This window comes from Mycobacterium sp. 852002-51971_SCH5477799-a, assembly GCF_001667145.1.
Taxonomy (GTDB): domain Bacteria; phylum Actinomycetota; class Actinomycetes; order Mycobacteriales; family Mycobacteriaceae; genus Mycobacterium.
This window is the reverse complement of the sequence record NZ_LZIF01000079.1, coordinates 1-48,965: the sequence shown is the minus strand read 5'-3', so window position 1 is coordinate 48,965 and position 48,965 is coordinate 1. Positions and strand designations below refer to the sequence as shown.

47 protein-coding genes, 1 tRNA gene, 1 other RNA gene and 4 pseudogenes are annotated in these 48,965 nt (G+C 67.5%); 27 read left to right on the top strand and 26 right to left on the bottom strand.

Translation table 11 applies throughout. The features are described from left to right. From kasB to aceE, 6 genes and pseudogenes are all read right to left on the bottom strand, one after another. Nucleotides 1-530: pseudogene (gene kasB, locus A5753_RS09520) on the bottom strand (3-oxoacyl-ACP synthase KasB); the annotation flags it as partial. A gap of 26 nt (nucleotides 531-556) precedes the next feature. Next, the gene (gene kasA / locus A5753_RS09515) at nucleotides 557-1,807 is read right to left on the bottom strand and encodes a 3-oxoacyl-ACP synthase KasA (RefSeq protein WP_067126251.1); all 1,251 of its coding nucleotides are present in this window, start codon (nucleotides 1,805-1,807) and stop codon (nucleotides 557-559) included. After that, complete coding sequence (gene acpM, locus A5753_RS09510) at nucleotides 1,804-2,151, bottom strand: meromycolate extension acyl carrier protein AcpM (RefSeq protein WP_067126248.1); 348 nt, start codon at nucleotides 2,149-2,151, stop codon at nucleotides 1,804-1,806. Before acpM ends, kasA begins: the two co-directional genes overlap by 4 nt. A gap of 87 nt (nucleotides 2,152-2,238) precedes the next feature. Beyond that, entirely contained in the window at nucleotides 2,239-3,147 is a 909-nt protein-coding gene (locus tag A5753_RS09505; protein ID WP_067126245.1) for an ACP S-malonyltransferase, read from the bottom strand. Nucleotides 3,148-3,290: 143 nt separating this feature from the next. Next, nucleotides 3,291-4,613 carry a CdaR family transcriptional regulator gene (locus A5753_RS09500; protein ID WP_067126242.1) on the bottom strand — a complete coding sequence of 441 codons (1,323 nt, stop codon included), beginning with the start codon at nucleotides 4,611-4,613 and terminating at the stop codon, nucleotides 3,291-3,293. A 178-nt stretch (nucleotides 4,614-4,791) separates the two neighbouring features. Continuing rightward, nucleotides 4,792-7,581, bottom strand: coding sequence for a pyruvate dehydrogenase (acetyl-transferring), homodimeric type (gene aceE / locus A5753_RS09495; RefSeq protein WP_067126239.1), 2,790 nt, complete (start codon nucleotides 7,579-7,581; stop codon nucleotides 4,792-4,794). Nucleotides 7,582-7,764: 183 nt separating this feature from the next. Here aceE and A5753_RS09490 point away from each other — a divergent pair, with 183 nt between their 5' ends. From A5753_RS09490 to A5753_RS09460, 7 genes and pseudogenes are all read left to right on the top strand, one after another. Then, nucleotides 7,765-8,352 (top strand): hypothetical protein, encoded by a 588-nt coding sequence (locus A5753_RS09490; RefSeq protein WP_067126235.1) that lies wholly within the window; start codon nucleotides 7,765-7,767, stop codon nucleotides 8,350-8,352. Between the two features lie 83 nt (nucleotides 8,353-8,435). Further along, nucleotides 8,436-8,858 (top strand): DUF3052 domain-containing protein, encoded by a 423-nt coding sequence (locus A5753_RS09485; RefSeq protein WP_007770623.1) that lies wholly within the window; start codon nucleotides 8,436-8,438, stop codon nucleotides 8,856-8,858. Then, entirely contained in the window at nucleotides 8,858-9,319 is a 462-nt protein-coding gene (locus A5753_RS09480; RefSeq protein ID WP_067126233.1) for a peroxiredoxin, read from the top strand. The genes A5753_RS09485 and A5753_RS09480 overlap by 1 nt, the downstream gene beginning before the upstream one ends. Before the next feature lie 57 nt (nucleotides 9,320-9,376). After that, nucleotides 9,377-9,451: transfer RNA gene (locus A5753_RS09475), tRNA-Val, on the top strand. A gap of 153 nt (nucleotides 9,452-9,604) precedes the next feature. Further along, nucleotides 9,605-10,126, top strand: a pseudogene (locus tag A5753_RS09470) (peroxiredoxin); the annotation flags it as partial. Nucleotides 10,127-10,236: 110 nt separating this feature from the next. Then, entirely contained in the window at nucleotides 10,237-10,569 is a 333-nt protein-coding gene (locus A5753_RS09465; RefSeq protein ID WP_067126227.1) for a DUF742 domain-containing protein, read from the top strand. An 87-nt stretch (nucleotides 10,570-10,656) separates the two neighbouring features. Further along, nucleotides 10,657-11,775, top strand: a complete 1,119-nt coding sequence (locus A5753_RS09460; protein WP_067126224.1) for an epoxide hydrolase family protein — start codon at nucleotides 10,657-10,659, stop codon at nucleotides 11,773-11,775. A 5-nt stretch (nucleotides 11,776-11,780) separates the two neighbouring features. Here A5753_RS09460 and A5753_RS09455 read toward each other — a convergent pair whose 3' ends face one another. Together A5753_RS09455 and A5753_RS09450 are read right to left on the bottom strand one after the other, a co-directional pair. Next, on the bottom strand, nucleotides 11,781-12,176 hold the full coding sequence (locus A5753_RS09455) for a VOC family protein (RefSeq protein WP_067126221.1): 396 nt from the start codon (nucleotides 12,174-12,176) through the stop codon (nucleotides 11,781-11,783). A gap of 64 nt (nucleotides 12,177-12,240) precedes the next feature. Continuing rightward, a pseudogene (locus tag A5753_RS09450) lies at nucleotides 12,241-12,474 on the bottom strand (oxygenase MpaB family protein); the annotation flags it as partial. A 6-nt stretch (nucleotides 12,475-12,480) separates the two neighbouring features. On the opposite strand from A5753_RS09450, the gene A5753_RS09445 reads away from it, so the two are divergent. Together A5753_RS09445 and A5753_RS09440 are read left to right on the top strand one after the other, a co-directional pair. Continuing rightward, complete coding sequence (locus A5753_RS09445; RefSeq protein ID WP_156656037.1) at nucleotides 12,481-12,744, top strand: hypothetical protein; 264 nt, start codon at nucleotides 12,481-12,483, stop codon at nucleotides 12,742-12,744. A gap of 72 nt (nucleotides 12,745-12,816) precedes the next feature. After that, the gene (locus A5753_RS09440) at nucleotides 12,817-13,713 is read left to right on the top strand and encodes a cobalamin biosynthesis protein (protein WP_231990051.1); all 897 of its coding nucleotides are present in this window, start codon (nucleotides 12,817-12,819) and stop codon (nucleotides 13,711-13,713) included. Here A5753_RS09440 and A5753_RS09435 read toward each other — a convergent pair. Genes A5753_RS09435 through A5753_RS09425 form a run of 3 tightly spaced genes read right to left on the bottom strand, consistent with a single transcriptional unit; the run spans nucleotide 13,695 to nucleotide 15,743 of the window. After that, the gene (locus A5753_RS09435) at nucleotides 13,695-14,537 is read right to left on the bottom strand and encodes an SURF1 family protein (RefSeq protein ID WP_067126205.1); all 843 of its coding nucleotides are present in this window, start codon (nucleotides 14,535-14,537) and stop codon (nucleotides 13,695-13,697) included. The genes A5753_RS09440 and A5753_RS09435 overlap by 19 nt on opposite strands. Continuing rightward, the gene (locus A5753_RS09430; protein WP_067126202.1) at nucleotides 14,537-15,034 is read right to left on the bottom strand and encodes a low molecular weight protein-tyrosine-phosphatase; all 498 of its coding nucleotides are present in this window, start codon (nucleotides 15,032-15,034) and stop codon (nucleotides 14,537-14,539) included. Before A5753_RS09430 ends, A5753_RS09435 begins: the two co-directional genes overlap by 1 nt. After that, nucleotides 15,027-15,743: an HAD-IA family hydrolase gene (locus A5753_RS09425; protein ID WP_231990049.1), complete on the bottom strand. Its 717-nt coding sequence runs from the start codon at nucleotides 15,741-15,743 to the stop codon at nucleotides 15,027-15,029. The genes A5753_RS09430 and A5753_RS09425 overlap by 8 nt, the downstream gene beginning before the upstream one ends. A gap of 91 nt (nucleotides 15,744-15,834) precedes the next feature. Between A5753_RS09425 and cobC the strand changes: the two genes are divergently transcribed. The 4 genes from cobC to A5753_RS09405 are packed head-to-tail and all read left to right on the top strand — an operon-like array spanning nucleotide 15,835 to nucleotide 19,893. After that, a complete protein-coding gene (gene cobC, locus A5753_RS09420) occupies nucleotides 15,835-16,887 on the top strand; it encodes an Rv2231c family pyridoxal phosphate-dependent protein CobC (RefSeq protein WP_067126200.1) in 1,053 nt (350 codons plus the stop codon). Beyond that, nucleotides 16,884-18,032, top strand: coding sequence for a Nif3-like dinuclear metal center hexameric protein (locus A5753_RS09415; RefSeq protein WP_067126197.1), 1,149 nt, complete (start codon nucleotides 16,884-16,886; stop codon nucleotides 18,030-18,032). Before cobC ends, A5753_RS09415 begins: the two co-directional genes overlap by 4 nt. Beyond that, entirely contained in the window at nucleotides 18,029-18,766 is a 738-nt protein-coding gene (locus A5753_RS09410) for a zinc ribbon domain-containing protein (protein ID WP_067126192.1), read from the top strand. The genes A5753_RS09415 and A5753_RS09410 overlap by 4 nt, the downstream gene beginning before the upstream one ends. Then, nucleotides 18,763-19,893 (top strand): bifunctional RNase H/acid phosphatase, encoded by a 1,131-nt coding sequence (locus A5753_RS09405; protein ID WP_067126187.1) that lies wholly within the window; start codon nucleotides 18,763-18,765, stop codon nucleotides 19,891-19,893. The genes A5753_RS09410 and A5753_RS09405 overlap by 4 nt, the downstream gene beginning before the upstream one ends. A 3-nt stretch (nucleotides 19,894-19,896) precedes the next feature. Here A5753_RS09405 and A5753_RS09400 read toward each other — a convergent pair whose 3' ends face one another. The 4 genes from A5753_RS09400 to A5753_RS09385 form a co-directional block, all read right to left on the bottom strand. Continuing rightward, the gene (locus A5753_RS09400; RefSeq protein WP_067126186.1) at nucleotides 19,897-21,849 is read right to left on the bottom strand and encodes an aconitate hydratase; all 1,953 of its coding nucleotides are present in this window, start codon (nucleotides 21,847-21,849) and stop codon (nucleotides 19,897-19,899) included. Nucleotides 21,850-21,921: 72 nt separating this feature from the next. Then, nucleotides 21,922-22,116, bottom strand: a complete 195-nt coding sequence (locus A5753_RS09395) for a ferredoxin (protein ID WP_067126183.1) — start codon at nucleotides 22,114-22,116, stop codon at nucleotides 21,922-21,924. Nucleotides 22,117-22,162: 46 nt separating this feature from the next. Then, nucleotides 22,163-23,341, bottom strand: coding sequence for a cytochrome P450 (locus A5753_RS09390; RefSeq protein WP_067126180.1), 1,179 nt, complete (start codon nucleotides 23,339-23,341; stop codon nucleotides 22,163-22,165). Nucleotides 23,342-23,390: 49 nt separating this feature from the next. Further along, a complete protein-coding gene (locus A5753_RS09385; protein ID WP_067126177.1) occupies nucleotides 23,391-23,966 on the bottom strand; it encodes a helix-turn-helix domain-containing protein in 576 nt (191 codons plus the stop codon). A gap of 46 nt (nucleotides 23,967-24,012) precedes the next feature. On the opposite strand from A5753_RS09385, the gene A5753_RS09380 reads away from it, so the two are divergent. Then, complete coding sequence (locus tag A5753_RS09380; RefSeq protein ID WP_067126171.1) at nucleotides 24,013-24,645, top strand: bifunctional 2-polyprenyl-6-hydroxyphenol methylase/3-demethylubiquinol 3-O-methyltransferase UbiG; 633 nt, start codon at nucleotides 24,013-24,015, stop codon at nucleotides 24,643-24,645. A gap of 5 nt (nucleotides 24,646-24,650) precedes the next feature. Here A5753_RS09380 and A5753_RS09375 read toward each other — a convergent pair whose 3' ends face one another. Continuing rightward, nucleotides 24,651-25,361 (bottom strand): 2OG-Fe(II) oxygenase, encoded by a 711-nt coding sequence (locus tag A5753_RS09375; protein WP_067126165.1) that lies wholly within the window; start codon nucleotides 25,359-25,361, stop codon nucleotides 24,651-24,653. A 78-nt stretch (nucleotides 25,362-25,439) separates the two neighbouring features. Between A5753_RS09375 and rnpB the strand changes: the two genes are divergently transcribed. Continuing rightward, nucleotides 25,440-25,841: RNase P RNA component class A (gene rnpB / locus A5753_RS09370), an RNA gene on the top strand. 4 nt (nucleotides 25,842-25,845) lie between these two features. On the opposite strand, the gene A5753_RS09365 is transcribed toward rnpB, so the two are convergent. Both A5753_RS09365 and A5753_RS09360 read right to left on the bottom strand, forming a co-directional pair. After that, a complete protein-coding gene (locus A5753_RS09365) occupies nucleotides 25,846-27,390 on the bottom strand; it encodes a CYTH and CHAD domain-containing protein (protein WP_067126265.1) in 1,545 nt (514 codons plus the stop codon). 136 nt (nucleotides 27,391-27,526) lie between these two features. Next, nucleotides 27,527-27,766: a hypothetical protein gene (locus A5753_RS09360; protein ID WP_067126163.1), complete on the bottom strand. Its 240-nt coding sequence runs from the start codon at nucleotides 27,764-27,766 to the stop codon at nucleotides 27,527-27,529. 175 nt (nucleotides 27,767-27,941) lie between these two features. Here A5753_RS09360 and A5753_RS09355 point away from each other — a divergent pair, with 175 nt between their 5' ends. Continuing rightward, entirely contained in the window at nucleotides 27,942-28,322 is a 381-nt protein-coding gene (locus tag A5753_RS09355) for a heme-binding protein (protein ID WP_369829305.1), read from the top strand. 10 nt (nucleotides 28,323-28,332) lie between these two features. Here A5753_RS09355 and A5753_RS09350 read toward each other — a convergent pair whose 3' ends face one another. Together A5753_RS09350 and panB are read right to left on the bottom strand one after the other, a co-directional pair. Next, nucleotides 28,333-29,523 (bottom strand): 1,4-beta-xylanase, encoded by a 1,191-nt coding sequence (locus A5753_RS09350; protein ID WP_067126261.1) that lies wholly within the window; start codon nucleotides 29,521-29,523, stop codon nucleotides 28,333-28,335. A 187-nt stretch (nucleotides 29,524-29,710) separates the two neighbouring features. After that, nucleotides 29,711-30,559: a 3-methyl-2-oxobutanoate hydroxymethyltransferase gene (panB, locus tag A5753_RS09345; protein ID WP_067126259.1), complete on the bottom strand. Its 849-nt coding sequence runs from the start codon at nucleotides 30,557-30,559 to the stop codon at nucleotides 29,711-29,713. 207 nt (nucleotides 30,560-30,766) lie between these two features. Between panB and A5753_RS09340 the strand changes: the two genes are divergently transcribed. The 10 genes and pseudogenes from A5753_RS09340 to A5753_RS09300 all read left to right on the top strand — a co-directional run bounded on the left by A5753_RS09340 (nucleotide 30,767) and on the right by A5753_RS09300 (nucleotide 42,177). Next, entirely contained in the window at nucleotides 30,767-32,323 is a 1,557-nt protein-coding gene (locus tag A5753_RS09340) for an alpha/beta hydrolase (protein WP_067126159.1), read from the top strand. Nucleotides 32,324-32,460: 137 nt separating this feature from the next. Then, nucleotides 32,461-34,026 (top strand): alpha/beta hydrolase, encoded by a 1,566-nt coding sequence (locus tag A5753_RS09335; RefSeq protein ID WP_067126155.1) that lies wholly within the window; start codon nucleotides 32,461-32,463, stop codon nucleotides 34,024-34,026. 75 nt (nucleotides 34,027-34,101) lie between these two features. Beyond that, nucleotides 34,102-34,404 (top strand): hypothetical protein, encoded by a 303-nt coding sequence (locus A5753_RS09330; protein WP_067126153.1) that lies wholly within the window; start codon nucleotides 34,102-34,104, stop codon nucleotides 34,402-34,404. 117 nt (nucleotides 34,405-34,521) lie between these two features. Then, the gene (gene glnA / locus A5753_RS09325) at nucleotides 34,522-35,862 is read left to right on the top strand and encodes a type I glutamate--ammonia ligase (protein ID WP_067126150.1); all 1,341 of its coding nucleotides are present in this window, start codon (nucleotides 34,522-34,524) and stop codon (nucleotides 35,860-35,862) included. A gap of 50 nt (nucleotides 35,863-35,912) precedes the next feature. Continuing rightward, nucleotides 35,913-38,897: a bifunctional [glutamine synthetase] adenylyltransferase/[glutamine synthetase]-adenylyl-L-tyrosine phosphorylase gene (locus tag A5753_RS09320; RefSeq protein WP_067126148.1), complete on the top strand. Its 2,985-nt coding sequence runs from the start codon at nucleotides 35,913-35,915 to the stop codon at nucleotides 38,895-38,897. Continuing rightward, nucleotides 38,894-39,538 (top strand): PaaI family thioesterase, encoded by a 645-nt coding sequence (locus A5753_RS09315; protein ID WP_067126146.1) that lies wholly within the window; start codon nucleotides 38,894-38,896, stop codon nucleotides 39,536-39,538. Before A5753_RS09320 ends, A5753_RS09315 begins: the two co-directional genes overlap by 4 nt. After that, complete coding sequence (locus tag A5753_RS09310) at nucleotides 39,535-40,395, top strand: TIGR03619 family F420-dependent LLM class oxidoreductase (protein WP_067126144.1); 861 nt, start codon at nucleotides 39,535-39,537, stop codon at nucleotides 40,393-40,395. Before A5753_RS09315 ends, A5753_RS09310 begins: the two co-directional genes overlap by 4 nt. A gap of 173 nt (nucleotides 40,396-40,568) precedes the next feature. Then, nucleotides 40,569-40,823 carry an ANTAR domain-containing protein gene (locus tag A5753_RS09305; RefSeq protein WP_197694646.1) on the top strand — a complete coding sequence of 85 codons (255 nt, stop codon included), beginning with the start codon at nucleotides 40,569-40,571 and terminating at the stop codon, nucleotides 40,821-40,823. 66 nt (nucleotides 40,824-40,889) lie between these two features. Next, complete coding sequence (locus A5753_RS24315; protein ID WP_156656036.1) at nucleotides 40,890-41,063, top strand: hypothetical protein; 174 nt, start codon at nucleotides 40,890-40,892, stop codon at nucleotides 41,061-41,063. Between the two features lie 420 nt (nucleotides 41,064-41,483). Next, a pseudogene (locus A5753_RS09300) lies at nucleotides 41,484-42,177 on the top strand (CmcI family methyltransferase). A gap of 152 nt (nucleotides 42,178-42,329) precedes the next feature. On the opposite strand, the gene glnA (A5753_RS09295) reads toward A5753_RS09300, so the two are convergent. Then, nucleotides 42,330-43,766 (bottom strand): type I glutamate--ammonia ligase, encoded by a 1,437-nt coding sequence (gene glnA, locus A5753_RS09295; protein WP_067126139.1) that lies wholly within the window; start codon nucleotides 43,764-43,766, stop codon nucleotides 42,330-42,332. Nucleotides 43,767-44,012: 246 nt separating this feature from the next. Between glnA (A5753_RS09295) and A5753_RS09290 the strand changes: the two genes are divergently transcribed. Then, nucleotides 44,013-44,432 (top strand): RDD family protein, encoded by a 420-nt coding sequence (locus A5753_RS09290; RefSeq protein WP_067126257.1) that lies wholly within the window; start codon nucleotides 44,013-44,015, stop codon nucleotides 44,430-44,432. A 15-nt stretch (nucleotides 44,433-44,447) separates the two neighbouring features. Here A5753_RS09290 and A5753_RS09285 read toward each other — a convergent pair whose 3' ends face one another. The 5 genes from A5753_RS09285 to sucB form a co-directional block, all read right to left on the bottom strand. Continuing rightward, complete coding sequence (locus tag A5753_RS09285; protein WP_067126137.1) at nucleotides 44,448-45,200, bottom strand: DUF4191 domain-containing protein; 753 nt, start codon at nucleotides 45,198-45,200, stop codon at nucleotides 44,448-44,450. 37 nt (nucleotides 45,201-45,237) lie between these two features. After that, complete coding sequence (gene lipA, locus A5753_RS09280; RefSeq protein ID WP_067126134.1) at nucleotides 45,238-46,179, bottom strand: lipoyl synthase; 942 nt, start codon at nucleotides 46,177-46,179, stop codon at nucleotides 45,238-45,240. Then, entirely contained in the window at nucleotides 46,176-46,874 is a 699-nt protein-coding gene (lipB, locus tag A5753_RS09275; RefSeq protein ID WP_067126129.1) for a lipoyl(octanoyl) transferase LipB, read from the bottom strand. Before lipB ends, lipA begins: the two co-directional genes overlap by 4 nt. Nucleotides 46,875-46,921: 47 nt before the next feature. Continuing rightward, nucleotides 46,922-47,845, bottom strand: coding sequence for a TIGR01777 family oxidoreductase (locus tag A5753_RS09270; protein WP_067126127.1), 924 nt, complete (start codon nucleotides 47,843-47,845; stop codon nucleotides 46,922-46,924). A 15-nt stretch (nucleotides 47,846-47,860) separates the two neighbouring features. Continuing rightward, the coding region (sucB, locus tag A5753_RS09265; protein ID WP_067126254.1) for a 2-oxoglutarate dehydrogenase, E2 component, dihydrolipoamide succinyltransferase at nucleotides 47,861-48,965 on the bottom strand (1,105 nt) is incomplete at its 5' end.

Here is a 48,965-nt window from a genome sequence, read left to right as displayed (position 1 = left end):
ACGCCCTCAGACCCCGACGCGCACGCCGACACCGGCGTGATCACCCCGGCCTTGGCGTGCCGCTCCAGCCCCACCGCCGCCGAGGCGCCGTTGGGCATGTATTTCTGCACCCCGAGCGGCGAGACGGCCTTCATACCACGTTGGCGCATGTCGTCGTAGCTGTAAACCAACTCCTCCGAGGACCCCAGGCCGGTGCCGATGGACACCATCAGCCGGTTGCTGTCGACCTCGGGGGAGCCGGCGTTCTCCCAGACCCGGCGGCCCAGAATGGTGGACATCCGCTGCAGGTAGCCCGTCCGGCGCAACTCGATACGGGTCATTTGGCTGTCGAATTCCTCCAGCAAATGCCCGCCGATGCGCACCGGCAGGTCGAACTCCTCGACGAACGGATCCTCGAGTTTGCGGATACCACTTTGGCTGTCCAACAACAGCTTCCAGGTGTTCTCGGCATCAGTTGCCAACGCGGTCGTCATGGCGACGCCAGTGACGACCACGTTCGGGAGCGTTTTCCCGGTAACCAGCTCTGTCATGGGTATTGCGAACGTTCCTTCCGTGCTCAGTAACGCCCGAAGGCGAGTGCCACGTTGTGGCCACCGAACCCGAACGAGTTGTTGATCGCATAACGGAATTCGCCGTAGCGAGGTTCGCCCGCGACAACGTCCAAATCGATCTCGGGATCGGGTGTTTCGTAATTGAGTGTTGGCGGTATCACGCCGTCCCGAAGGCTCAATACCGTGAGAACAGATTCCAAAGCTCCGACCGCCCCAATGGAGTGCCCCAGAGCCGACTTCGGTGCGTACACCGACGCCTCCTGGCACCCCGCGACGCGAATGGCGTTGGCCTCGGCGGTGTCGCCGATCGGAGTTGCCGTCCCGTGGGCGTTGACGTGGTCGACGTCCTTAGGGGACAACCCCGCCAGCTCCAGCGATCGGGTCATAGCGCGACCGGCGCGCACGCCGTCCGCCGCCGGCGCCACCATGTGGAACGCGTCCGAGGTGATGCCGGCACCCATCAACCGGGCCAGCGGCTTGGCGCCCCGGGCCTTCGCGTGCTCTTCGGTCTCGATGATCATTAGCGCACCGGCTTCACCAAACACGAAGCCGTCGCGGTCCTTGTCGAACGGCCGCGATGCGCGCTCCGGCTCATCGTTGCGCGTCGACATGGCCCGCATCATCGAGAACGCCGCGATCGGCAGCGCTTCGATGGGACCCTCGACACCACCGCAGACGGCGAAGTCGGCGTCACCCATGACGATCTGACGCCACGCGTGGGCGATCGCCTCCGAGCCCGACGAGCAGGCCGAGACCGGGGTGATGACCCCGGCGCGGGCGCCGAGCTGCAGGCCCACCACCGCCGCGGCGCCGTTGGGCATGATCATCTGAACGGCGAGCGGCGACACCTTGCGGGGGCCCCCCTCGTTCATCAGGTCGTAGGTCTCCACGATCCTCTCGGCGCCACCCAGCCCGGTGCCGACCACGACCGAGAAACGGTCGGGGTCGACCTCCGGGCTGCCGGCGGTCTCCCACAACTGACCGCTCAGATATTTGGCCAGCCGCTGGACATACGACATACGTCGCAGGTCGAGCCTGCCCATGTGCTCGTCGATGGGCTCCTTGAGGTGGCCACCGATCTTGACGGGCAGATCCCACTTCGTGACAAACTCGTCTTCGAGGATGTGGATGCCGCTTTCGCCGGCCAGCAAACCCTTCCACGTGCCCTCGATGTCCGGCGCGATCGATGTCGTTGCCGCGACAGCGGTTACCACAACGTTGGGGTAACCGCCATTAGCAGTGGAAGGCTTGCTCACTTGCTGTCCGCTTCCAGCCTTGCCTTGACGCTGGCCACGGCCTCGGGGTTCTCCGACTCGAGCTTGGCGCGCAGCGCGGCGGCGGCTTCGGGGTCTTCTTCCTCGAGCTTCTGGATGTAGGAGACGACGTCACCGACGGTACGCAGACCGGCGAGGTCCTCGTCGGGGATCTTGACGCCGTACTTGTCCTCGGTCTGAACGGCGATCTCGACCATCGACAGCGAGTCGATGTCCAGGTCGTCGACGAAGGACTTCTCCGGGGTGACCTCGGAGGGCTCGATACCGGTTACCTCTTCGATGATCTCGGCGATACCGGCGATGATTTCTTCCTGGCTGACAGCCACAGCGTGCTTCCCTTCGTAATGTGTTGTGTGTTAGTCGAATTGACGTGCTATGCGGTTGTACTGGTTCTGCAACTGGCCGAGCTGGCTTTAGAGCTCGGCCAAAGCGTCCAGGTCTGCGGGAGACTTGACGGCACGAGCCGTGATCCCCCGAAGTTCTCGTTTGGCGATGCCGGTAAGGGTTCCCGCGGGCGGGAACTCCACGGCCGCAGTGACTTCCAAATCGCGCAGCGTCGCGGTGCACAGGTCCCAGCGCACCGGCTGGGTCAGCTGGGCGACCAACGCCTCCATCGCCGCGGTCGCCGACGTGACCGGCTTGCCGTCGCGGTTCGACAACAGTGTGGCGGTGGGCTCGGACGTCTGAACGGCGGCCGCCGCGGCGGCGTAGCCGTCGAGCGCCGACGCCATGTATTTGGTGTGGAACGCTCCGGCCACACCCAGCGCGCGCACCCGGGCCTTTTCCGGCGGGTCTTCGGCCAGCTTCTCCAGCGCGGACAGCGAGCCGGCGGCGACGATCTGCCCGGCCGCGTTGCGGTTGGCGGGGAACAGGTCAAGCTGCTCGAGCCGGGCAAGAACCTCGCCCTCGTCCCCTCCGAGCACCGCCGACATGCCGGTGGGCTCGACGGCGCAAGCCTTGGCCATCTCGGCGCCACGGGTGGCGGCCAGCGCGACGGCGTCGTCGGCGGCGATCACGCCGGCGATCGCGTACGCGGCGATCTCGCCGACGGAGTGGCCGGCGACGACCAGGTCCGCACCCGACAGCAGGCCGCGCTTGGTCAGCTCCTGGTGGGCCAGCAGCGTGGCGGCGACAACCAGCGGCTGGGTGACCGCGGTATCGGTGATCTCTTCGGTCGATGCGGTGGTGCCCAGACGCACGAGGTCGAGGCCGCTAGCCTTGGACCACAGCGCCAACTGGTCAGCAGCGCCGGCGAGCTCCAGCCACGGCGAGAGCATCCCCTCGGTCTGCGAACCCTGTCCGGGCGCAAGCAATGCAATCACGTGTTTAAGAGAACACTGTGGAATCGGTTTTGGCGGGTGTATCAGATTATGAACCTCGTCTTAGGTTTTTGTGGACTCCCTACAAAACAGCTCCGTAAGCTACAGGTTTGATATCGTGCCGCGATCTGTTGCCTGGGTCACTGTCACCCGGATTGCCGCGCAGCAACCCCTCTGACCGGCAGCGGAACCGCCGGCATCGCACTGCTGTCGGCCCTTGACGGATTGGTCGGATAGTTGAGCTGGCCGACCGTCGCCGCCACTCGCAGCACGTATGCGTCGCGCGGCTGCATGGGATCGCGGCCGGTGAAGTCGGCGATCCGCTTGAGTCGGTAGCGCACGGTGTTTGGATGAACGAACAACTTTCTGGCGCAGGCCTCAATTGCGCCGCCACAATCTAAGTAAGCGTCCAGGGTCTCGATCAGCGTGGGACCCGCGTCGGCCAGCGGGCCCATCACGTCGGTGTGCAGCGCCACGATCGCCGACGCATCACCCATCAGCGCCCGTTCGGGCAGCAGTTCGCGGGCCGGAACCGGCCGCGGCGCTCCCCGCCAGCCGCCCACGGCGTTCATCCCGGATATCGCCTCGCTGGCGCTGTGGTAGGCCGCCGTCAGCATGGGCGCGGTGGGTCCGACGACCACGGGCCCGTCGGCGAACGCCTCCAGCAGGTCGCCGAGGAATTTGTCGGTTGGCGACAATTGGCCGGACACGATGGCGACCAGCCAGGTGCCATGCACGTCGGTGAGGGCCGCGCGCCCGTGCCGCGCGGCGATGTCGCGGACGTGCTGACTCGCGCGCTCGCTGTCGGCGGGGCCGGTCGATCCGTCGCGGCCGGGGGCCGGGGTGCCGACCACGACCGTCGCCGGGGCCGTCGTGTCCCAGTTCAGTGCCGCGGCGCGGGACAGCAGCTCGGGGCCGGTGTCGCCGCGGACCACCGCGTCGACGACGCTGGCTTCCATCCGGCTGTCCCAGGTGCCGCGTGCCTCGGCCGCATTCGCGTAGGCAGTGGCGGCGGTGAACGCCAAGTCGCGGCTGTACTTGAGGATGCCCACGGTCAGCGCGGTCAGCTGCTCTTCGGAGCGGGCCAGCAGCGGGACCACTTCCTCGAAGAAGTCCATGGTCACGCGCGCCATGTCGACGCTGTGGCGCAGCGCGATGCGGCGGGCGAGGTCCTGGGGCACCAGCTCGAAAGCCTGCGCGGTGTGGCTGACGTTGCTGTGCGGGTCCTGCATCCACTCGGCGAAGTTGTTGATGGCCGTCTGCACCACCAGCGCCATGCTGGCCCGCTGCGACGCTTCCAAGTCGACGAAGAACGGCAACCGATCGCCCATCACCGAGACCGCTTCGGTGGCCAGCCGGCCGGAGTACTGCTTCAACCGGCGCAGGACGGAGTCCGGCACCGTGTCCAGCAGCTCCAGGGGCGATCGCGGCTGCTTGGCGAACGGACCGGCGAAGGGGTTGTCATTCACCCCTAAAACCTACGCGTTATTTCTAGAAGTTTCCGCCAAAGGAGCCGCGCGGCGGTTCTTAAGAACGGCTCCCGGCTTGTCAGTGGTTCGAGTGTGCGGCCAGCCGCACCCTCGGCGACCACTGTGCGGCTCGGCGCACGCTGGGCGCAGGGCCAGGCCGAGCGCAGAAGCCTGCGCGTCAGGCCACCCCGGGGTCCGACGTCTGTTCCGGAGCGGCCTGCACGTCGTCGATCTTGTACTGGCGGGCTGCGGCGATCGGCACCGACGGGTCGATCTCACCGTCGCGTGCCAACGCCTCCAGCACCGCAACCACCTGCGATTCGGCGTCGGTGTTGAAGTACCGCCGCGCCGCCGGCCGGGTATCGGAGAAGCCGAACCCGTCGGTGCCCAGGGTGACGTAAGTGCCCGGCACCCAGGGCCGGATCTGCTCGGGGACCGCGCGCATCCAGTCCGACACCGCGACCACCGGCCCGCTCGCGTTCGAGAGGGCTTCGGTGACGTACGGGACGCCGGCCGGCCGGTCCGGATGGCGCAGTCTGGCCCTGTCGACGGCCACGCCGTCGCGGTTCAACTCGCCCCAGCTGGTCACCGACCACACATCGGCGGCGACATCCCACTCCGCGGCCAGCATCTCCGCGGCGTTCAGGGCCGACGGCATCGCCACCCCGGACGCCAGGATCTGCGCGTTGCTCGTGCGCTGTTCGGTCGCGACGCGGTAGCGGTAGAGACCCCGCAGCACGCCCTCGGGGTCGAAATTCTCCGGCTCCGGCGGCTGCACGTACGGCTCGTTGTAGACGGTGATGTAGAAGAACACGTCCTCGGGGTCTTCCCCGAACATCCGCGCCAGGCCGCTCTCCACGATGTGGGCGATCTCGTAGGCGAAAGCCGGGTCGTAGGCGACTACCGCCGGGTTGGTGCTGGCCAGTAGCAGCGAGTGGCCGTCGGCATGCTGCAGGCCCTCGCCGGTCAACGTGGTGCGCCCGGCGGTGGCTCCGAGCAGGAAGCCGCGGGTCATCTGGTCGGCGGCGGCCCACAGGCCGTCCCCGGTCCGCTGGAAGCCGAACATCGAATAGAAGATGTAGATCGGGATCATCGGCTCGTTGTGCGTCGCATACGACGTGCCCGCCGCGATGAACGACCCCACCGAGCCGGCTTCGTTGATGCCCTCGTGCAGGATGTGGCCGCCTTCGCTTTCCTTATAGGCCAGCATCAGCTCGGCATCCACTGCGGTGTACAGCTGGCCGTTGCGGTTGTAGATCTTCAGCGACGGGAACCACGAGTCCATCCCGAAGGTGCGCGCCTCGTCGGGGATGATCGGCACGATGCGCGGCCCAACTTCTTTGTCCCGCAACACTTCTTTGAAGGTCCGCACCGTCGCCATGGTGGTGGCGACCTCCTGGTTTCCCGACCCCTTCTTCAGCGCGGCGTAGGTGTCGCGGCCGGGCAGCCGCAGCGCCTTCGTCTTGGTCCGCCGCTCGGGCAGGAAGCCGCCGAGGGTGCGCCGGCGATCGACCATGTAGCGGATCTCCTCGGCATCGGAGCCGGGGTGGTAGTAGGGCGGCAGGTAGGGATCCTCTTCCAGCTGAGCATCGCTGATCGGAATACGGATCGCGTCGCGGAAGTCTTTAAGGTCTTGCAGCGCAAGCTTTTTCATCTGATGTGTGGCGTTGCGGCCCTGGAAATGCGCACCCAGCGAGTAGCCCTTGATTGTCTTGGCCAGGATCACCGTCGGCTGGCCCCTGTGGTCGACGGCGGCGCGGTAGGCGGCGTAGACCTTGCGATAGTCGTGGCCACCGCGCTTGAGATTCCAAATCTCCGAGTCGCTCATGTGCTCCACGAGAGCCTTGGTGCGCGGATCGCGGCCAAAGAAGTGGTCGCGCACGTACGCGCCGTCGTTGGCCTTATACGTCTGGTAGTCGCCGTCCGGGGTGGTGTTCATCAGGTTGACCAGCGCGCCGTCGCGGTCGGCGTGCAGCAGGGCATCCCATTCGCGGCCCCACACGACCTTGATGACGTTCCAGCCGGCGCCGCGGAAGTATGACTCCAGCTCCTGGATGATCTTGCCGTTGCCGCGCACCGGGCCGTCGAGGCGCTGCAGGTTGCAGTTGACGACGAACGTCAGGTTGTCCAGCCCCTCCAGCGCCGCGACGTGGGCCAGGCCGCGGCTCTCCGGCTCGTCCATCTCGCCGTCGCCCAGGAAGCACCACACGTGCTGGTCGGAGGTGTCCTTGATGCCACGGTCGTGCAGGTAGTGGTTGAACCGCGCCTGGTAGATGGCGTTGAGCGGACCCAGGCCCATCGAGACGGTGGGGAATTCCCAGAAGTCGGGCATCAGCCGCGGGTGCGGGTAGGAGGGCAATCCGCCGGCGGCGTGGCTGTGCTCCTGCCGGAAGCCGTCCATCCGGTCGGCGGTCAACCGGCCTTCCAGGAAGGCACGGGCGTAGATGCCCGGGGACGCGTGGCCCTGAATGAATACCTGGTCCCCGCCGCCGGGGTGCGACTTGCCGCGGAAGAAGTGGTTGAACCCGACCTCGTACAGCGCCGCCGACGAGGCGTAGGTCGAAATATGGCCGCCCACACCGACTCCCGGGCGCTGGGCGCGGTGCACCATGATGGCCGCGTTCCACCGGATCCACGCGCGGTAGCGCCGTTCCACATCCTCGTCACCGGGGAACCACGGCTCTAGTTCGGTCGGAATGGTGTTGACGTAATCGGTCGACGTCAGCGACGGGAGGGCGACGCGCTGCTCGCCGGCGCGTTCCAGCAATCGCAGCATCAGATAGCGCGCCCGAGACGGGCCGGAGCGCTCCAGCAGTTCATCGAAGGACTCCAGCCACTCCGACGTCTCTTCTGGATCGATGTCGGGTAGGTAAGAGGCCACCCCCTCGCGGATCACCCGGACGCGATCGGGTTCCGTTGCGCCGTGGGGATTTGCGGCCAGATCGTGGCGCACGAACTCAGTTGTCAACGCACTACTCCTGTTGTTGTCGGAATGTGTGCCGTAACGGGTGGGTCGCACCCTGCCACCATCGTGCCGCACAGGTGTCGCGCGCCGATAGTCGACGTCGGCTAGCTGACGGAGCGTCACCTGGCGAACACCAACTCGGCGGGTCTGGGGCAAGCACAGAGGTCACCCGGTAACGTCAGCCATGTGCTCATCCGGTGGGGTGCCGTCCCTCAGGCGCAGGTGAAGGCTTTGCCCCGGCGCGGGGCCTTGGCGCTGGGTTGTGTCGCCGTGGCGCTGATGGGCATCGTCGGGTGCACCTCCGTCACCAACGGCACGGCTACGCCCGACACCAAGGTGGCGCCGGCCTACCGTCAGTCGGTGTCCGCGTCGGTGTCCGCATCGTCGGTGACTTCGAGCGTCCGGGAGTCACAGCGGCAACAATCGCTGACGACCAAGGCGGTGCGCACCGCCTGCGCCACGCTGATCACCACCAGCAAGAACGCGATCGACAAGACCAACGAGTTCGTGAAGGCGTTCAACGCAGGCCGCGGCACCGGGCCGACCGAAGGACCGGCCATCGACGCCCTCAACGACAGCGCCACCACGGTGGGCAACAGCTTCAGCGATGCGATGTCGCAACAGATCAAGGACGCCTTCAACGCCTACATTGACGCCGCACGCGCGGTGGCCAACGCCATCGGCACGCACGCGGGCACCGGCGAATTCAACAAGCGGGTCGATCAACTCAACGATACGAAGAAGAACGCGGTGAAACTGTGCCTGGCAACGTAGTGATGCGGAAGTATGGACCGGGTTCTGGCTGTGCGACGATAATCCTCAATCGCATGGCGCGCGGACGTTAAGGAGGCTCCACGGTGGTCGCGGCGGATCACGCCCCGAGCTACGCCCGCAAATTGGGCATCCAACGGGACCAAGTTGTCCAGGAGTGGGGCTGGGACGAAGACACCGATGACGAGATCCGCGCCGCGGTCGAGGAAGCCTGCGGCAGCGACTTGCTCGACGAAGACACCGACGAGGTAGTCGACGTCGTCCTGCTGTGGTGGCGAGACGGTGACGGCGACCTGGTGGACACCCTGATGGACGCGATTGGCCCGCTGGCCGAAGACGGCGTGATCTGGGTGCTGACGCCCAAAACCGGCAAGCCCGGACATGTGTTACCGGCCGAAATCGCGGAAGCCGCCCCCACCGCCGGTTTGATGCCGACCTCGTCGGTCAATTTGGGGGACTGGAGCGCCAGCCGGCTGGTGCAGCCCAAATCCCGCGCCGGGAAGCGTTGATGCTGTCCATCGGCACCGCCGCCCCGGATTTCACCTTGCGCGACCAGAATCAACAGCGCGTCACGCTGAGCTCCTATCGGGACGCCAAGAACGTCCTGCTGGTGTTCTTCCCGCTGGCATTTACCGGGATCTGCCAGGGTGAGCTGGATCAGTTGCGTGACCACCTGCCTGATTTCGAAAACGACGACAGCGCCACGCTGGCGATCTCGGTGGGGCCGCCGCCCACCCATCGGGTCTGGTCGCTGGACAGCGGCTTCACCTTTCCGGTGTTGTCGGACTTCTGGCCGCATGGCGCGGTCAGCCAGAGCTATGGCGTGTTCAACGAGGACGCCGGCTACTCCAACCGCGGGACGTTCGTAGTCGACCGGTCCGGGATCATCCGCTTCGCCGAGATGAAACAGCCCGGCGAGTCCCGCGACCAACGGCTCTGGACCGATGCCCTGGCGGCGCTGCGGGCCTGAGACGGGCTCGACATTTTGGGAACTTGGCCTTCGGACGGGTAGCCTGCCCGGGGCAACGGGCGCGTAGCTCAGTGGTAGAGCTCTGGTTTTACACACCAGCGGTCGGCGGTTCGATACCGTCCGCGCCCACCAGTGTTTACGCAGGCCAGCGTCGCATGGCCGGCCTGTTGGGTTTGGCGGCGAAATCCGACTGGACGGTGTCGAGCGGCGTTCGTGAGCCGTCGGGTCTTGACCGAATTATCCGAGTGTGCTTCGCGCCGGGCCCCCCGGCGTTACTCTTTGCCGATGATCGCGGGCGACAAGGCGCCTGACTTCACTCTGTTGGATCACACCGGTCGGCCCCGGGCGCTGTCCGCGCTCCTCGCCGAAGGGCCGGTCGTGCTGTTCTTCTTCCCACTCGCGTCCTCACCGATCTGCACTGCCCAGGCTTGTCATTTTCGGGACCTGAGCAACGAATTCGTGACGGTGGGCGCCCAGCGCGTGGGCATCAGCACCGACACCGTCGACAAGCAGGCCCACTTCGCCCAGCAGCGTTCGTTCGACTATCCGCTGCTCTCCGACGCGGACGGCGTGGTGTCCGAGCTGTTCGGCGTGCGCCGAGGCAGGTTCGCCAAGCTGCGTAAATCCGTCGCCGCGCGGGATGAGGCCCGGCGTGGCCGGCACACCCGGCGCCGCGGCCTGCTGGCCCGGCTGCTCCCGGTCAGACGGACCACCTTCGTCATCGACACCGATCGGACCGTACTCAAGGTGGTCTCCAGCGAGCTGCGTGCATCGGTGCACGCCGATCAGACCTTGTGGTTCTTGCAGCACCACATGGGGCCGCATAGTTCGCCACATGCCGGGGGGAACACTCCGACACGCATCAGCAGGCGGAGGCCGAGGGCACAGAGTCAGAGGCCGCGAACGAGCCGAGTCTCGTGCGGCCGTACGCGCTGACGGGAGGCCGTACCGACGCTGGTGTCGAATTGGCACTCGAGGCTCCGGTCGAAGCGCTCGACTCCGCAACGAAGCCGCCGCGCTGGCCGAGAAACGATGTGCGGGGCCAGATTCTGACGTATTGCGTGCAGAGCCCGTCGGTCGCAGAGATCGCCGCTCGTCTGTCCCTGCCGCTCGGTGCGACGCGGTTTCTGGTCGGGGAACTGGTGACACAGGGTTACCTGCGGGTGCACGCACCCCTCGGTGCCTCGATGACGATCGACGAACGACGTGAGCTGATAGGCAGGACCCTCAGTGGCCTGCGAGCACTCTGACGGGTCGGGCGCCGCCTCGGCGTAAGCCTAGGGCCGACGCGCCAGGGTGCGTGCCGCCGGTCACGCGACGAGGGGCACTATGAACGCGTGAAACCGTTCCGCATCGACGTTCCTGACGACGTTCTCGACGATCTGCGCTCGCGGCTGGCCCGCACGCGTTGGCCGGAGGCCGAATGCGTGGACGACTGGAGCCAGGGCGTGCCGGTGGCCTACACCCGCGAGCTGGCCGACTACTGGGCCAACGACTACGACTGGCGAGCGCGGGAGGCCGCGCTCAACCGCTTCGATCAGTTCACCACCGAAATCGACGGTCTGGACATCCATTTCATCCATCAGCGGTCCCCGCACGCAGACGCGTTTCCACTGGTGATCACGCACGGCTGGCCGGGTTCGGTCGTGGAGTTCCACAAGGTGATCGAGCCGTTGACCAACCCCGCCTCGGGGCGCGCCGAGGACGCCTTCCACGTCGTATGCCCGTCGCTCCCGGGGTATGGGTTCTCCGGAAAACCCACCAAGACCGGCTGGGGCGTGGAAAAGATTGCCGAGGCATGGGAAACGCTGATGCTGCGCCTGGGTTACGACCGCTACGGCGCCCAGGGCGGCGACTGGGGCGCCGCCGTCACCACACAGATCGGCCGCAACGTCGGCCACTGCGTGGCCATCCACCTGAACATGCCGGTCGGCCGGCCCACCAAGGACTCGCTGACCAACCCGACCGACGAGGAGCAACGAGCGCTCGCCGGGTTGGCCAACCACCGCAAGTGGGGCACCGGCTATTCCAAGCAACAGTCCACCCGGCCACAAACACTGGGCTACGGGCTGGCCGATTCGCCGACGGGCCAGCTGGCCTGGATCGTCGAAAAGTTCTGGGACTGGGCCGATTGCGACGGGCGTCCCGAAAACGCGGTCAGTCGTGACGAGCTGCTCGACAACGTGATGGTGTACTGGGTGACCAACACCGCCGCGTCCTCGGCCCGCCTGTACTGGGAGAGCTTTGCGGCGTGGGGTGGTGGGGGTCGCGTCGAATTGCCCACGGGCGTAGCGGCTTTCCCCGGCGAGCTGCTCAAGGCGCCACGTAGCTGGTGCGAGCCGGTCTACAACATCACCCACTGGACGGACATGGCGCGCGGCGGGCATTTCGCCGCGTTCGAACAACCGGAGCTGTTCGTCGAGGACCTCCGCGCGTTCTTCGCGACGGTGCGCTGAGCCGATCAGCCCGGCGGGGCGAAGAACTCCAGGGCGATGCCGTCGGGGTCGCGAAAGCTCAGTCCCGACCCGTAGGGCGCATCCACGATGCCGCCGTGTTCGATGCCCAGTTCGCCCAGCCGGGTGACCCAGTTCTGCAGCTCGGCGCGGCTGGCGCAACCGAAGCCGACATGGTCGAGCCCGACGCGATGTTCGCTGAACTTCTCGTCGGGCGCCTTGCGGTCATGCTGATGGATGCCGAATATCGTGCCCGCGTCGAGCATCCACACCTGATGGTGAAATCCGGCGTCGGTGTGCTCGTCGAGGATCGGGTCGGCGCCGAGCAGGTTGCGATACCACGGGCCGCTGATCTCGACGTCGCGCACCGTGACCGCGACGTGGTTGAGCGCTGGAAAGGTCATGCCTGGCCACGCTAGTCCGGTTTGCGCGGTGTGCCGACCATCGGGCCGCTGGCCAAGTCGCCATCTAGACGATCCGCCGGCCCTGGCGCGCGCGAGATCGCATGTCCCACAGATAGATTCGGTATCCGAAGATCCAGGCCGCGTGTGGGATCAGCCCGTCGGCCAGCCGCAGGGCGGTCAGCAGCCAGCCGAAGCGGCGCTGCTGGGCGGGCGACCAGTCCAGCTGCATCAACGCCCGGAATTCGGGAGCCAGGAACCCCGTCGTCGCGAACAGGTTGAACGGGCCCGCCAGCACCTTCGCATGATGACGTTGGCGGCGGGCAACAACGTCGCCGCCGGGTTCAGCAGGTCAGCGATCCCGGTGGCGGGCCGCTTCACCGCCGACCTTGCCTGCTGGGCCTCATGCCTTCGAGTAGACCATCGCCGGATCGGCACGATCAATGGCTACGGGCTGCGGTGGACGCTGGCCGTCCTGATCGTGCTGGTCATCGTCGTCCTGATCGTGCTGGTCATCGTCGTCGTGATCGTGGCGGTCGCCTCGTCGAGGGGGGCGCGACGCCCGGTGTGAGACGCTGCCGAGGTGGTTGCGAGGCAGACCCGGATCGTGGGCGTGGCGATCGGCTACCTGGCCGACCGCGCGATGGGCGACCCGCGACGGGGCCATCCCGTCGCGCTCTTCGGCCGAACCGCCGCCGCGCTGGAGAACGTGACCTACCGCGACAGCCGGATCGCCGGCGCGGTCCACGCCGGCGCGCTGATCGGGGCGGTGGGCCTGCTCGGCCTGGCGGTGCAACAGGCCGCCGCGCGCCGTGGCCGGGTGGGGTCGATCGCGGCGACCGCGGCGGCCACCTGGGTGGCGCTGGGCGGAACCTCGTTGGCCCGCACCGGCCTGGACATGTCGCAGCGGCTGGAACGCGGTGACGTCGAGGCCGCCCGCGCGCTGCTGCCGTCATTGTGCGGGCGTGACCCGGCGGCGCTGGACCGCGCGGGCCTGACGCGCGCTTCGCTGGAATCGATCGCCGAGAACACCTCCGACGCCCAGGTGGCACCGCTGCTGTGCGCGGCGGCCGGCGGCGTACCCGCGGTCCTGGTGTATCGCGGCATCAACACCCTGGACTCGATGGTCGGTTATCGCTCGCCGCGCTATCTCCGTTTCGGCTGGGCCGCAGCGAGATTGGATGACGTCGCCAACTTCCTGGCCGCGCGGGTGACGGCGTCGCTGGTGGTGCTGCTGGCGCCGGTGGTCGGCGGATCATCGGCGGGTGCGGCACGTGCCTGGCGCCGCGACGCCGCCCGTCACCCCAGCCCCAACGCCGGCGTCGTCGAGGCGGCCTTCGCCGGGGCGCTGGGCGTGCGCCTGGGCGGTCCCACGCAATACCGCCACGGGCTGCAGATCCGGCCCACGCTCGGCGATGGCCGGGCGCCGACGGTGACCGACCTGCGGCGCGCGGTGACGTTGTCGTTGCTGGTGCAAGCGGGTGCCGCGGTGTCGGCCGGACTGTTGACGTACCTGTCGGGTTACCGCCGGCGACCGTAGCGGTCGGCGAGTTTGGCCTCGACGGACTGCGGCGCCTCGGGCGCTTCGGGCGTGGGTGCCGCGGCGGGCGACTGCCGGTGTTGCTTCTCCTGTCGGCGGGCGCGGATCTCCGAGTAGGCGAAATAGCCCAACCCGATGGGGGCGAGGATGCCGAACGCTATCCATTGGATGCCGTAGGACAGGAACGGGCCGGCGTCCAGCTGCGGCACGCCGACCACACCGAGCCCGCCGGGCTGACCGTCGATCAATTGCAGGTAAGACCCGGCCAGGGGGGTCTTGGTCAGCACCGCGACCTGTTTGGTGTCGATCGAATACACCTGCTGCACACCGTCTCCCACGAAGGGATCCTTGTTGGCCGCTGCGGTTTCGGAGTTGCGCAGCCGCGCCGTGATGGTCACCGTTTGCGCCGGTGGGCGGGGGATCGGCGGGACGTGAGACCCCTCCAGGGGGCGCACGTAGCCGCGGTCGACCAGGACGGTCGGCCCGCCGTCGACCACAAAGGGCGCCAGCACCTCGAATGCCGGCTTCGAGTCGATCACCCGCAACCGGGCCAGCACCTGCACGTCCGGCAGATAGTGTCCGGTTGCGGTGACCTGGCGCCACTGCGCGCCGGGCGCCGCTGAATTCTGCTGCGGCAGTAGCGTTTTCAGCGGAACCGGCGCGGTATTCAGCGAAGATTCGATCTGGCGGTTCTCCTGCGACGTCCTGCTGTGCTTGCCCAGCTGCCACGGCGCGAGCACCGTGAAGCACAGGTATGCGAAGGCGACGACCACCAGTGCCAGCACGATCCAGCCCGGGCGCAGCAGAAAGGGCAGCCGGCGCATCAAGTGGATCCGTTCTGCGCGAGCCGTTCGTCGACCCAGTCGTGTAGACCCGGCAGCGCCGCGTCGATGACGGCGTAAACGCGTTCAAAGTCTTCGGTGTCGCCGTAGTAGGGGTCGTCGACGTCGGGGGTGTGGGCGCCGGTGCGCGGATCGAAGGACCGCAGCATCCGGACGCGCTCCTCGTCGGCGCCCAGCTGCCGCAGCATCCGGGCGTGGTTGCGGTCCAGGGCCACCACCAGATCGGCCCCCAAATGTTCGGCGCCGACCTGTGCGGCGCGGTGCTCGCACGCGTAGCCGTGGGCGCGCAGCACGCCGGCGGCCCGCTCGTCGGCGCACTCGCCGACATGCCAATTGCCGGTGCCGGCGCTGCTCACCCGCACCGCGTCGGCCAGGCCCCGGCGGCGCAGCTGGTCGGCGAACATCTTCTCGGCCATCACCGACCGGCAGATGTTGCCGGTGCACACGAACGTGACGTGCAGCGCCTCGCGACTAGACACCCAGCGTCCTCCGCAGCTCGTCGATGGTCGAGGCGTGCGTCACGCCGGGCGCGGCCGTGTCGCGCCCGGCTGCGCGATCCGGGAAGTCGGCCTTGCCGTAGCCCCAGCCGACCACCACGGTGTCGATGCCGTGGGCGGCCGCACCGTGCACGTCGTGGCTGCGGTCACCGACCATCAGCACCCGCTCGGGCAGGGGCTCCAACTGCGACAGGGCATGGGCCAGCACCTCGACCTTGGTCTTGCGCGAACCGTCGGGGCTCGCGCCGGCGATGACCTCGAAGTGCTGGTCAAGCCCGAAATGAGCGAGGATGCGCCGCGCCGTGGGCTCCAGCTTGGAGGTGGCGACCGCCAGCCGGACGCCGGCGGCGCGCAGATCCACCAGCAGTGTCTCGATCCCGTCGAAGAGCGCGTTCATCGCCCAGCCCCGGGCGCCGTACTCGGCGCGGAAGGCGGCGATGGCCTCCTCGGCATTGTCGCCGAGTTCCATGGCGCGGAAGGTGTCGTCCATCGGCGGGCCGACGATCTGAGCGACGAGATCGCCGGGCGGCACCGGGGCGCCGATGTGGTTGAGCGCATGCAAAAAGCTGGCGACGATCCCTTCCGCGGAGTCGGTCAGCGTGCCGTCGAGATCGAAGATCACCAGCTGCACCGCACCGGGGGAGGTGGCGTCGCCGGGGGCCTGGCAATCGGCCGGCCTTGTGCCTGTCACCGCACCATTGTCCTCGATGGGTGTGGCCGGGTGTGACGGTGTTGCCCGATGCATCCCCGGGCGGTCGGCCCGGCGCACTAGTGTTTCACGGATGGCGAGTCTGAACCTGAGCCCGCCTGCGGCGCGCTACCACGGTGATCAGGCCGTCGCGCCCGGGATGCTGGATTTCGCCGTCAACGTCCGGCACGGCAGACCGCCGGAATGGCTGCTGCGACGGCTGGCCGAGCGACTACCCGACCTGGCGCGCTACCCGAGCCTCGACGACGTCCACCGGGCGCAGGACGCGGTCGCCGAGCGGCACGGCCGGACCCGTGACGAGGTGCTGCCGCTGGCCGGCGTGGCCGAGGCGTTCGCCCTGCTGGCCAACCTGCGGCCGCAGCGGGCGGTGATCATCGCGCCGGCGTTCACCGAGCCGGCCGTCGCGCTGACCGCGGCCGGGGTGCCGGTGCACCACGTCGTGCTGGAGCCGCCGTTCGGCCTGGCCGGTGCCACCGTCCCCGACGACGCCGACCTCGTCGTGGTGGGTAATCCGACCAACCCCACCTCGGTGCTGCACACCCGCGAACAACTGCTGGCGTTGCGCCGGCCCGGGCGGATCCTGGTGGTCGACGAGGCCTTCGCCGACTCGATTCCCGGTGAGCCGCAATCGTTGGCCGGCGACGCGCTGCCCGACGTGCTGGTGCTGCGCAGTTTGACCAAGACGTGGGCACTGGCCGGGTTGCGGGTGGGCTACGCGCTGGCCGCCCCGCAGGTGTTGGCGCGGCTGAGCGCGCAGCGGGCGCACTGGCCGGTGGGGACGCTGCAGCTGACGGCCATCGCGCAGTGCTGCGGTCGGCGGGCCGTCGCCGACGCGGCCGCCGGGGCGAGTCGATTGACCCGGCTGCGCGCCGAGATGGTAGCCGGCCTGACGTCGGTGGGCGCCGAGGTGGTCGACGGCCGGGCTCCGTTCGTGCTGTTTCGCGCACCGGACGCGGTCCGGCTACGAAAAAGACTGCATGACAGGGGGATTGCCGTCCGCCGCTGTGATACGTTCGTCGGCTTGGACGAGCGATACCTGCGGGCCGCGGTGCGCCCCGAGTGGCCGCGACTGGTACAGGCGATTTCGGAGGCGGTCACGCCGGAGGGCATCGGGGGGCAGCGGTGAGCGTGAAGCTGGCCGAGGTGATCGCGCTGCTCGACGAGGCCTACCCGCCGCGGCTTGCCGAATCGTGGGATTCGGTGGGCCTGGTGTGCGGCGACCCCGACGACGAGCTGGACTCGGTGACCGTCGCGGTCGACGCGACACCGGCGGTCGTCGACGAGGTTCCCCGGGCGAGCCTGCTGCTGGCCCATCATCCGCTGCTGTTGCGCGGCGTGGATTCCGTGGCGGCCAGCACCCCCAAGGGCGCGCTGGTGCACCGGCTGATAAAGACCGGGCGTTCCCTGTTCACCGCGCACACCAATGCCGACTCGGCCCGCCCGGGCGTCTCCGATGCGCTGGCCGAGGCCCTGGGCCTTAGCGTCGAGGCGGTGCTCGAACCGGCATCGGGTGGGCCCGACCTCGACAAGTGGGTCGTCTACGTGCCTGCCGAGAACGTGGAAGCGGTGCGGGAGGCCGTGTTTGCGGCCGGCGCCGGCCACATCGGCGACTATTCGCACTGCAGCTGGACCGTCAGCGGTATCGGGCAGTTCCTGCCGCACCAAGGCGCCTCACCCGCGGTGGGCAGCGTCGGCAATGTCGAGCGCGTGGCCGAAGACCGGTTCGAGGTCGTCGCGCCCGCTCGATCCCGTGCCGCGGTGCTGGCGGCGATGCGCGCCGCCCACCCGTACGAGGAGCCCGCCTTCGACATCTTCGCGCTGGTGGCGCCGCCCAGCGACGCCGGGCTGGGCCGTATCGCGACATTGGCCCGCCCGGAACCGTTGCGCGAGTTCGTCTCCCGCGTCAGCGCAGCGTTGCCGCGAACATCCTGGGGAGTGCGGGCGGCGGGCGACCCCGATACGCCGGTGTCGCGGGTCGCCGTCTGCGGCGGCGCCGGAGATTCGTTGCTGGCCGCGGCGGCCGGTGCCGGTGTGCAGGCCTATGTCACGGCCGACCTGCGCCACCATCCGGCCGACGAACATCGCCGCGCCTCCGATGTGGCTCTGATCGATGTGGCACATTGGGCAAGTGAATTCCCTTGGTGTGAACAGGCCGCCGGGCTGCTGCGGTCGCGTTTCGGTGCCGAGCTCCCGGTGCGGGTGAGCTCGATTCGCACCGATCCGTGGAATGTCGAGCAGGTTCGCAACAAGTCCCAGGGGGATGGGTCATGAAAGCCGAAGTGGCACAACAGCGTTCGTTGCTGGAATTGTCGAAATTGGATGCCGAGTTGTCCCGGATCACGCACCGGGCCACGCATCTGCCGGAACAGCAGGCCTGCGAGCGGTTGCAGAAGGAATTCGAGGCGGCCGGGGATCGGTTGGCCACCCTGCGCATCGCCGTGGAAGACATCGACGCCCAGGCGTCGCGGCTCGAGGCCGAGATCGAGACGGTGCGCCAGCGCGAAGACCGCGACCGCTCGCTGCTGCAGTCGGGAGCGACCGACGCCAAGCAACTGTCGGATCTTCAGCACGAGCTGGAGACCCTGCAGCGTCGTCAAACCAGCCTGGAGGACTCGCTGCTGGAGGTGATGGAACAACGCGAGGAGCTGCAATCCCAGCTGGACGGCGAGCAGCAGACCCTCACGTCACTGGAGGCCGAGATGGCCAGCGCCCGCGAGGCTCTCGATGCCGCGCTCGCCGAGATCAGCGAGGCGCGCGAGCTTCAGTCCTCGCGACGTGACTCGCTGAGCGCCGAGCTGGACCCGGCGCTTTCCGCCCTCTACGAACGTCAGCGCGCCGGGGGAGGCGCGGGCGCCGGGCAGCTGATGGGGCGCCGGTGCGGGGCCTGCCGGCTCGAGATCGACCGCGGCGAGCTGTCCCGCATCTCGGCGGCGGCCGAGGACGATGTGGTGCGTTGCCCCGAATGCGGCGCGATCCTGCTGCGGGTCAGGGGTTTCGATCAGTGAAGGTCCTCATCGAGGCCGACGGCGGATCACGCGGCAATCCCGGACCGGCCGGATACGGTGCGGTGGTGTGGACGGCGGACCGCGCGACCGTGCTGGCGGAGGCCAAGCAGGCGATCGGCCGGGCAACCAACAACGTCGCCGAATACCGGGGCCTGATAGCTGGTTTGGACGACGCCCTGAACCTGGGCGCCACCGAGGCTGCGGTGTACCTGGATTCCAAGCTGCTGGTGGAACAGATGTCCGGTCGGTGGAAAGTCAAGCACCCCGACCTGATCGAGCTGCATGCCGAGGCCCGGAACCGGGCCAGGCGGTTCGCCAGCATCAGCTACTCGTGGATTCCACGGGAGCGCAACACGCACGCCGATCGGTTGGCCAACGAGGCGATGGACGCCGCCGCCGAGGTCGACGACGCGGCGGAAAAGCCCGGGCCGGCTGAACAATCCGACCCGGCGGAAAAGCCCGAAGCGCCCATGACCGTCCCGCCTCCGTCGGCGCCCGGCTGGACCGGCGCACGCGGCACTCCGACCCGCCTGCTGTTGCTGCGACACGGCCAGACCGAGTTGTCGGTGCAGCGCCGCTATTCGGGCCGGGGCAACCCGGCGCTCACCGAGCTGGGGCGGCGGCAGGCGGATGCGGCGGCGCGTTACCTGGCGCAGCGCGGAGGGATTTCGGCGGTCTTCGCCTCGCCGTTGCAACGGGCTTATGACACCGCGGCGGCGGCGGCCAAGGCGCTGGGCCTGGACGTGACCGTCGATGACGACTTGATCGAAACGGATTTCGGTTCCTGGGAAGGGCTGACGTTCGCCGAGGCCGCCGAGCGCGATCCCGAGCTGCACGGTCGCTGGCTGCGCGACACCAGCACCGCACCGCCGGGCGGGGAGAGCTTCGACGCGGTGGCCGATCGCGTATCGAGGGTCCGTGACCGGATCGTCGCCACGCAGCGGGGCACGACGGTGCTGGTGGTCTCGCACGTGACACCCATCAAGATGCTGCTGCGCGAGGCGCTGGACGCCGGCCCCGGCATCCTGTACCGCCTGCATCTCGACCTGGCATCGTTGAGCATCGCCGAGTTCTATTCCGACGGAGCGTCTTCGGTGCGGCTGGTCAACCAGACGGCGTATCTGTAAACGTCACTCCCGTTCTTGGTTGAGTCGCGGGATCAGGCCGCCGGCCAACACATCTTCGACTTGTCGCGGCGAGAGTCGATGCCGCACCGCGAACGACGACTTCTTGCCGGCGTTGTCGACCTGCAGGACATCCTCTTTGTCGATCGCGTTCAGATTCTGGAAGCGAAGCGTGTCGTCTTGGTCGATCGAGTCGTAGTCGTCGGGATTTTCGAACTCGAGCGCCAAAATGCCATAGTTGGCCAGGTTTTGCCAGTGGATGCGCGCGAACGACTTGGCGATGACCACGCGCAACCCCAAATAACGCGGTGCGATCGCGGCATGCTCACGCGATGAGCCTTGGCCGTAGTTCTCCCCGGCGACGATGACGTGCCCACTGTCGTCGGCCTTTTGCGCCCGCTCAGGGTAGGAGTCGTCGATTCGGGTGAAGCTGAACATCGCGAGCTTCGGGATGTTGGACCGTAGCGGTAGGGCCTGCACGCCGGCCGGCGAGATCTCGTCGGTGGAGACGTTGTCACCGACCTTGAGCAGCACCGGCGCCTCGAGTTCGTCCGGCAGCGGCGACAATTCGGGCAGGCTGGAGATGTTGGGCCCCTTCACGGGTTCGACACGCTGTGCCTCCTCGGCGTCGAGCGGAGGCACCAGCATCGCGGTGTTGATGGAGTTGCGCTCGGGCAGAACGAGTTTCGGGTACTCCATCTGCTCCTCTTTGGCCCAGTCCCGCGGGTCGGTGATCACTCCCGTCAGCGCCGATGCCGCGGCGGTCTCGGGCGAGCACAGCCAGACCGCGTCCTCCTTGGTGCCTGACCGGCCGGGGAAGTTGCGGGGCATCGTGCGCAGCGAGTTGCGACCGACCGCGGGGGCTTGGCCCATGCCGATGCACCCCATGCAGCCGGCCTGGTGGATGCGTGCGCCGGCCACTACCAAATCCAGCGTCGCGCCCATCTTGGTCAGGTCGGCCAGGATCTCGCGCGACGTCGGGTTGATGTCGAAGCTGACTTGGGGGGCCGTCTGGCGTCCCGCCACTATCGCGGCCGCGATCGCGAAATCGCGCAAGCCGGGGTTGGCGCTCGAACCGATCACGGCCTGGGCGATCTCCTCGCCGGCCACCTCGCGAACCGGCACCACGTTGCCCGGTGACGACGGTTTGGCGATGAGCGGCTCGATCTGCGACAAGTCGATCGTGTCCTCGACGTCGTAGCCCGCGTCGTCGTCGGCCAGCAGCTCCGTCCAGTCGTCCTCGCGTCCCTCGGCGCGCAGGAATTCGCGAACGGCTTCGTCGCTGGGAAACACCGTCGTCGTGGCGCCGAGTTCGGCTCCCATGTTGGCGATGACGTGGCGGTCCATCGCCGTCAGCGTCGCCAGGCCGGGACCGTGATACTCGATGATCCGGTTCACCCCGCCCTTGACGTCATGGCGGCGCAGCATCTCCAAGATCACGTCTTTGGCCGAACACCACTGGGGCAGCTCGCCGTCGAGGCGCACACCCCAGACCTCGGGCATCCGGATGTGCAGTGGCCGGCCGGTAATCGCGAGCGCCACCTCGAGACCGCCGACACCGATCGCGAGCATGCCCAGCGAACCGGCCGCCGGAGTGTGGGAGTCGGAACCCACCATCGTCTTGCCGGGGATGCCGAAGCGCTGCATGTGGGTTGGGTGCGAGACTCCGTTGCCCGGCTTGGAGAACCACAGGCCGAAGCGCTGCGCCGCAGTGCGCAGGTATTCGTGATCCTCGGCGTTCTTCTCGTCGCCCTGCAGCAGGTTGTGATCGACATACTGCACGCTCACCTCGGTGCGGGCGCGATCGAGTCCGAGCGCCTCGAGTTCCTGCATCACCAGCGTGCCGGTCGCATCCTGGGTCAGCGTCTGATCGATGCGGATCGCGATCTCTTCTCCCGGCGACATCTCCCCGGACTCCAGATGCGAGCTGATCAGCTTGTGCGCGACGTTCATGGCCATATCCGGGGGTTACCCCGGTCCGGCGTGTTCTAGCGCGATTCGAATAGCCGACGTTTGGCGTCGGCCGACGCGTCAACGAGCCAGCGTGATGGCGCTTTCCGGGCAGTTCTGTTCGGCCGTGGCGGCCTGCGATTCCAGGTCACCGGACACCTCGTCGACGAGCAGCACGCAGTGGCCGACCTCGTCGGCGTCAAAGACGTCGGGTGCCAGGGTGTAGCAGCGCCCGTGCCCGGTGCACCGGCCCGGGTCGACGGCTACGCGGGCCATCTGCGCCGCTCCTCATCGCTTCGCTCTGCATCGTCGCCGGCGCGGGTCACGACACCGGAAACACCAGCGGCAGCGACTCCACGGAGCGCAGCGCGGCGGTGTAGGAGAGCTCGGCGCCGGGTTTGATCTCGTAATCCGGTATGCGCCGGTGGAATTCGCGCAGCGCCACCCGCAGCTCCATGCGGGCCAGGTGCGAGCCGAGGCAACGGTGCGGTCCGCCGCCGAACGCCCGGTGCCGGTTGGGATTGCGGGTGAAGTCCACCAGCTCCGGGTCGGGGAACTCTGCCGGGTCGGTGTTGGCGGCCCCCAGCAACGGGCTGACCCGTTCCCCTTTGCTGATCGGACACCCGCCGACCTCGACGTCCTGGATGGCGACGCGGGCGACGCCGGGCACTGGTGTTTCCCAACGCAACAACTCCTCGACCGCACCGGGCAGGACGTCGGGTTGCTGGACAAGCTGATGACGGTGATCCGGGTGACGCGCCAGGTACACGAAGAAACAGTCGAGCGAGTCGGTGACCGTGTCCAGTCCGGCGATCAGGAACAGGAAGCAGATGTCGAGCAGCTCGTCGCGCGACAGGGGCTGGCCCGCACCGTCTTTGAAGTTCGCGGCGATCATTGCCGACAACACGTCGTCGCGGGGGCTGGCGATGTGGTCGTCGATGGCGCGGTCGAAGTATTCGTAGATCTGTTGGGCCACGCCCGCGGAACTCTCGTGGCGGCGGTCGAAACCGGAGTCGCCCTCCGGCCGGATTACGCCGTCCTTCCACACCAGGAATTGGTCGAGGTCGTCGAGCGGCAGGCCGAGCAGCTGCAGAAAGACGGTGCAGGGTAGCGGCACCGCGAACTCGGTGTGGAAGTCGCACTCGCCCCGGCCGGCGAAGCGATCGATCATCTCGTTGACCAGCTCGGTGACGCGTGGTTCGCGTCGGGCCATCTCCCGCGGAGTGAAGAGGGGATCGAGGATGCGCCGGTACTTCGCGTGCTCGGGCGGGTCGATTTGGAGTGGGATCAGTGGCCGCACGTTGCCCAGGTCGACTGCGTCCATGTTCGACGAGAACAGCTCGGTGTGTTTGAGCGCCATTTCGATGTCGGCCAGGCGGCTGAGAACGACCGCCTGCGGCGACCGGAATACCGGGCTGGTTTCGCGCAGCGCCTTGTACATCGGTTGCGGCTCCGCGAGTCCCGTCCGGGTCTGGTCGACGAAACTTTCGGCTTCTGTCATGCGGTCAGCCTGGCACCGACCCGCCTATTGGGCAATGGGCTAATACGCATCAATCATGCAGGTGGAGCCGCTCGCCGTGCGGTCCGAAGATGACAATGGCCTCCACCGGCCGGTCCACCACGCCGAACCAGTGCGGCGTCCACGTCGAGAACTCGACGGCTTGGCCCGGGTCGATGGTGAAGTCGCGTTCGCCCAGGATGAGCCGCAACCGGCCCGCCAGCACATACATCCAGTCCTGGCCCTCGTGCACCGGCAGCTCGGCCGGTGGCGTGCGGCGCCGAGCGCTGACCCGGACCTTGAATGCGTGCAGGCCCCCCGCGGGGCCCTGGCGGGTCAGCGGCCAATAGGTGACGCCGTGATGGGTGTGCGCGGTGCCGCGCACCCTCGGGTCGGGCGTTGGCGGCGCCTGCAACAGCTCGTCGGTGCTCACGGCCAGGGCCCGGGCCAGTCGCGGCAGGTGATCCAGTGCCAGCCGGCGCTTCCCGGATTCGAGACGGCTGAGCGTCGAGACGTCGATGCCAGCGCGCTCGCCCACCTCTTGTAGCGTCAGGCCGCGCTGCACGCGCAGTTCCCGCAGTCGCCGCCGCACCAGGGTATCGATGCCGGGTGTAGTTTTTGCCTGCATGGCAAATCAGCTTGGCAAACCCGCAGCGGGTAGGCAAGCTCGCGGTGTGGAGAACTCTTGCAAACCTGATGACGCCCAGCAATTCTGGGAGGAGCGCTACCGCTCGGCGGAGCGGGTGTGGAGCGGACGGGTCAATCCTCGCCTGGCCGAGGTGGCCACCGGCCTGCCGGTCGGCCGGGCGCTCGATCTGGGCTGCGGGGAAGGGGCCGACGCGTTGTGGCTGGCCGAGCGCGGCTGGGAGGTGGTGGCCGTCGATATCTCGGCCACCGCGCTGCAACGCGCCACCGAGGCCGCGGCGGCACGGAACATGCTGGAACACATCGATTTTCAGCGCCACGATCTCAACGAAAGCTTCCCGGAGGGCACCTTCGATCTGGTGTCCGCGCAGTACCTGCACTCACCGGCGCGATTGGAACGCGACGGGGTGTTGCAAAGGGCGGCCGAGCGGGTGAATCGTGGCGGTGTGCTGTTGATCGTCGACCATGGAGCGCCCCCGCCGTGGGCAGAGCATCGCGATCACCACTTCGAGGACATCGACGAGGTCCTCGCGTCGCTGCACCTGGACGCGCCGCGCTGGACGCGGCTGCGGACCGAGGCACTCGAGCGCGAAATGGTGGGTCCGAACGGCGAAGTCGGCATGATGGCCGACAATCTGATGGTGCTGCGGCGAACCGGGTAGCCCGCCTACGCCGCGTCGTGGAAGATGAGCCCCATGGCATAACGCTCCCCGGAGCGAACGACCGAGACGCCGTGGCGCACCGGCGCCGCGGACCAACCCCGGGCCGACCGCACCGGCCGCTCCCGGGTGGTGAAGACATACCCGTGTCCCTGCGGCAGTTGTGTTGCCATGCCGCGGGATTGGGCTCGCAGCCGTTGTTCGACGAGCAGGAACTCGCCGCCGGTGTAGTCGGTGTCGGGGTTGCTCAGGTTGATGACCACCTGGAGCGGAAAGATCAACTCGCCATACAAATCCCGATGCAAGGCATTCCAGTCGCCCGCACCGTATTTCAGCATCAGCGCAGTCGATCTGCCCTGGCCGGCGGCGTGGCAGGTCGCCAGCCATTCGTCGAGGCTGTCCGGCCAGGGTGCGTCGCGGCCGAGCTTGCCCCACCAATCGCGCGCTATCGGCAGCAGCCGGGGGTAGAGCGCCTGTTTGAGCTGTTCGATCGGTTCGGGGTAGGGCGCGTGGAAATAGCGGTATTGGCCGGCGCCATAGCGTTTGGGGGCCATGTCAATGGTCGACCGAAACAGCTCGTCGTCGGCGTAGAGCTTGCGCAGCCGGGCCGCTTCGGCGGGCGTGACCAGCCGCGGCAGCAGCGCGCCGCCGTACTCGTCGACCGCGGTGGCGATGGCGTCCCAATCGCCTATGTCGACGCGCTTTTTCCATCGGTCCATCAGGTCCACGATAGAGCCGCGCGGGCCATAGTTGCTGGCCCCAGCATGGGTGCAGGTAGTACCGTGGATCGTCGCGGACGAGTTGGCCGGGCGGCCGCGGACCGTCGCAAGCGGTTCGAGGAAAGTCCGGACTTCACAGAGCAGGGTGATTGCTAACGGCAATCCGAGGTGACTCGCGGGAAAGTGCCACAGAAATCAGACCGCCACCCTCGCGGTGGTAAGGGTGAAACGGTGCGGTAAGAGCGCACCAGCATCCCGGGTGACCGGGGTGGCTAGGCAAACCCCACCCGAAGCAAGGCCAAGAAGGCCGCGCCGAAAGGCGCGGCCGCGCAGGCGCTCGAGGGCTGCTCGCCCGAGCCTGCGGGTAGGCCGCTCGAGGCACCCGGTGACGGTGTGTCCAGATGGATGGTCGCCGCCGCGCCGCCGTTGCTTATGCGCGGCGGCGGGGAACAGAATCCGGCTTACAGGCCAACTCGTCCGCCTTCTAATGTCCCGCTTTGCGGACCGCTTTGGCGAGTTTGCGCAAGGTGTCGTCGAGTTCGTCGCGGCAGCGGTCGGCCAGGTCGGCCTCGCGCTGATACAGCAGCCCGTAGGTGAAGGTGTCCTCGCCGGCGGCGTGCGCGGCCTCGGCCTCCTGCCTGAGGTGTTCGCGGCTGACGACGCTGTCCTGATGGTCGCCGAGCAGCGACTGCACCGCCTTGGCCTGCTCGGACACCCCGGCCGCGCCGGTGGCGGCGGCGGTGTAGCGAAGTCGCTTGGCGCGCTTGCGGATTCGATGTATCGCCTCGTCGCGTTGGTGTTGGTCGCCCGGGTGCTCGCGGTCGACCTGCGCGGCGGCCTTGTGGGCCTTGCGGACCTTCTTGTACGCGGCGTCGATGGTGACCGGGGCCTGTTCCTCGACCATCGCGGCGCCGGGGGTTTCGGCCGCAATCAGATCGAGGGAGTCCAGTAGGCGGAAGTACCGCTGCGAGCGCATGGCGATCAATGACCGGCGCAGCCCGACCTGGTAGCGCCGCTGGGCACCCCCGACCAGACGTTCGCGCACCGGTCCGCGAACCAATTCCGGTGCGAGCAAGTCCAAATCGCGCTCGTATCGCTCGGCGAGCACCTCGGCGTCGCGGGCCACACCCAGAATTCCGGCGAGCTCACGCAACTCGTCCAGAACCCAGCCCTCGTCGGGCAATCCGAATGACTCTTGGTAGTCGCGCAGCAGGCTGCGCAGCTTGCGGGTGGTCACCCGCATCTGGTGAATGGAGTCGTAGGCGTCGGCGCGCACCGCGCGATCCCACACCACAAGCTCGCGTACTTGCTCGGCGATCGCGCGCTGCAGCGGATCCTCGGAAGGCTGAGCGCCGTTGGGCGGCGTGGCGCCGAGCACCCGCGCCAGCTTGGAGCCGTGACCTGCCGGTACGGCGCCGGCGTCTAATAGCCGGTTGCCCAATCGGTTCAGCAGCTCGACGCCGGCTGTTCCGTTGGCGAGTCCGCTCGCTTCGAGAAGCTCCAATTCCCACTCGCGCCATTCCTGTTCGGTTGGCGCCGAGTCGGTGTCTTCGGATCCCCGGGTCGCCCACGCTGTGACGTGGTCGTTGCTGAACTCGGCCAGCGCGGTGCCCGCGGCGTCGTACAGCACTTGGCTGTCGCGCCGGGTGGTGATGCGTGCGACCGGCTGCAGCGGGCGGTCGCGGACGATTGCCAGCACTACATCCGTCAGCTCGGCGGGCACGGAATCGTTTCCGCCCGAGGCGTCCAGCGGTAGGCGGACCTCGGTTCGGGAATCCGGACCGGCCGGCAGCTTCAGGTGCCAGCCCGCGTCGGAGCCACCGGTACGGCGGCGCAGGGTGATCTTGTTGCGCGCCAAATCGTGTATGGGGGTGTCGAAGTACGTCGCATCCAGGGTTTGCGTCGGCGACTTCTCGACGTGGGCAACCGCGGCGATCCCTTCGAACGAGGGTGACACGGTGGATTCGACTACGTCGAACTTGCGCTCGACCTCGAGATAACGCGAGGGCTGCGGCGCTTTTGCAGGCATCTTCTTGGGCTCCGTTGCGGGCGCGTCACCGCGGCCGTGAATGGACGGTGGGAAATGAGCACCCATAGCCTGCCATACAAAAGCGACGTGCCCGCCGCGGATCGTCCGGTGGGTGAAGCGCCCGTCGCGGCCGCCGTTATGGCGGGGGAGGAGCCGTCGTGTCGTCCTCCGGCAGCGGCGCATAGACGGCCGGCGGTGGAACATAGCGTTGGATGTTGTCGGCGATATTGGTGCACCCGCTGACGGAGACGCGTCGCCCGGCGTTCACGCAAACGGTCGCCTCCGACCGATCGGCGGAGTGCGCGACAAGGATGCCGGGAGTTGCGGCCAGGCCGGCGAGCACTAGCACTGCGGCAAACCAGCGGCGCCGTTTCATTTGCGGTCTCCTTCCTGCCATTCGAAAAACATTCTGCCGTCGGGGGGCGACGGGCGGGCCGAGATTGAAGTATTTGTTTGCCAGCCGATTAGCGCATGCGTGGCGAAAAAACCCTTATGGTTTGCGGTACGAGCTACGGCCGCGGTTGCGGAAGCGGAGATGAAGGAGCGTTCCCATGGTGTCTTTTGTTCGCCCCACGGTCCGGGTCGTCGCCGACGCAATGGCGGTCGGCGCGGTAAGTGCGGCAATGCTGTTGGCGACGGCGGGTTCGGCTGCCGCGGACTGGCCGATGGACGATCCGGAACCGACGCCGTCGTCGCAACCGAATTGCACGGCCGCCGATCTTGCCCAGGTGTCGTCGGGCGTGGCCGCGGCGACGTCGGACTATTTGTTCGCGCACCCGGACGTCAACGCGTACATCACCGGTTTGAAGGGGCAGCCCCGTGATGACTCGCGTGCCCAGTTGAAGCAGTACATGGATGCCAACCCGCAGACCCACGCCGACCTCGAGGGCCTTCGCCAGCCGTTGACCGATTTCCAGAATCGGTGCCGCTGACCGTTTGCCGTCAGCCGGCCGGTGGTGGTGGCGGCTGCTGCATGTGTATCGCCAGGTCGCTCAACTCCAGAATCGTCTGCATTTCGGCGTCGCGGAATGGCCGTCCGTCGGGACCCAGCAGATCGTGAAACCACTCCTGCGGCATCGCAGGGTCCGGCTTCGGGTGGTCCCAGGAATCCCAGGGGAAGAATGTCTGCGTCTTCCCGGCGACCAGACCCCAGTTGAACGCGCCGACTCCTGCCCTCTTTGCGATCGGCAGGATGCCCTGCACCGTGCTGCCCAGCGGGCGGGCCATGTACTCGGTGCACAGGATCGGGCGGCCCAGCGGGACGAGCTCGGCGATTCGTCGCTCGAACTCCGCGGGCTCGGCGTAGTTGTGGAACGTGATGATGTCGGAGTTGTCGAGCTGGATGCCATTGATGACGCTGCGGCGTCCCGGGTCGGCCCACTCGCCGTGCCAGACGCCACTGGTCAACGGCTGGCAGGGATCAACCAGCCGCGCCCACTCGAACACCTGGGGCAGCAACTGGGCGACCAGGTCCACCTTGTCTTTGCGCTCGACCGAGGCGTAGGCGTCCGCGGGGTTGTCGAGCTCGTTCCACAGGTCCCACCCCAGGATGCGGTCGTCACTGCGGAATTGCGTCAAAACTCCGGTGAGATAGCCGCGCATGGTGCGCAGGTAGCCGCGATCGTCCAGGCGTGCCGCCCCCGGGCTCTGCACCCAGCCGGAGTTGTGGATGCCCGGCCGCGGCGCGCGCTGTGGGCCCACCTGGGGGAACGGATCCCAGCACGAATCGAACAAGACGAACAGCGGTTTGATGCCGTGGCGCGCGGCGATGTCGACGAACCTGGCGAGACGGCCCTGAAACCCGCGATAGTCCTGCGCCCACAGCTGGTCGTGCAGGAAGACCCGGATCGCGTTGAACCCGTTGGCCCGCGCCCAGCCCAGTTCGGTATCGATGCGCGGGGGGTCGAAGGTTTCGCGCTGAAACATCTCCAGCTGATTGATCGCGTTGGAAGTGATGTAGTTCGCGCCGACCGGCCAGCCCTGCGCCTGATACCAGCGGTTGGCGCGCTCCGCCGACCACCTGCCTGCTTGCGGCGTGGTGCGAGGCGGTTCGGCGGACGCGCGTGGTGAATGGGCCAAAGCCATGCCTCCCGCCGCGAGAAGCGGCAACGTCAGCACCATTCGACGGCGCACGAAGTCACCGCGATTCCCCCGGTCGATGTGGGCCACCCCTGCTCGTCAGAGTTCGGATCGTCTCCGCGAGCCATCGTACATCCCTGTACCGCAACGCTTTTCAGCGGTTTCGTTGCGACGGCAATAACGTCGTCAACCAGGCGCGAACCTCAGTCCGGCGACGGAAACGCGCAAACGGCGGGGTGGATCAGAAGCAGTGCTCGTCGGCGGGGAACACCCCGCCGGCCACCTCATCCGCATATTGAATTGCCGCCCGGCGCAATTCCCCGCCGATGTCCGCGAACCGCTTGACGAAGCGTGCGGCCTTGCCGCCGCTCATGCCGGCCATGTCCTGCCAAACCAGCACCTGGGCGTCGCAGTTCGGTCCGGCGCCGATTCCGATGGTCGGGATGGTCAGCTTGCCCGTGATCTGGGTGGCCAACTCAGCCGGCACCATCTCCATGACGACGGAGAACGCGCCGGCCTCGGCGACGGCAATCGCGTCGTGCACCGTCTGCTCCGCCGCGTCACCGCGGCCCTGCACCCGAAAGCCGCCCAGGCCGTTGACGCTTTGCGGGGTGAACCCGATGTGCGCCATCACCGGGATGCCGGCGGCGGTCAGGCAGGCGATCTGCTCGGCCACCCGCTCGCCGCCCTCGAGCTTGACCGCGTGCGCGCCGCCCTCCTTCATGAACCGGGTGGCGGCGGCCAGCGCGGCGGCCGGCCCGGCCTCGTAGCTGCCGAACGGCAGGTCGGCGACGACGAGCGCGTGCGGGGCACCCCGCACCACGCCGCGCACCAGCGGAATCAACTCGTCGATCGACACGGGCACGGTGGTGTCGTAGCCGTACACCACGTTGGCCGCCGAGTCGCCGACCAGCAGCACCGGGATGCCGGCCTCGTCGAAAATGCGGGCGGTCGAATAGTCGTAGGCCGTGAGCATGGCCCACTTGTGCCCTTCGGCCTTCATCTTCTGCAGGTGGTGGGTGCGGATCTTGGGCCTCGCCTTTTCGGACTGCGCAGGCGAGTTTGCACCGTAAACGTTGTGCTCAGACATCATTGTCCCTAGTGGTGGTCGGTTCGATCCTCGTGGCCGCTGCGGGTCCCCGGGTTCGTTTGACCTTTTGATTCTGCCATTTCTTTTGCGCAGTCGCACCGCCACGGCGATGTGAGACATACCATGCCGCGCATGCGGCGGCTGACTGGAGTGGGCGGCGGTGCCGCTAATCATGATCTCAGGTTTCCTCTGGCAGCATAGGTTGGCATGGGCCTGTCTCGCCGCGGCGATATCGCGCGCACGCTGCTGATCTGGACGTCGATGGCTGCCGTCGCGCTGCTTCTGGCGGGCTGCGTCCGCGTCGTGGTGGGACGTGCCGTGATGTCCGGGCCGAAGCTGGGCCAGGCGGTGGAGTGGACGCCGTGCCGCACCGCGAACCCCAAGGTCAAACTCCCGGCCGGCGCACTGTGCGGCAAACTTGCCGTGCCGGTCGACTACGACCACCTCGACGGCGACGTGGCGACGCTGGCCATGATTCGTTTTCCCGCGACCGGAGACAAGATCGGCTCGCTGGTGATCAACCCGGGCGGGCCGGGCGAGTCCGGCATCGAGGCGGCGCTGGGCGTCGTGCAGTCGTTGCCGAAGAAGGTCCGCGAACGATTCGACCTCGTCGGCTTCGACCCCCGCGGGGTGGGGTCGTCGCGCCCGGCGGTGTGGTGCAACTCCGACGCCGACAACGATCGGCTGCGCACGGAGCCCAACGTCGACTACAGCCCGGCCGGCGTCGCCCACATGGAGGACGAGACCAAGCAGTTCGTGAGCCGCTGCATCGACAAGATGGGCAAGGGCTTCCTGGCCAATGTCGGCACCGTCAACGTCGCCCGGGACCTCGACGCCATCCGCGCCGCGCTCGGTGACGAGAAGCTCACCTACCTCGGCTACTCCTATGGCACCCGGATCGGGTCGGCCTACGCCGAGGCGTTCCCGCACAACGTGCGGGCCATGATCCTGGACGGTGCGGTCGACCCCAACGCCGATCAGATAGAAGCCGACCTTCGTCAGGCCAAGGGATTCCAAGACGCATTCAACAACTACGCCGCCGACTGCGCGAAGCAGCCGACCTGCCCGCTGGGCACCGACCCGGCCAAAGCCGTGGACGTCTACCACAGCCTGGTCGACCCGATGGTCGACCCGAACAACCCGATGGTCGGCCGGCCCATTCCGACGAACGACCCGCGCGGTCTGGGCTACAGCGACGCGATCATCGGCACCATCATGGCCCTGTACTCGCCGAACCTGTGGCATCACCTGACCGACGGTCTTTCCGAACTCGTCGACCACCACGGCGACACCCTGCTCGCCCTGGCCGACATGTACATGCGCCGCGACTCGCACGGCCACTACAGCAACGCCACCGACGCGCGGGTGGCGGTCAACTGCGTGGACCAGCCGCCGATTACCGACCGCGCCAAGGTGATTGACGAAGACCGCCGCTCCCGCGAGGTCGCACCGTTCATGAGCTACGGGCAGTTCACCGGCAACGCGCCCCTAGGCACCTGCGCGTTCTGGCCGGTGCCGCCGACCAGCAAGCCGCACACCATCTCCGCGCCCGGCCTGGCCCCCACGGTGGTCGTGTCCACGACCCACGATCCGGCCACCCCGTACAAGGCCGGGGTCGATCTGGCCAACGAGCTGCGCAGCTCGCTGCTCACCTACGACGGCACCCAACACACCGTCGTCTTCCAGGGCGACGGCTGCATCGACAACTACGTGACGGCGTACCTGGTCGGCGGCTCCATTCCGCCCGACGGCGCCAAGTGCTGACGCGCCGCTGACGCCGAACGTGCACTCCCGGCGAGATTTTCGACGATTCTTCGACGTGAGTGCACGCTCGGCGACGACGACAGCCGAGACCAAGGCGTAACCGTTTCGCGCTGTGACGGGAACCCAGGGCTGCGACGATGACAGCCATGTCGCGCCTGAGATCCTTGAGCTCGGCGCTGTTCTCGTTGCTCATCGTCGGTGGTCCCTGCGCCCTCGCGCCGCACCCGGCGGGCGCCACGCCGGAACCGGGTGCCGGACAAACGCCGGGCCCCAATCCGCCGTCGGCCGCAGTGCCGCAGGGCTGGGGCAGCTGCCGCCAATTCGTCAGTGACACAAGCGATATTCCCACCGCGCAGTGCACCACCGTGTCGGTGCCGATCGACTACAACAACCCCGCCGGCACGCAGGCCAAGCTGGCGGTGATCCGGATACCCGCGACGGGACAACGGATCGGATCCCTTCTGGTCAATCCCGGCGGCCCCGGCGGCTCGGCGGTCGACATGGTGTCCGCGATGGCCCCGGAACTCGAAGACTCTGCCATCAGGCGCAATTTCGATCTGGTCGGCTTCGACCCCAGGGGAGTCGGTCACTCGACGCCCGCGCTGCGCTGCCGCACGGACGCCGAGTTCGACGCGTACCGGCGTGAGCCGATGGTTGACTACAGCCCGGGCGGGGTGGCGCATATCGAGCAGCTCTACCGGCAGCTGGCCCAGCAATGCGTCAACCGGATGGGCACGGCGTTTCTGGCCAACGCCGGCACCGCCTCGGTCGCGCGCGACATGGATGCAGTCCGTCAAGCGCTGGGCGACGACCAGATCAACTACCTGGGCTACAGCTACGGCACGGAGCTGGGCACCGCCTACCTGGAGAAGTTCAGCAACCACGTGCGCGCGATGGTGCTCGACGGTGCCATCGACCCGACCGTCGGGCCGATCGACGAGAACGTCAATCAAATGGCGGGGTTCCAAACCGCTTTCACCGACTACGCCACCGACTGCGCCCGCTCGGCGGGCTGCCCGCTGGGCACCGACCCGACCCAATTCGTCAACCGATACCACGCGCTGGTCGACCCGCTGGTGACCAAGCCGGGTCGCACCGCAGACCCGCGCGGCTTGAGCTACGCCGACGCGACCACCGGCACCATCAACGCCCTTTACACGCCGGCGCACTGGAAATACCTGACCAGCGGCCTGCTCGGCCTGGCCCGCGGCACCGACGCGGGCGACCTGCTGCTGCTCGCCGACGACTACGACGGGCGCGACAAGGCTGGGCACTACTCCAACGATCAGGACGCGTTCAACGCGATCCGCTGCGTCGACGCGCCGAATCCGACCGACCAGGCCAGCTGGGTGAGTGCCGATCAGCGCATCCGCCAGGCCGCGCCGTTCCTCAGCTACGGGCAGTTCACCGGGAATGCTCCCCGCGATGTGTGCGCGCTCTGGCCGGTGCCGCCGACGTCGGCGCCGCACGCCGCGCAGCCGACGGCGGCCGGCAAAGTCGTCGTCGTCTCCACCACCCACGATCCGGCCACGCCGTATCAGGCCGGGGTGAACCTGGCCCACCAACTCGGCGGGCCGCTGATCACCTACGACGGCACGCAGCACACCGCGGTGTTCAACGGCCACCAATGCGTGGACGCTGCCGTCGTCCGGTACTTCGTCGCAGGCACGCCGCCGCCGGCCTCTTACAATTGCCAACCCTGACCAGCGACGGACAATACGGTCGCCATCGAATCGTTTGCTGATTATCCGGGGTTAAGGCTGGGTATTTCTCTGACCATGCGTTTCATCTATCTCGCTGTCACGGCCGGGCTAGCCGTCGCCGTCTTGTTGATCGCCCCGGCTGTGCTGATGGGCGCGTCTGCTCACGCTGATTTCAGTGGTTACCGTCGCTGCGTGGGCAAGATTACGGAACCGGTCGCGGAAGCCGACCCACAGAACTTGCAGCTCATCGGCGAAATCGAACAAGACCTCAACTCTGGTGTGACGCCGGCGGCCGAAGCCCAAAAGGTTTCCCACAAGGGATTCAACCCTCAGCTGGCCAACGGGATTGTTCAGTGCGTGATTGAGGAGCACCCGTAGTGGCTTTTGCGAAGCCGTAAAAGCCCCTTGCTCAAAAGGGGCCTGGAGGCCAGGTCACAGCACAGCGGTACTGATCCGGTAACACAGAATTAACAGCAGTTGCATACTGTTCGGGATATGGATCGACAGAAGGAATTCGTCCTCCGCACCCTCGAAGAACGAGACATTCGCTTCGTTCGGCTGTGGTTCACCGATGTGCTCGGTTTCCTCAAGTCGGTCGCCATCGCCCCGGCCGAGCTCGAAGGCGCCTTCGAGGAGGGCATCGGTTTCGACGGATCCTCGATCGAGGGCTTTTCGCGGGTCTCGGAATCCGACACCGTGGCCAACCCCGACCCCTCCACCTTCCAGGTGCTGCCGTGGGCCTCGCCCAGCGGCCACCACCACTCGGCGCGAATGTTCTGCGACATCACCATGCCGGACGGATCGCCGTCTTGGGCCGATCCGCGGCACGTCCTGCGCCGCCAGTTGCAGAAGGCCAACGACCTGGGCTTCTCCTGCTACGTCCATCCGGAGATCGAATTCTTCCTGCTCAAGCCGGGCCCCGACGACGGGACGCCGCCGGTTCCTGTCGACAACGCCGGCTACTTCGATCAGGCCGTCCACGACTCCGCCTCGAACTTTCGCCGCCACGCGATCGAAGCCCTGGAATTCATGGGCATCTCAGTGGAATTCAGCCACCACGAGGGCGCGCCCGGCCAGCAGGAGATCGACCTGCGGTTCGCCGACGCGCTGTCGATGGCCGACAACGTGATGACGTTTCGCTACGTCATCAAGGAGGTCGCGATCGAGAACGGTGCCCGCGCGTCCTTCATGCCCAAGCCGTTCGGGCAGCATCCCGGCTCGGCGATGCACACCCACATGAGCCTGTTCGAGGGTGACGTCAACGCGTTCCACAGCCCCGACGATCCGCTGCAACTCTCCGATGTGGGCAAGTCCTTCATCGCCGGGATCCTCGAGCACGCCTCGGAGATCAGCGCGGTCACCAACCAATGGGTCAACTCCTATAAGCGATTGGTGGGGGGTGGCGAGGCGCCCACCGCGGCGTCGTGGGGTGCGGCCAACCGGTCCGCGCTGGTGCGGGTGCCCATGTATACGCCCCACAAGACGTCGTCGCGGCGCGTCGAGGTCCGCAGCCCCGACTCCGCGTGCAATCCGTACCTGGCCTTCGCCGTGCTGCTGGCCGCCGGACTGCGCGGGGTGGAGAAAGGCTACGTGCTGGGCCCGCAGGCCGAGGACAACGTGTGGGACTTGACCGCCGAGGAACGGACCGCGATGGGATATCGCGAGCTGCCGACGAGCCTGGACAGCGCGCTTCGTGCCATGGAGTCCTCCGAGCTGGTCGCGGAAACCTTGGGGGAGCACGTGTTTGACTTCTTCCTGCGCAATAAGCGCACGGAGTGGGCCAACTACCGCAGCCACGTCACCCCGTACGAGCTGAGCACCTACCTGTCGCTGTAGCCGGTATCGGGCGGCGATCAGGCTGAAGATCGGCTGGTTGCGCTACGGTCGTGGTCGTGACCAAACCCGCGACGCAGCGCCCCAGGCTGCCCAGCGTCGGCCGGCTCGGGTTGGTCGATCCGCAAGCGGCCGAACGCATGGCACAGCTGGGCTGGTACGAGCACGACGACCAGGCACACGTCGACCTGCTCTGGTCGCTGTCGCGCGCGGCCGATCCCGACGCTGCGCTGCTCGCCCTGGTTCGGTTGTCGGAGAACCCCGATGCCGGATGGGATCAGCTCAATGCCGCCCTGCTCGCCGAACGCCCGCTGCGCGGTCGGCTGTTCGCCGTGCTCGGCTCGTCGCTGGCCCTCGGTGACCACCTGATCGCCCAGGCGGGGTCCTGGAAACTGTTGCGCGGCAACGTCAAACTGCCCACCCGTGACGAGCTGTGCGACATGTTCACCGAGTGCGTCGACGAATCGCTGGCCGCGCCGGGTTCGGCGATGGTGCGGTTGCGCACCCTGTACCGCGACCAATTGCTGATACTGGCCGCGCTGGATTTGGCCGCGACGGTCGAGGACGAACCGGTGGTCCCGTTCACCGTGGTGGCGGCCCACCTGTCGGATCTGGCCGATGCCGCGCTGGCCGCCGCGCTGCGGGTGGCCCAGAACAGCGTGTGCGGCGACCGGACGCCGCCGCGGCTGGCGGTCATCGCAATGGGCAAATGCGGTGCCCGCGAACTGAACTACGTCAGCGACGTCGACGTCATCTTCGTCGGCGAGCAGGCCGACACGGTCACCGCGCGGGTGGCCAGCGAGATGATGCGGCTGGCCTCCGAGGCGTTCTTCCAGGTCGATGCCGGCCTGCGGCCGGAGGGCCGCAGCGGTGAACTGATCCGCACGGTCGAGTCGCACGTCGCCTACTACCAGCGCTGGGCGAAGACCTGGGAGTTCCAGGCGCTGCTGAAAGCCCGGGCGGCGGTGGGCGACCCGGAGCTCGGGCAGCGCTACCTCGACGCGCTGATGCCGATGGTTTGGGTCGCCTGCGAGCGTGAGGACTTCGTGGTCGAGGTGCAGGCCATGCGCCGCCGAGTTGAACAACTGGTGCCCGCCGAGGTCCGCGGTCGCGAAATCAAGCTCGGCAGCGGCGGATTGCGCGACGTGGAATTCGCCGTGCAGCTCCTGCAGCTGGTGCACGGCCGCGACGATGACTCGCTGCACGTGGCGTCGACGGTGGACGCGCTGGCCGCGCTGGGCCAGGGCGGCTACATCGGACGCGAGGACGCGGCCAACCTCACCGCCTCCTACGAGTTCCTCCGGCTCCTCGAGCATCGGTTGCAGCTGCAGCGGCTCAAGCGCACCCACCTGCTGCCCGAGGCCGACGATGAGGAGGCGGTGCGCTGGCTGGCGCGGGCCGCCCACATCCGGCCGGACGGTCGCAATGATGCGGCCGGGGTGTTGCGCGAGGAGTTGCGACACCAGAACCTGCGGGTGTCCCAGCTGCACGCCAAACTCTTCTATCAGCCGCTGCTGGAATCGATCGGCCCGGCCGGGCTGGACATCGCGCGCGGCATGACCTCCGAAGCCGCCGAGCGTCAGCTGGCGGCGCTGGGCTACGAGGGCCCGCAGACCGCGCTGAACCACATGTCGGCCCTGGTCAACCAGAGCGGACGGCGTGGCCGGGTGCAGTCGGTGCTGCTGCCCCGGCTGCTGAACTGGATGTCGTACTCGCCCGATCCGGACGGCGGCCTGCTGGCCTACCGGCGGCTGTCCGAGGCGCTGTCCGCAGAGACCTGGTATCTGGCCACCTTGCGCGACAAGCCCGCGGTGGCCCGCCGGCTCATGCACGTCCTGGGGACCTCGGCGTACGTGCCGGACCTGCTGATGCGCGCGCCGCGGGTCATTCAGGATTACAGCGACGGCCCGTCCGGCCCGAGGCTGCTCGAGACCGAGCCCGCCGCGGTCGCCCGCGCGCTGATCGCATCGGCCGGCCGCTACTCCGACCCGGTGCGGGCGATCGCCGGGGCGCGCACGCTGCGGCGGCGCGAGTTGGCCCGCATCGCGTCCGCCGACCTGCTCGGCATGCTCGAGGTCACCGACGTGTGCGGGGCGCTGACCTCGGTGTGGGTGGCGGTGCTGCAGGCGGCGCTGGAGGCGATGATCCGGGCGAACCTGCCCGTGAACAAAAAGGCGCCGGCCGCGATCGCGGTCATCGGCATGGGCCGGCTGGGCGGCGCCGAGTTGGGTTACGGATCCGACGCCGACGTCATGTTCGTTTGCGAACCGGCGTCCGGTGTCGAGGATTCCGCGGCGGTGCGCTGGGCGACGGGTGTCGCCGAGCAGGTGCGGGCGCTGCTGGGGACGCCCAGCGTCGACCCGCCGCTGGAGGTGGACGCCAACCTGCGGCCCGAGGGTCGTCAGGGCCCGCTGGTGCGCACCTTGGCGTCCTACGCCGCCTACTACGAGCAGTGGGCGCAGCCGTGGGAGATCCAGGCGCTGCTGCGGGCGCATTCGGTTGCCGGCGACGAGGAGCTGGGGCGTCGGTTCCTGGTGATGGCCGACAAGACGCGGTATCCGTCGCACGGGGTTTCCCGCGAGGCCACACAGGAGATCCGCCGCATCAAGGCCCGTGTCGATTCCGAGCGGTTGCCGCGCGGCGCGGACCCGAACACCCACACCAAGCTAGGGCGTGGGGGGCTGGCCGACGTCGAGTGGACCGTGCAGCTGCTGCAACTGCGGCACGCTCACGAGATTCCGGCGCTGCACAACACTTCGACGCTGCAGTGCCTGGACGCGATCGCGGCGGCCGACCTGGTTCCCGCCGATGAGGTGGAGCTGTTGAGGCAGGCCTGGCTGACGGCGACCCGGGCGCGCAACGCGCTGGTTCTGGTCCGCGGTAAGCCCACCGACCAGCTGCCCGGGCCCGGCCGTCAGCTCAACGCGGTCGCCGTGGCCGCGGGCTGGCCGACGGACGAGGGCGGGGAGTTCCTGGACAACTATCTACGGGTGACGCGACGAGCAAAAGCGGTGGTGCGCAAGGTGTTTGGAAGTTGAGTCAGGAGGCCGGCGCGTTGGACGCCATATTCGAGGTGCTCAGCGCGGCGGAGGCCGATCGCGTGACCGCGCTGTACGCTCCGTTGGCCGATGCGGTCCGCGAGCTCGTCGACGCCACCATCCGGACCGAGGCGGACGACGAGGTGGTCGCCGAGGCCAGGAAAGCGATCGAGGCCGTCACCGCATCGTTGCGACAGCGCACCCGCCCGCTCGGGGTGAGCTATCGCGTCAACGGCCGCCCGCTGCCGTTGGGCAACGCAGCGATCGGCGTCTGCAACCCCATCGCCCCGCCGATCGTCGTGCACCACGAGGGCGAGGGCCGCTGCTGGAGCGAGTTCACGCTCGGCTCGGCGTACGAGGGCCCGCCCAAACTGGTGCACGGCGGCGTCAGCGCCCTGGTGCTCGACCACATGCTCGGCGAGGCGGCCAGCGAGGGGCTGTCGAAGGCGCGCTTCACCGGAACCATCACGGTGAAGTATCTACGCGGCACCCCGCTGGGCCCGCTTCGCTGTGAGGCGTGGGTCGACGGCAAGGACGGCCGCAAAGTCTTTGCGCGCGGCACCATTTCGGATGCCGCGGGCGTCACCGTCGAGGCCGAGGGTGTCTTCATCGAGCCGGCCTGGGCGCAGGAGGTGCAGTGAAGTTCTACATCAGCAGCGCCTTTCTGAACACCCGCGAGATCATCGAGCTCGCCAGGGCGGCCGACGAGCTGGGCTATGACGGGATCGGTATCCCCGACCACGTCGTCAATCTGGAGACGCTGGACACGCCGTACCCGTACACCAAAGACGGTGAACGGCGGTGGCAACCCTTCACCGACTGGCCCGATCCCTGGGTTCTCGTTGGTGCGCTGGCCCAGGTCACCACGCGGTTGCGGTTCGTCAACACCGTCTATATCCCGGCGATGCGCAACCCGTACTCGGCGGCGAAAGCCATTGGCACCGCGGCGGTTTTGGCGTCGGGCCGGGTAGAACTGGGTATCGGGGTGGGGTGGTGCCGCGAGGAGTTCGCTTTGATGGGCGAGCAATTCGAGGCCCGCGGCAAGCGCACCGATGAGATCATCGACTTGATGCGGGCGTTGTGGGCGCCAGGCTGGACCGAGTTCGACGGTCAGTTTTATCAGGCGCCGCGCCTCGAGATGCAGCCCACGCCGCCGCCGATACCGGTGTATGTCGGCGGGCTCAGCGACATCGCGCTGCGCCGTGCCGCCCGCAACGACGGCTGGATCGGCGATTTGATCAAGTCCGAGCAGGCCATCGATGCGGTTGGGAGGCTGCAGGAGCTGCGCGCCGAGAACGGTTTGAGCATGGACGATTTCACCATCTTGACGCCGCTGACCGACGCGTTCACCACAGCCGACTATCAGCGGGTCGAGGACGCGGGCATCACGGGCATCATCACTATGCCGTGGATGTTCTACGCCGGGCCCGACGCCAGCCTGGACGACAAGATCGACGGCATGCAACGCTTCCGCAAGGACCTCGCGCTCGACGGCTAGCGGCCGCGACACTTAAATGTTGGCGAAGACACGCCGCCGAGGCCCGCCGTGGTTTATGTTTCGGGGCGCACTTAGTTGACTCGCTCGCGACGCGAAAAACCGGAGCATAATTGGAATATGGGCCGAAGCCGGCTTTTCAAATGACCGGGTGGCTTCGGACAGATTGGGAAAGCATGATGACCGACGATTCCAATACGAGTCAGCCCTCGCCCGCTGACCTTATCGAGCAGGCACTCGACGTCATCATGAACCGCTTCGATCTCGACGCCGAACGAGCCTTGAAAGTGCTCCGCAGCATGTCACGCGAAACGAGGACACAGATGTGCGTGGTCGCCGAGCAACTAATCAACGACAACCCCTCGGAAGCCGTGCGGCGGGAAATGAATGCGCCGCTTCGGCTGGTCCCTAGAGACGAAACGATAGTTTGACGGCCATTGCCATTGCAGGACTCAACAAACGCGATTAACGGCGCGGTTGCCGGGTAAACCCAGGCAATGGTGCGTGATATCAGGATCATCGACGCCGAACTGCGGTCCGTGGTGGCGCTCCGCCGTGCGGCGCGCGAGCGGGGCGGTCCGCTGCCGTCGATAGACGTCGCGGACGCGCTACTGGACGAACGCTGCGAGCTGACTCGCTTCACACCTGTTCGAGAGGTCGCGAAAGCGTAGCGTTCGCCGACTCGTCCGTGAGGTCCGGCCGCGGGCGAATGGACCCCCGGGGGATCGGTGGCGTGGGCTGACTGAGTGCAGGCTAAGAAGCTGCTGTGGAACTCCAACAATCCGCGGTGAAATTAACGCTGTCGCATACAGTTGACTTGGCGTGACCGGTCACGTCATCAAACACCAAACGTCAAACCGACGGGTTACCAAAGCGTTCAGCACCGTGCAGCTTCAGCGCGGTGCTGCGGAGGCGGCAGATTATCCGCCCTTCGCGACAGTGTCTCGTATCGGATGGTTCGTCTGGCACGCCCAAGTGTCCCTGAGGTGTTCACCAACGTGCAGCGTGCTGTGCGCGATGGTCCGTATGCCGTGCTAGCTCCATGTGGCTGCGGGTTAGGCGTGATGACTAGTAGTTAAGGAACAGAGAGCATGGGTTTAGCGCGTCAACTTGCCAGCGGTGTCGCCGGAATGATCTATCGCCCCGGCGATGACATCGCCGAGGAGTACCACAAGTGGTACTACGGGACACTGACGCAGTTACAGACTTCCTGGCTAGGCGTGACGTGCTGGAAATCCGTGTCGGACATGTGGAATTTACCAGGAGATCCTGGCCGAACTGCAGCCGTCACTCGTGGTGGAATTCGGCACCCGGTTCGGGGGATCGGCGCTGTATTTCGCCGCTGTGCTGCGCCAACTGAACCGGCCCTTCCGGGTTTTCAGCGTCGACGTCAGCCATAGCGATGTGGCCGATGTCGTTCGTGGAGACCCCGATATCGAACTAATGGAGTGCTCCTCAACGCTGCCGGCGGTGGCCCAGCGAGTCATCGAACTGCGCAACGAAAATCCAGGCCCCGTGTTCGCCATCCTCGATAGCGACCACACGATGGGACACGTGTTGGCCGAGATGAAATTGCTGCGGCCAATACTGCACGGTGGCGACTACATGATCGTGGAAGACGCCAACGTCAATGGCCATCCCGTGCTTCCCGGTTTTGGCCCGGGCCCCTACGAGGCCATCGAAGCCTACGAGCGCGACTACCCCAACGATTACGTCCATGATCAGAAGCGCGAAGCAAAGTTCGGGTTCACGTTTGCGACCAACGGGTTTTTGATCCGGCAATGAGTCTGATGGATTAAGCGAGGGGCCAGATGCCGGTGAGTCCACCCGCTCGGCGATCGGTGCTGTGATCGCGAAGCGGGTGGACTCGACCGTATCGACCGCGGACGCTATGACCGGATCACGAGCGGTGCCGCGAGTGGTAGCCGGTAGCCGCCTTACACGTCGTAGTACAGCGCGAACTCGTAAGGGTGCGGCCGGATTTGGACCGGCAGGATCTCGTTCTCGCGCTTGAAGCTGATCCACGTCTCGATGAGGTCGGGCGTGAACACGCCGCCCTCGGTGAGGTATTCGTGGTCTTCTTCGAGCCGGTCGATCACCGCGGACAGCTGGGTGGGCGCCTGCGGGATGTTGGCGGCCTCCTCGGGCGGGAGCTCGTAGAGGTCCTTGTCGACCGGCGCCTGTGGCTCGATCTTGTTCTTGATGCCGTCCAGGCCAGCCATCAGCATGGCCGAGAACGCCAGGTACGGGTTGCCCGACGAGTCGGGGCAACGGAACTCGAGCCGCTTGGCCTTCGGGTTGGTGCCGGTGATCGGGATGCGGACACACGCCGACCGGTTGCGCTGGCTGTAGACCAGGTTGATCGGCGCCTCGTAGCCGGGCACCAGACGCTTGTAGGAGTTCACCGTGGGGTTGGTGAACGCCAGCAGCGACGGCGCGTGGTGCAGCAGACCGCCGATGTAGTGGCGGGCGGTGTCCGACAGGCCGGCGTACCCGGTCTCGTCGTACATCAGTGGGCTGCCGTCCTTCCACAGCGACTGGTGGGTGTGCATGCCGGAGCCGTTGTCACCGAACAGTGGCTTGGGCATGAACGTCACGGTCTTGCCGTTGGCCCACGCCGTGTTCTTGACGATGTACTTGTAGAGCATCATGTCGTCGGCCGCGTGCAGCAGCGTGTTGAACTTGTAGTTGATCTCGGCCTGGCCGCCGGTGCCCACCTCGTGGTGGCCCTTTTCCAGGCTGAAGCCGGCGGTGATCAGGTTGGTCAGCATCTTGTCGCGCAAGTCGACGTAGTGGTCGACGGGGGCGACGGGGAAGTAACCACCCTTGGGGCGCACCTTGTAGCCGCGGTTGGGGCTGCCGTCGAGCTCGTTGGGCGAGCCGGTGTTCCACCAGCCCGAGATGGCGTCGATCTCGTAGAACGAGCCGTTGGTGCGCGAGTCGAAGCTCACCGAGTCGAAGATGTAGAACTCCGCCTCGGCGCCGAAGTAAGCGGTGTCGGCCACGCCGGTGCTGATCAGGTAGTTCTCGGCCTTGCGGGCGATGTTGCGGGGGTCGCGCGAGTACGGCTCGAGGGTGAAGGGGTCGTGCACGAAAAAGTTGAGGTTCAGCGTCTTGGCTTCGCGGAACAGGTCGATCTGCGCGGTCGCCGGGTCGGGGAGGAGCAGCATGTCGGATTCGTGAATGGATTGGAATCCGCGAATCGACGAACCGTCGAAGGCTAAACCATCCTCAAAAACGCTCTCGTCGAAGAACGAAATCGGGATTGTGAAGTGCTGCATGATGCCGGGCAGGTCACAAAACCGGACGTCGACAAATTCGACGTTCTCGTCCTTGGCGAGTTTGAAGACGTCGTCGGGCGTCTTGTCCGTCACAGAGTGCTCCTTTACTTGGTGAGATCCGCGGCCTGACGCTATGGAGCAGATGTTGCCCGTCAGTCAACCCGGTGTTGCGCGCACGTTACGTGACCATGCCACACGCTAAAAGTGGCCGCTTGGGCGCGGGTTCTATTGTGGGGCCATGGATCGCAAGATCGTATCTTTTCCGGTGGCCGGGCGCACCGTCCGCCCTAGTTACCAGACCGACCCAAAGGGTCATGCGGACTGCGGTCCGCGCCGGTGATGGCCGAATCGCGATCCGCATATCCCGGGGAAAAGCTGGGATTTCCGCAGAGCGGTCCGGGCTCCCTGGCGCCGATGGGGCGCCGGCTGGGCGCGTTGATGATCGACTGGCTGATCTCGTACGGTCTGGCGGCGCTGGCCATGCGTTTCGGCTTGTTCTCCCAACCGGTGCTGGCCACCGCGGTCCTGGTGATCTGGTTCGTGCTGGGCGTTGTTTTCTTGCGATTGTTCGGATTCACCCCGGGCCAGCTGGCGCTACGCCTGCAGGTTGTGACGGTCGACGGCCGTGGGCTGGTCGGCCTGGGCCGCGCGGTAGTGCGTGGCGTGCTGGTAGGCACGGTCGTGCCGGCGTTGTTCACCGACTGGGACGGCCGTGGAATGCAGGACAGGCTGACCGCGACGGCCGTGGTGCGCCGCTGAGCTGATGGCGGCGAACTACTTGCGGCGCACCGTGCGCTGCACGCCCCGCATCTTGCCCGAGTTGGGCAGCGGCCCCTTGGGCAGGACGGCGGCGCCGGCCCGCGACCCCAGCGCGGCCAAGCGCGACTCCAGCGTGTCCATCTGCTTGACGGTGATGTTGGCCGGCAGCCGGGTGAGGTGGCGCTCCAGCTTGGACAGCGGCACCTCGTCCTCGCCGTTGCCGACGATGATGTCGTAGATCGGCACATCCCCGATCAGCCGGGCGGTGCGCTTCTTCTCCTGCGCCAGCAGCGGTCGGACCCGCGTGGCGGCTCCCTCGCCGACCAATATGACGCCGGGCCGGCCGATCACCCGGTGAACGGCGTCGAAGTGGCCGGTCGCAGCGACTCCCGGGGTCACCCGCCACTTACCGCGCAGGTTATCCAAAGCCCAAGCGGCGGCCCCGGTTTGGCCTTCCGCTTTGCGATAGACCGACTTCTGGGCGCGGCGGCCGAACACGATGAAGGCGACCAGACCGCCCAGCACGACGCCGAGCGGGATCAGGGTGATCATCGTCAGCCCGCCGGCCCAGATGCCGACCCCCACCGAGATGCCGACGATCAGCACGAAGGCGCCGATCATGTAGGGCAGGAGACGCTTGTCCTCTTGGCGCTGAATTTTGAACGCCTGCCACAGCTGGGTGCGGCGCTCCCGCGCCGCGGCCTTGCGGGCAGCCTGTGCCTCCGCTCGGGCGGCCTTGTTCTGCGCGGCATTGCGGGGTTTAGCCATAGTCAAAGAATACGTAGGGCGCGACCGGCCGACGCCGCTACCGTGCCGCGGCGTCGTCAGCGCGGCTGCGGGCGGCTTGCTCGTAGAGCCGCCCCGCGCGATAGGAGGAGCGCACCAGCGGCCCGGCCAGCACCCCGGCGAAACCCAGCTCCTCGGCGTGCTGCGCGAAGTCGACGAATTCCTCCGGCTTCACCCAGCGCTCGACGGGGTGGTGACGCGCCGACGGGCGCAGGTACTGGGTGATGGTGATGATGTCGCACCCGGCGTCGTGCAGGTCGGCGAGGGCGGTGCGCACCTCGTGCGGGGTCTCGCCCATGCCGAGGATGAGGTTGCTCTTGGTGACCAGGCCGAAGTCGCGCGCCGCGGTCAGCACGTCGAGGCTGCGCCGGTAGGTGAAGGCGGGCCGGATCCGTTTGAAAATGCGTGGCACGGTTTCTACGTTGTGCGCCAACACTTCCGGTCGCGACTCGAACACCTCGGCGAGCCGGTTCGGCTCGCCGTTGAAGTCGGGGATCAACAGCTCCACGCCGGTCGACGGGTTGAGCTCCTTGATGGCGCGCACGGTCTCGGCGTACAGCCAGGCTCCGCCGTCGGGCAGGTCGTCGCGGGCCACCCCGGTGATGGTGGCGTAGCGCAGGCCCATGGTGCGCACGCTGTCGGCGACCCGCCGGGGCTCGTCGCGATCCAGTTCGGCGGGCTTTCCGGTGTCGATCTGGCAGAAGTCGCAGCGGCGGGTGCACTGATCGCCGCCAATCAAAAAGGTGGCCTCCCGGTCCTCCCAGCATTCGAAGATGTTGGGGCAGCCGGCCTCCTCGCACACCGTGTGCAGCCCTTCGCGCCGGACCAGGCTCTTGAGCTGGGTGTACTCCGGTCCCATGCGGGCCCGCACCCGGATCCACGGCGGTTTGCGCTCGATCGGGGTCTCCGCGTTGCGCACTTCCAGGCGCAAGAGCTTGCGTCCCTCCGGTGCGACAGTCACATCGCTGATGCTACGCGCGCGGCAGGGTGGTCACGGACCGGCAACACCCCGTCCAGGGCGTCGCAGACCGCATCGCCGACCGCCGTCTGGACATCCTCGACCGGCACCGGGCGGCGCAGTTCGGCCGACAGCGACGTCACTCCGGCGTCGCTGATGCCGCACGGCACGATTGCGCTGAACGCGTCCAGGTCGCAGTCGCAGTTGAGGGCGAATCCGTGCAGGGTGGTCGCCCGCGATACTCGTACACCGATGGCGGCCACCTTGCGGTCGGGGCGGCTGTCGGTGCCCGGCACCCACACCCCGGACCGGCCAGGCACCCGGACTGCGTCGACACCCAAATCGGCGCAGACCTTGATCAGCGCTTCTTCCAGGCGCCGCACGTAGTTGACGACGTCGAGCGGTCCGGCCAGGCCGATGATCGGATACCCGACCAGCTGGCCCGGACCGTGCCAGGTGATCTTGCCGCCGCGGTCGGTGTCGACGACTGGTGTGCCGTCCACCGGCCGTTCGTGCGGTTCGGTGCGTCGGCCCGCGGTGTAGACCGCGGGGTGCTCCAGCAGCAGCAGCGTGTCGTTGCCGCCGGCCACCCGGGCGTCGGCCAGATCGCGTTGCCGCTGCCAGGCCACGCGGTAGTCGACGGTGCCGAGCTGGCGGACGTCGATCAGTGCCTGGCTGGATCGGATGGAATCGATCACGTTCGCGACGGTACTCGGCCCGGGCCGGCGGGCACAGCCCGGTGGCGCTAGTCGTGGTCGCGCCGGGCGGTGGCGTAAGCGAGCGCTTCGCCAATCGTGTTGTGGTGGAAGACGAAACCGGCACGCTCCAGCGCGGACGGGATGGCGCGCTGCCCAATCAGCAGGCCCTCGTCGGCGAACTCGCCGAGCGCTGCCCGGATGGCAAAACCGGGCACCATCAACGGGGTTGGGCGGTTGACGGCCCGCCCGAACGCGGTGGTGAACTCGGCATTGGTGACCGGAGCGGGCCCGGTCATGTTCACCGGGCCGCTCAACTCGGAGTCGAAAATCGCGAACAACAGCGCACGCACTTCGTCTTCGAGCGTGATCCACGACATGTACTGCCGCCCGCTGCCCAGCCGGGCGCCCAGGCCGGTGCGGAACAGCGGCCGCAACCGTCCCAACGCGCCACCGGCGGAGGAGAACACCAGCCCGGTGCGGGCCAGCACCACCCGGGCGCCGCCGTACTGAGCGGGCAACGTGGCGGCTTCCCAGTCCTCGCACAGCTGCGCCAGGAAACCCGTTCCCGCACGGTCGTTTTCATCGACGACGTGGTCTTTGGTGTTGCCGTAGAAGCCCACCGCGCTGGCGTTGACCATGGTCGCCACACCCGCGTCCGCGACGGCATGCGCCAAGACTTCGGTGGGGGCGATGCGGCTGTCGCGCAGACTCTGCTTGAAGGCGCCCGACCATCGCCGCCTGCCGATGTTGACGCCGCACAGGTTGACGACGGCGTCGACGTCGCCGAGCGTGTCGGGATCGAGGTCGCCGGTCTCGGGATTCCAGTGCAGCTCATCGGCATTCGCCGGGGCCCGGCGCACGATGCGCAACACCCGGTGATCGGCCGCGCGCAGGGCCGCGGTGAGGGCGGAACCGATCAGGCCAGACGAACCGGCAACCGCGATGACGGCGTTCTGACCAGCGGGAGCCACGTTCGCTTGTCCTTCTTACAGGCCGAGGTCTGCCTCGAAGGCTCCCTCTTCCAGCCGGTGCTTGATGGTGGTCAGGAAGCGGCCGGCGTCCGCGCCGTCGATGAGTCGGTGGTCATAGGTCAGGGGCAGATAGCAGATCGAGCGGACGCCGATCGATTCGTTGCCGCCCTCGTCGACCACGACCCGCGGCCGCTTCACGATCGCGCCGGTCCCCAGCATGGCGGCCTGCGGCGGAACCAGGATAGGGGTGTCGAACAGCGCCCCCTGGCTACCGATGTTGGTGATGGTGAAGGTGCCGCCGGACAGCTCGTCGGGCTTCAGGTCGCCCGACCGGGCGCGTGCGGCGATGTCGGCGATCGCCCTGGCCAGCCCGGCCAGTGACAGGTCGCCCGCGTTGTGCACGACGGGGGAGAGCAGGCCCTGTTCGGTGTCGACCGCGAAGCCGAGGTGCTCGGCGTCGTAGTAGGTGATCTCCTTGGTGTCCTCGTTGTAGCTCGCGTTGACGTTGGGGTGGATCTTCAGCGCGTCGATCACCGCCCGGGCGATGAACGGCAGGAAGGTCAGGTTGACGCCCTCGCGCTCGGCGAAAGCCGCCTTCGCCCTGGCCCGCAACCCGACCAGCCTAGTCATGTCGACCTCGTGGGTCTGGGTGAGTTGGGCTGTCGCCTGCAGGGATTCGCGGGTTTTGTTCGCGGTGATCTGACGGATCCGGCTGGCCTTCTGGGTGGTGCCGCGCAGATGCGCCAGCGTCGGAGCGGCGGTGGGCGCCGCGGCGGCTTTCGGCGCGGCGGCAGCGGGGGCGGCGGGCGCGGCCGCGGGCGCCTGGGTGGCCCGTTGCTTCTGTTCGGCGGCGGCCAGCACGTCTTGCTTGCGGATGCGTCCGCCCACGCCGGTGCCTGTGACCGAGTTGAGGTCGATGTTGTTTTCGGCGGCCAGTTTTCGCACCAGCGGCGTCACGTACGGGGTGCCGTCGGTCCCCGCGCTTGCCGGCTGGGGCGTCGGGTGCGGTTGCGCCGGTTGAGGTTTCGGCTCCGGCGCGGGCCTGGGCTGCGGCGCAGGCGCGGGTTCGGGCTTGGGCTGTGCCTGGGGCGCCGGTTGCGACTTGGGTGCGGGTGGGGGC

Excerpts from the sequence above, each read along its gene's own strand:
- A5753_RS09480 (WP_067126233.1), top strand. The coding sequence starts at position 8,858 with ATGCTGTCCATCGGCACCGCCGCCCCGGATTTCACCTTGCGCGACCAG.
- A5753_RS09455 (WP_067126221.1), bottom strand. The coding sequence starts at position 12,176 with ATGACCTTTCCAGCGCTCAACCACGTCGCGGTCACGGTGCGCGACGTC.
- A5753_RS09445 (WP_156656037.1), top strand. The coding sequence starts at position 12,481 with ATGACGTTGGCGGCGGGCAACAACGTCGCCGCCGGGTTCAGCAGGTCA.
- A5753_RS09440 (WP_231990051.1), top strand. The coding sequence starts at position 12,817 with ATGGGCGACCCGCGACGGGGCCATCCCGTCGCGCTCTTCGGCCGAACC.
- A5753_RS09435 (WP_067126205.1), bottom strand. The coding sequence starts at position 14,537 with ATGCGCCGGCTGCCCTTTCTGCTGCGCCCGGGCTGGATCGTGCTGGCA.
- cobC (WP_067126200.1), top strand. The coding sequence starts at position 15,835 with ATGGCGAGTCTGAACCTGAGCCCGCCTGCGGCGCGCTACCACGGTGAT.
- A5753_RS09410 (WP_067126192.1), top strand. The coding sequence starts at position 18,029 with ATGAAAGCCGAAGTGGCACAACAGCGTTCGTTGCTGGAATTGTCGAAA.
- A5753_RS09400 (WP_067126186.1), bottom strand. The coding sequence starts at position 21,849 with ATGGCCATGAACGTCGCGCACAAGCTGATCAGCTCGCATCTGGAGTCC.
- A5753_RS09395 (WP_067126183.1), bottom strand. The coding sequence starts at position 22,116 with ATGGCCCGCGTAGCCGTCGACCCGGGCCGGTGCACCGGGCACGGGCGC.
- A5753_RS09390 (WP_067126180.1), bottom strand. The coding sequence starts at position 23,341 with ATGACAGAAGCCGAAAGTTTCGTCGACCAGACCCGGACGGGACTCGCG.
- A5753_RS09385 (WP_067126177.1), bottom strand. The coding sequence starts at position 23,966 with ATGCAGGCAAAAACTACACCCGGCATCGATACCCTGGTGCGGCGGCGA.
- A5753_RS09375 (WP_067126165.1), bottom strand. The coding sequence starts at position 25,361 with ATGGACCGATGGAAAAAGCGCGTCGACATAGGCGATTGGGACGCCATC.
- A5753_RS09365 (WP_067126265.1), bottom strand. The coding sequence starts at position 27,390 with ATGCCTGCAAAAGCGCCGCAGCCCTCGCGTTATCTCGAGGTCGAGCGC.
- A5753_RS09360 (WP_067126163.1), bottom strand. The coding sequence starts at position 27,766 with ATGAAACGGCGCCGCTGGTTTGCCGCAGTGCTAGTGCTCGCCGGCCTG.
- A5753_RS09355 (WP_369829305.1), top strand. The coding sequence starts at position 27,942 with ATGGTGTCTTTTGTTCGCCCCACGGTCCGGGTCGTCGCCGACGCAATG.
- panB (WP_067126259.1), bottom strand. The coding sequence starts at position 30,559 with ATGTCTGAGCACAACGTTTACGGTGCAAACTCGCCTGCGCAGTCCGAA.
- A5753_RS09340 (WP_067126159.1), top strand. The coding sequence starts at position 30,767 with ATGGGCCTGTCTCGCCGCGGCGATATCGCGCGCACGCTGCTGATCTGG.
- A5753_RS09335 (WP_067126155.1), top strand. The coding sequence starts at position 32,461 with ATGACAGCCATGTCGCGCCTGAGATCCTTGAGCTCGGCGCTGTTCTCG.
- A5753_RS09330 (WP_067126153.1), top strand. The coding sequence starts at position 34,102 with ATGCGTTTCATCTATCTCGCTGTCACGGCCGGGCTAGCCGTCGCCGTC.
- glnA (WP_067126150.1), top strand. The coding sequence starts at position 34,522 with ATGGATCGACAGAAGGAATTCGTCCTCCGCACCCTCGAAGAACGAGAC.
- A5753_RS09305 (WP_197694646.1), top strand. The coding sequence starts at position 40,569 with ATGATGACCGACGATTCCAATACGAGTCAGCCCTCGCCCGCTGACCTT.
- A5753_RS24315 (WP_156656036.1), top strand. The coding sequence starts at position 40,890 with ATGGTGCGTGATATCAGGATCATCGACGCCGAACTGCGGTCCGTGGTG.
- A5753_RS09290 (WP_067126257.1), top strand. The coding sequence starts at position 44,013 with ATGGCCGAATCGCGATCCGCATATCCCGGGGAAAAGCTGGGATTTCCG.
- A5753_RS09285 (WP_067126137.1), bottom strand. The coding sequence starts at position 45,200 with ATGGCTAAACCCCGCAATGCCGCGCAGAACAAGGCCGCCCGAGCGGAG.